Here is a 47,715-nt window from a genome sequence, read left to right on the forward strand (position 1 = left end):
CAGGTGAGCCGGGCCCGGCTCACCTGCGCGCCGAGGTCAGCGGGCCAGGCCGCCGAGGATGGCGGCCACCTCCGCCGGCCTGAACACGAATCCCGCGTGTGACGTGTCAAGGGTGTGCACGTCGTACGGGTTGCCGGGCGTCAGCGCGTCCGCCTCGGCGATCAGCCTGTCCTGCATGGCCAGGGGGATCGACCGGTCGCCGGTGAGCCGGATGTAGGAGCGGGCGATCGTGCCCCAGGTTCCGGCCTGGACGCGGGCGTCGGCCGTCATCACCGCGATCGACTCGTCCGGCTGCAGGATGTTGAGGAAGGCCAGGAACTGCTCGTCGGTGACGTCCGCCAGGGTCGCGGCCTTGAGGTCGGCGAGCAGCTTCGGGTCGGCGGTGCGGTAGTTGGCCCGGCCGGCGCCCACCTCGGCCGGGTCGCCGACGTTGAACGCGGCGAGAGGCGCCATCAGGTTGTCCGCGAACTCGGGCTCCCCCATGTACGCGACGGGGTTGGACAGCCGGACGCACGACCAGGCGGAGATGTAGACGAGCCGGTCCACCAGCTCGGGGATGGCGTTGCCCACCCCCGAGATGGTGACGCCGCCGAGGCTGGCGCCGACCAGCACCACCGGCCCGTGCTGGGCGGCGCGGCGCACCACGTCGGTGACCAGGTCGACGTTGTCCTGGAGCGTGACGCCCGCCAGCGTCGACGGCTCGGCCGCCCACGCGTCGAGGTCCTGCGGGGCCTGGTAGGCGACGGGGTACTGCGCGTCGAGGCCGTGGCCGGGCAGGTCGACGGCGAGGCTGCGGTGGCCGAGCAGCGCGAGCTCGCGCTGGATGGAGGTCCACATGAACGAGTTGGAGCCGGAACCGTGGACCAGCACGAAGGTGTTCGATGACATGTTCAGTCCGTTCGCGTTGAGCTGAGGCGGACGCGCGCTGTCGTACGGGCGCGCCGAGCCGCCGATGATCACGGTGGCGGCGCTGAGAGCGCGGCGACCACCGGGTGTGAGAAGCCGACGGGACGGGCGACGGGCGGCTCGCGAAACGCGACGCCACCATCAGATCGCCTCGATGGGAAACCCGTCTCAGGCAGTGCGCGAACGGATGAACTTCTCAAGCATGATCCTGACCCTACACGAGGAAGCCCCGCCGATCCGGGGCGGGGCTTCTGCTCGTTCACTCCGTGCGCAACGTCTTCCAGTGCGACGGGGTGCCCTCGTACATCACGTCGTTGCAGTCGCAGCTTCCGCAGCCGGGGGTCATCGCGATGCTCCTCCTCGCCCTAAGAGATGGGGCCTTCGTACCCGCAGTGACGATCCCGGACGCTTACGTGACGGTGACGGTCACCGGACCACGGGCCGCCGGGGAATGCTGGGGGCATGGATTCCGAGACGGCGCGGCGGATGTTCGCGGGCGCGCGGGTCGCCCGGCTGGCGACGGTGGGCGCCGAGGGCAGGCCACGCCTCGTCCCCGTCACGTTCGCCGTCCTCGGCGACCGGGTGGTGACGGCCGTCGACCACAAGCCGAAGCGGACCACCGACCTGCGGAGGCTGCGCGACATCGGCGACAACCCGAATGTCGCGCTGCTGGCCGACCATTACGAGGACGACTGGACGCGCCTGTGGTGGGTGCGGGCGGACGGCCGCGCCGCCGTCGCGCCGGACGGCCCGGAGCGGGCCGCCGCACTGGACGCGCTCGTGGCCAAGTACGACCAGTACCGCGAGCGTCGCCCGGCGGGGCCCGTGATCCTCGTGGAGGTCACCCGCTGGTCGGGATGGCGGTACTCCGGGGGGTGAAAGCGCTCAGCCTCGCTCGCCCGGGCGGTCGACGATCACCGACGACAGCAGGGCCGTGCGCCACACCGCGCCCTTGGGCAGGGGGGAGTCGCGCAGCCAGACCGTCGCGGTGCCCAGGTAGCGGTAGGTGTCCGGGTCGAGGATGTCGTACCGGCGGACGTCGCCGCCTCCTTCCCGCCAGATGCCCAGGCCGGCTGACGAGCCGGGCGGCGATGCCGTACAGCCACGGGCGCGCGTCAGGGTGGCTCATGTCGTAGCGGTGGCGGCGACGGAAGGCGGTGAGGAAGACGTCGGAGACGATGTCGTCGGCCAGGGACGGGCCGAGTCGCCGGGCGACGTAACGCCGCAGTGCGGGGGCATGCCGGTCGAAGAGTCCGGCGAAGACCTCCGGGGCGTGCCGCGAGCGCCGTATGAGGTCGGCGTCGGCCGTGCCAGACTCTTCGGCGATCACCCGGTGCTCCCGTTCGCTGCGCAGTGGATTCGACGGCTTTCGCCCGTACGACCATCGCGAGTTCGCGAAAGGGAGTATGAACTACGTCACATACTTGGCTCAGATGCTCAGCGGCACGTGGTGGATCTCGTCGGCCGGGTGGCCGGCGCGTTCGTGGATGCGCAGGACCGCGTCCGCCGTGGGCGCCTCCGAGAGGCAGTAGATGACTCCTTCCTCCGGGTCCGCCCAGGCGTGCTCGAAGGTCACTCCACCTCGTCCTGGATCTCGACGTCGGCGGAGTGTGCCCGTTTGAGCTGGTCACCGGTGATGCCCGCCATGCCGCGGTGCATGTCGAGGAACTTCGCCATCACTGCCTCCCCCAGGCAAGCTGTCTCCTCCAGCGTAGGTTCGCCCCCGCAGCCGGCACACCAAGTGGGACCCAAGAGGGCGTATCGGGCCACTCGTACGAAACAGCGTGCCCGGCGACGTGGGCCGGGCACGCTGGGTTCGGGTGGGAGATCAGCCGGTTCTCAAGGTGAGGCCGTAGGCCGACAGGATCTCGTTGACGGGCTGGTGGTACGTGGTCCCGCCGATGCTGCAGTTGCCGGAGCCGCCGGAGGTGACGCCCTGGGCCTGGCTGCCGGAGATGAACGAGCCGCCGGAGTCGCCCGGCTGGGCGCACGCGCTGGTGCGGGTCAGGCCGGAGACGGTGCCCTGCGCGTAGCGGACGCTGGCGTTGTGCTGCTGGATGGTGCCGCAGCGCCAGCCGGTGGTGGAGCCGGAGCGGCAGATGGACGCGCCGACCGACGCCTGCGTGGAGCCGCGGACGGTCACGAGCGCGCCGCCGGAGCCGCGCACGTACGGGGTGGGGTTGTGGCCGGGAGCGGCGACCCAGGCGTAGTCGTTGCCGGGGAAGGACGAGCCCTGGAAGGTGCCGGTCGGGTTCGTGGTGCGCGAGCCGGCGCGGCCGCAGTGTCCGGCGGTGACGAAGCCGGGGGTGCTGCCGCGGGTGACGGAGAAGCCGACGCTGCACCGGCTGGAGCCGATGTAGAACGCGGAGCCGCCGATGATGTTCATGAACGGCTGCGGGCTCTCGGTGGAGACGGCGACCTTGACCACGCCCTTGTCGACGCCGGCCGCGGCGGCGAGCGCCTCGCCGGCTTCCTGGGTGGCGGCCAGGATGACGACGCTGTTGGTGGTCACGTCGACGTACCAGAGGGAGGCGCCGGTCTTGCCCTTCTGGGCGGCCAGGTCGAGCTGGTCCTTCACGGAGGTCAGCTGGGCCAGGGTGCGGCCGACGACGACCGGCTGGGCGCCCTTGGCCTCGATGGCCGGGGCCTCGGCGGCGTCGGTGGTGGCGACCATGAGCTTGGAGGCGTCGGCGTTCAGCCAGGAGCCGCCGTAGGAGTCGCCTAACGAGGCGGTGAGGGTGGCCTCGGTGGCGGCGGCGCGTTGCTCGTTGGCCAGCCGGGTGACGACCTGCCGCTCGGTGAGCCCGAGGTCGCGTTCGAGCGCGTCGATCACCGACGGCGGGGTCGCCGGGTCCGCCATGGGGGCCGGGTCGGCCATGGCGGGGACGGCGAGGGGGAATGCCAGGCAGGCCACGATGGTGGCTCCTGCCAGCGCACTGCGTTTACCCAACATGCGCACTCCTTGGTGGGGGGTGCTGTCAAGTTATCGGCTGGCGCTGGCAACGACACGTCCTCAAAAAGGCCGTATTTCGGTCTTATGGTTCATGTCCTGAAATATCTAGACACACGGTGAACATTGCGGTCAGCCGGTCCACGTCCGCCGGAGTGGGCGGCTCCGGGCCGAGGGCGCGGCGGACTCTGGTGATGCCGGTGAGGAGCGCCGCCGCGGTGCGCGCCCTGGCCATCGCGTCGGGGTCGTCGCCCAGGAACTCCGCGAGCGGGGTGATGATGGCCGTCCGCAGGCGCTCCCGTACGAGCTCCTGGATCTCCGGGTCGTCGGCGGAGTGGGCCAGGGCGCGCAGGATGCGGCTCTTCGGGTCGGCGTGCATGCGGCGGGCGGCGAACTCCGCGAGCCGGCGCGGCAGCCCCGCCCGGTCGCCTTCGAGGACGACCCGGATCGTCGGCTCGTCCCGCAGGACCTCGCCGAACAGGCCCGCCTTCGACCCGAAGTAACGCCCCACCAGAGCGATGTTGGCGTCCGCCGCCGAGGCGATCATGCGTACGGTCACGCGCTCGTACCCATACTCGGCGAACAGCGCCCTGGCGGCGTCGAGCAGCCGCAGACGGGTGGCCGCACGGTCCCGGGGGCGGGCCTCAGCTCTCATGCCCGGGAATATATCGGCTTGCCGAAACACTAGTAAACAGGCGTATACTTCCATGCGGAATACGAGGGGATGTGGTGACTTGGCGGGCCAAGCGGCGGCCGCAAGCCCCCAGAAGCAGTACACCCACCGCGAGGTCCTCGAGGTCATGGCCGGGCTCATGCTCGCCATGCTCACCTCGATGCTGTCGACGTCCGTGGTGGGCACGGCGCTGCCGACGATCGTGGGGGAGCTCGGCGGCCAGGACCAGTACTCGTGGGTGGCCTCGGCGACCATCCTGACGATGACGGTGTCCACACCGCTGTGGGGCAAGCTGTCCGACGTGTTCGGCCGCAAGCGGCTCTTCCAGGTGGCGCTGGCGGTGTTCGTCGGGGCGTCGCTCGCCGCGGGGCTCTCGCAGAACATGGGCCAGCTCATCGCCGGGCGCGCCCTGCAGGGCGTGGGCGCGGGCGGCCTGGGCGCGCTGGCCCAGGTCATCCTGGGCGACATCGTCTCCCCCCGCGAGCGGGGCCGCTACTCCGGCTACATGGGCGCCGTCTTCGGCGTCTCCACCGTCGCCGGGCCGCTGCTCGGCGGGTTCCTGGTCGACGCCGAGATGCTCGGCTGGCGCTGGTGCTTCTACGTGGGCGTGCCGCTCGCCGTGGTCGCCGCGGTCGTCGTGCAGAAGGTGCTCAAGCTGCCGCACGTCAAGCGCGACACCCGCATCGACATCTGGGGCGCCACCACCATCACGGCCGGCGCGACCTCGCTGATGCTGCTGCTCACCCTGGGCGGCACCCAGTTCGCGTGGAACTCGCCGTGGACCTACGCCCTGGCCGCCGTCAGCCTCGTCTCGCTGGCCCTCGCCGTGCTCGCCGAGCGCACCGCGGGCAACCCGATCCTGCCGCCCCGGCTGTTCCGCAACCGCACGTTCATCCTGACCAGCCTCGGATCGCTCTTCGTCGGCGTGGCGATGTTCGGCGCGATGATCTACCTGCCGCAGTACCTGCAGGTCGTCCAGGGCATGAGCCCGACGGACTCCGGCCTGATGACGCTGCCCATGGTGATCACGCTGTTCCTGTCCGGCGTCATCTCCGGCAAGACCGTCACGAGGACCGGGCGGTGGAAGATCTTCCCGGTCGTCGGCATGCTGCTCGTGACCATCGGGCTGTTCCTGCTGTCGCGGCTGCACGTCGACTCCAGCCCGTGGGTCATCGGCCTCGACATGGCGGTGCTCGGCACCGGGCTCGGCCTGACCATGCAGATGCTGATCCTGGCCGCGCAGAACGGCGCCGAGGTCCGCGACATGGCCTCCACGACCTCCGGCGTCTCGTTCTTCCGCTCGCTCGGCGGCGCCATCGGCGTGGCCGGGTTCGGCGCGATCCTGACCAACCGGCTCTACGCCGAGATGCCCGCGGGGAGCGCCAGGCCGTCGCTCGGCAGCCCCGACGAGATCCAGGCGCTGCCCGAGCCGGTCAAGCACCTCGTGCTGGAGGCGTTCACCCGCGGCCTGGAGACCGTCTTCCTCGTGGGCGTCCCGATCGCCCTGCTCGGCTTCCTCGCCGTGGTCTTCCTGAAAGAGCTGCCGCTGCGCGGCGGCGCCACTCCCCCGCCCGCCGCCCCGCCGCCCAGCAGGGACGACCTGGTGCTGGCCGGCCTGCTGCTCGAACTCGTCGCCCAGCGCGTCGAGCGCGTGAACGGCCGGCCGTCGGCGCTGCTCACGGCCGTGGCCAAGATGGCGCCGCCGGACGACCGTACCGAGAAGGAACGTGCCAGGGCCGTGGCGCGTGACGTCCTGCGCCCCACCTCGCGCGCGCTCATCGCGCAGGCGCCGCCGGCGCCCGCGAAAGATCTCGTGACAGGAGGGATCCCGCAGTGATCCGCAAGTTCGTCGGCGCCGTGCTGGCCGCGCTGGCGGCCATGGCCGGGTTCTGGCTGATGGTCGCGCCGTTCGCACTCGGCACCCAACCCGAGGGCGCGACCTGGAACTCCGCCACCACGACGGAGTTCTTCACCGGCCTCGGCGTCGCCGCCGTCGGCCTCGCGGGCGCCGCCGCCTTCGCCGCCGCCATCCACGCCGAGCTCGCCGCGCGGGGCCTGGTGACGGTACGCGAGCGCCAGCGGGAACCGGAGCCCGCCGCCCCCCAGACCTCGTCCGCCGAGCTGGCCGCCCTGCTGGCGCCCCTGGTCGAGGCCCTGCGCGAGGACCTCGACGCGACAGACCGCGAGCGGCGGCAGAACGGATCCACGACCCTGGTCGCGTCGGAGGACAAGCGATGAGGGCCAAGCTGGGCGTGACCGCGCTGGCGCTGCTGTTCCTGGCCGGGCTCTGGCTCGTCGCCGCCCCGTTCGTGGTCGGCTACCAGCCCAGGGGCACCGCGCTCACCGCCGCGACCGTGAACGACCTGTGGATCGGCGGCGCGCTCGCCGGCGGGTCGTTCCTGGGCCTCGCCTGGTACGCGGCCGACCTGTTGCACGAGCTGACGACCCGGCGCGGCAAGCTGCGTCGTACCGGCTGACCTGCTGGAACGTGTCGTATCGTGGCGGGATGAAGCGTGCTGCCACCCTGGCGCTCGTGGTGCTCGCCTCCGTGGCGTGCGGCGGGCAGAGCCCGGTCGCGTCCACCGGACCGGCGCCGCCGACGACCTCCGAGACGGAGCCGGCGACCTCGGAGCCGACGCCCACCGCGACGACGCCCACCGCCACCGAGCCGCCCTCGTTCGACGCCGAGGTGAGCCAGGTGACCCGCGACCAGTTGCGGTATTCGTGGCGTGAAGGCTGCCCGGTCCACTACCGCGACCTGCGCCTGATCAGGATGACCTACTGGGGCTTCGACGACAAACCGCACACCGGTGAGCTGGTCGTGCGCAAGACCGTCACCGACGACATCGTGCAGGTCTTCCAGAAGCTGTACGACTGGCGCTGGCCGATCAGGCGGATGGAGCTGATCGACGTCTACAAGGGCGACGACTACGACTCCATCGACGCCGACAACACCTCGGCCTTCAACTGCCGCCAGGCCACGGGGTCGAGCAGCTGGTCCAAGCACGCCTACGGCGAGGCGATCGACATCAACCCGCGCGAGAACCCGTACGTGACCGCCGACGGCAGGACGGCCCACTCCAACGCCCGGAAGTACACCAAGCGGCCGATGAAGGGCAAGGGCGTGATCAACCCCGGCGACAAGGTGGTGCGGGCGTTCGCGCAGGTGGGATGGCAGTGGGGCGGCAGCTGGTCGGGCACCAAGGACTACCAGCATTTCAGCAAGGGCGGCGGCTGAGAGAATCGAGACATGGCTGACAAGGACGGCGACGGCTGGACCGAGTGCGGGCGAGGACACCGCCACTGGGGGCTGCACGGCGCCTCGGGGCTGCTCGCCGTGCACCACGACGAGCTCGGGGTGCCTCACGTGCTGATGCAGAAGCGTTCGGCGTGGAGCCACCACGGCGGCACGTGGGGGCTGCCCGGCGGGGCGCGCGACAGCCACGAGGACGCGGTGGCCTCCGCGCTGCGCGAGGCCCGCGAGGAGGCGGCGGTGGCCGGCGACCTGCTGCGGGTGCAGGGGGTCTACCGCGACGACCACGGCGGATGGGCGTTCGAGACGGTGATCGCGGAGTCGGCCGAGCGGCTGGCGGCGGTCTGCGCGAACGGCGAGAGCGACGAGCTGCGCTGGCTGCCGCTGGGCGAGGTGGCCGCCAGGGAGCTGCACCCCGGCTTCGCCGAGACGTGGGGCACGGTCAGCGGTGCGATCAGCCCGGAGACCCTGGTGCTCGACGTGGCCAACATCGTCGGCGCGCGGGCCGAGCGCGGCTGGTGGAACGACCGGCTGGGGGCCGCCACCCGGCTGCTGGAGGAGGTGTCGGGGCTGCGGCTGTCGCATTCGGTGCTGGCGCAGTGGTATCCGCGGATGGTGGCGGTGGTCGAGGGCGCGGCCAGGGAGGTGCCCGACATTCCCGGGATGCAGGTGGTCGCGGCGGCCGGCAGCGGCGACGACGCGATCGTGGACGTGGTGCGCCGGGCCAAGCCGTGGGAGCGGGTGCTCGTCGTCACCGCCGACCGGGAGCTGCGGGAGCGCGTCGCCGAGCTGGGGGCCGAGACGGCGGGACCCAAGTGGCTGCTGTCACAGCTGCGCGGGTAACACGTCGTCGAAGACGGCCTTGAGCCCGGTCACCTCCAGCACCCGCTGCAGGACCCCGTGCACGCCGGTGAGCCGGAGCGTGCCGCCGCGCCCGCCGACGGCGCGCTGGTGCTCCACCAGTGCCCACAGGCCGCTGGAGTCGCAGAACTCCAGCCCGGAGGCGTCGATCACCACGTCGAGCGGTCCTTCGGCGGCGAGGGCGTCGAGCCGCTTCTTGAAATCGGGAGCCGTCAGCTTGTCCAGGTCACCCCGCAGGCGCACGGTGGCCGAACGCTCCGCCCGTGCCACCTCGATCTTGAGATCCGCCACCACCTGAACGTACACCGGCGTCACCGCAGCCGCTATCGTGGTGTCGCACTGGAGGGTTCGCATAGTGGACGAGTGCAGCCGCCTTGAAAGCGGCCAGGTCAGCGATGGCCTCGTGGGTTCGAATCCCACACCCTCCGCTTCCCGACGAAACCCGCTCACCGGCCGGTGAGCGGGTTTCGTGCCGTCTACCGGCCGGCTCCGGCGAAACCGTCTCCGATGCTGGCGGCGAGCTGCAGGTAGGCGTCCCTGGTCGCCTCCTGCAGCCGGTCCAGGTCGATCTCCGCGCCCTCCTCCAGATGCGGGTCGTACGGCACGCGGACGACGGCCCGGCACCGGGCGGCGAAGTGGCCCTCCAGCTTGTTGATGTCGACGGCCGACTTCGACCTCGGCCTGACGCTGCACAGCACCACGGTCGCGTCGCGTACGAGATTCTCGTAGTGGTGGGCCTCCAGCCAGTCGAGCGTGGCCGAGGCCGCCCGCGCGCCGTCGACCGACGCGGAGCTGACCAGCACGATCTGGTCGGCGAGGCCGAGCACCCCGCCCATCGCGGAGTGCAGCAGGCCGGTGCCGCAGTCGGTGATGCAGATGGAGTAGAAGTTCTCCAGCACCTGGGAGACGGCCTGGTAGTCGGCGCCGCTGAACGCCTCCGACACCGACGGGTCGCGGTCGGAGGCCAGCACCTCCAGCCGCGACGGCGCCTGAGAGGTGAAGGCCCTGATGTCGACGTACCTCTTGACCTGGTCGGCCTCGTTGAGCAGGTCGCGGACGGTGGCCGAGGTCTCCAGCTTCAGCTTGTCGGAGAGCGTTCCACGGTCGGGGTTGGCGTCGACCGCGATCACGCGGTCGCCGCGGATCTGGGCCAGCGTGGCGCCCAGGCCGACCGTGGTCGTGGTCTTGCCGACACCGCCCTTCAGGCTGAGCACGGCGACGCGGTGGTGGCCGGTGGCGACGGGCGTGCGCGCCCTGGCCATCAGCGCGCGGCGGCGCCTGACCTCCGGCGGCTCGCCGGGCTTGATCCAGCCGCCGGACGCCTTGTAGACGATCCGGCGCCAGCCCTTGGAGGGGGCGTTGCGGCGGCCGCGCAGCAGCGTGTCGGGGTCCAGGCTCTCGGCGGTGGGCCTGCCGGTCGCCGGGGGCCTCGGCGGGGCGTTGAAGACGGGCACCGGGGCCGGGCGGTGGCGCGGCTCGGGCTGCCTCGGCGGCTCCTCTGCTCTCGGGGGCGCCTCCTCCGCCGGGCGCGGCTCCTGGAACCTGAGGTGCTCGTCGAACGTGCGGGCCTCCCGGCCGGTGCGGGGCTCGTCGAAGGCGCGCTGGGACGGCTCGGCGAACGGCGGGCTCGGCTGGTCGAAGGTGCGTTGCGGAGGCTCGGGGAAGGCGTGCTGCGTGGGCTCGGGGAGCGACGGGGGCGGCAGCGACGGGAGGGACGGGAGCGTTTCGTCCGGGGTGTGCTGGGTCGCCTCCTCGCGCGCCGGCTCGGCGGCGGGCTCGGGCGGGGCGGGCGTCTCACTGGCCCAGGCCGGTGGAACGGGCCAGGAGAGGTTCTCCTCGGTCTTCTCCTCCACCTTCTCCGGCTCGGGGAAGGACGCCAGCGCGTAGCTGTCGGTGTCGTCCGGCCGGGGCAGCGGCTTGAGCGGGGCGAGGAACGCGTCGTCGATCGCCGGTTTGGTGTCGGCGCTGTCATCGGCGGGCGGATCGTCCCCCGTGTCGGCCTTTGTGTCGGTCTTGTCGCGCGGGCTCGCCTTGTCCAGCCACTCCCCCGCCTCGCTCTCGGTGGCGGGCACCGCCTCCGACCCGTACACCGAGTCGACCGCCGCGCGGAAGAGCGGCGGGGTCGGCGTGTCGTGCTGCGGCACCGACGCCCACGGGTCCTGGGGGTAGGGCGAGACGACGACGGTCTCGTCGGCCGGGACGCCCGGGCCGGTCTTGGCGCTCACCTTGACCGGCGCCTCCTCGGACTCCTTGATGGCGTCCAGCCAGGCGAGCTGTTCCTCGAGAGATTCTTCTCGATCGTGTCTTGCCACCGTGTTTCCCCCTCGGGCGGGTCTAAAGGGGTGGTAAATATCTTGCAGATTAACGCCAAGCGCTCCGGGGAAGGCCGGCAACCCTCAACTTCTCTGCCCCGTTACCGTGGTGCGCATGCGAGCCATCGAGATCACCCGCAGCGGCGGGCCAGAGGTGCTGGAGTGGCGGGAGGTCCCCGACCCGGAGCCCGGACGCGGTGACGTGCTCATCGACGTGGCCGCCTCGGCGGTCAACCGGGCGGACGTCCTCCAGCGCCAGGGCAACTACCGACCCCCGCAGGGCGCCTCGCCCTATCCGGGGCTGGAGGTGTCCGGCGTGGTCGCGGCGGTCGGCGCGGACGTCGAGCACTTCAAGGCGGGCGACGAGGTGTGCGCGCTGCTGGCCGGCGGCGGCTACGCCGAGCGGGTGGCCGTGCCGTGGCAGCAGGTGATGCCGGTGCCGCGGGGCGTCCGGCTGGAGGAGGCCGCCGGGCTGCCGGAGGTGGCCTGCACGGTCTGGTCCAACGTGTTCATGCTGGGCCGGCTGCGCAAGGGCGAGACCCTGCTGGTGCACGGCGGCGCGAGCGGCATCGGCACGTTCGCGGTGCAGCTCGCCAAGGCGTTCGGGGCGAACGTCGTGGTCACGGTCGGCTCGTCCGGCAAGGGCGAGCGGGTCAAGGAGCTGGGCGCCGACGCGTACGTGAACTACCGCGAGGAGGACTTCGCCGAGCAGGTCAAGGCAGATGTGATCCTCGACATCATGGGCGCCAAATACCTGGCCGGCAACGTGCGGGCGCTGAAGACCGGCGGGCGGCTGGTGGTCATCGGCATGCAGGGCGGCCGCAAGGCCGAGCTCGACCTGGGCGTGCTGCTGGCCAAGCGGGCCTCGGTGCACGGCACCACGCTGCGCGCCCGCCCGGTCGAGGAGAAGGGCGCGATCGTCCGGAGCGTCGTGGAGAACGTGTGGCCGCTGGTCGACGCCGGGGCGGTGCGGCCGGTGGTGTTCGCCGAGCTGCCGATGTCCGACGCGGCCGAGGCTCACCGTATGGTGGATTCCGGCGACCACGTTGGGAAGATCCTCCTAGTACGGTGAGACTTATGAATGCTGAGGACAACAACTCGCCTCACATCGTGGTGGTGGGCCCCGACTTCCAGGGTCAGGACGATAACGGCGAAGACGAGCGCTCGGTGGCCAACCTGGTCGAGCAGCCGGCCAAGGTGATGCGCATCGGCAGCATGATCCGGCAACTCCTCGAAGAGGTGCGGGCCGCCCCGCTCGACGAGGCCAGCCGCAAGCGGCTGAAGGACATCCACCAGTCTTCGATCAAGGAGCTGGAGGACGGCCTGGCGCCCGAGCTGGTGGAGGAGCTGGAACGGCTGTCGCTGCCCTTCACCGAGGACACCGGCACCGCGCCCAGCGACGCCGAGCTGCGGGTGGCGCATGCCCAGCTGGTGGGCTGGCTCGAAGGGCTGTTCCACGGCATCCAGACGACGCTGTTCGCCCAGCAGATGGCGGCCCGCGCCCAGCTGGAGCAGATGCGCAGGGCGCTGCCCGGTGGACGGCCCGAGGAGCACCCGCGCCCGCCGGGCGGCTCGGGGCCCTACCTGTAGAGCTCCTCGAGCACCAGCGCGACGCCGTCCTCGTCGTTGGCCGCGGTCACGTGATCGACCGCGGCCAGCACGCCGGGGTGCGCGTTGGCGACCGCGTAGGAGGTGCCTGCCCACGTCAGCATGGGCAGGTCGTTCGGCATGTCGCCGAACGCCACGACCTGCGACTGCTCGATGTCGTGCCGCTCGGCGAGCGTGGCCAGGGCCGTGGCCTTGGTGACGCCGATCGCGCTCATCTCGATGAGCCCGCGGCCGCTGGAGTGGGTGGCGGTCACCAGGTGCCCGACCAGCTCGTGCACGGTCGCGTGCAGCTCGTCAGGTCCCAGCTCGGGGTGCAGGGCCAGCAGCTTGACGCAGGCCCGCGAGGTGAGCGACTCGCCGCGCAGACGGGCCCTGCCCGTGGTGGCGCCGTCCCAGGTGCCGAGGCGGAAGTCCGACTCGTGCGCGTGGCCTCCCTCGTACTCGACCGAGAACGAGAGATCGGGGACGTTCGCTCGAAGCTGAGAGACGACTTCTTCGAGCACCTCCGGGTCGATGAGGTGAGACTTCACCACCCGCTCGGTGTGCATGTCGTAGATCAGCGCCCCGTTGGCGCAGACGGCGAGGCCGCGGTGCCTCACCGCCCCCGCCACCGGGTGCATCCACCGAGGCGGGCGGCCGGTGACGAACACCAGCTTGGCCCCTGCGTCCTCGACTCTGGCGAAGGCGGCGGCGGTGCGGGGAGACACGGTTCCGTCCGTACGGAGGGCGGTGCCGTCCAGGTCGGTGGCCACCAGGCGGGGTGCGCGTAGGTTGTGCATAACACGTTCCAGTTTGCCCGCTGATGCGCCCAGCCAGAAATCTTCGTTCGACGGGAACACCAACGCGCCAGAATGGTGTTAGATGTGGAGGCGTTGTATTAGCTATCCCGTAGTGAAAACCAGCATGACATTGTCTGAGCCACCCCGGGTGCTTGCTGTACGACACACCGGGATCCACGAGGTGTGGGTCCCATAGATTCACATCCTGAGGGAGAGCTTTTATGGCTCAGGGAACCGTCAAGTGGTTCAACGCCGAGAAGGGCTTCGGCTTCATCGCCCCGGACGGCGGCGCGCCGGACGTGTTCGTGCACTTCTCCGAGATCGTCGGCAACGGCTACCGCAGCCTTGAAGACGGCCAGCGGGTCGAGTTCGAGATCACGCAGGGCCAGAAGGGGCCGCAGGCCTCCCAGGTCCGCTCCATCTGACCTGTAGCAGCGAGACAGGCCGGGGTTCGCTTCCAGCGGACCCCGGCCTTTCGCGTTTGTTATGGCCTTGACCGGCCGTTGTCACGGGTGTGACTCGATTCACAGGCCAGGCGAACCCCGGCACCTTTCCGCACATCTAGCGATATATGAGGTACGCCTGGTTATGTCACCCCGTAACAGTGACCTCCGTGATCGTCCTGTTACTCAACGATCACATCCTCAAGCACGCCTGGCCCGGGTTCGTCACGGGCAAGCTGAGTGACCTCGCCGGACTCGTCGTCGCACCGCCCCTGGTGGCGCTCCTCCTGCTGCGCCGCGCCGATCTCGCGGCCACCATCCTGACCGGTGCGCTCTTCACGGTCGTGAAAACGACGGAGACGGGCGCTGAGGCCGCCTCCCAGATCTGGACCAGCCTGGCGGGCTCCTCGCGCGTCCTGGCCGATCCTGGGGACCTGCTGGCCCTTCCTGTGCTCCTCCTGGCCTGGTGGGTGCGGCAGCGCAGCCGGCGGGCGGTGGCCGCGCGGTGGCGGGTGCTCACCGCCGTCCCCCTGGCCGTCCTCGCCGTGACCGCCACCGCGGGCCACCCCGGCATGCCCGGCGCCGAGGTCGTCGACCTCAGGGACGGCGTCCTCGTGCTCGACTCCCGGTACGCGTCGCACGACGGCGGCGCGACCTGGGAGACGTACGTCGCCTCCGACGCCTACGCGGGATCGGAGCGCGAGTATCGGCCCGGCCAGCGCGCCGCCTGCCTGCGCGAGCACTGCTACCGGCTCGTCCGGCATCACGTGAAGGTGCTGCGCTCCGGCGACGGCGGCCGCACCTGGGAGCCCGAGTGGGGGATCCCTCCAGGCCGGGTCACCATGCTCGAACGCGAGCTGGTGGGCGGGCGGCCCGACGAGGATCCCATCGTCTCCAGGACGCTCATGGTCCAGGACCGGCCGGGCGGGCACGTCGTGGTCGTCGCCAACGGACGGGACGGCGTCGCCGTGCGCGGCGTCGACGGGACGTGGCGGCGGTTCGGCTTCAGCGCCGACGGCCGTCTGCTGGAGTCGGCCGCGATCCCGCTCGACCGGCCCGCCGACGACGACGCGGAGATGCTGGTCGCCGGGCTGGCCGCCACCTGGGCGACCCTGCTCGGCCTGGCCGTTCAGTCGGTGCGGGCACGCCGCGCCCGCCCCTGGCTCGTCGTCGTGCTGGGCGGCCTCGGGGCGCTGCTGATCGCGCCGTTGCCGTACGAGCGAGTGTTCGGCCCGCACCAGAACGTCATGACGGACTGGAGCCCGCTGCCCCCGCTCCTCGCGGCGCTGGGCGCGGCCCTCCTGATCTGCGTGGTCGTCGTGGCCTGCTCGCTGGTTTCGGACGGCGGCGTCGGGTCGCGGGGCGCGGTGGACGCACTGGCGCTCGGCGTGGCGGTCGGGCTCTGCGTGGCGGGACCGTTCAAGGCGTGGAGCACGGGCTGGATCGACCACGGCGCGGCGCTGGCCGTCGCCGTGGTCGCCGCGCCGCTCGTGTGTCTCCTCGGGGCGCTGGCGCTGCGCCCCCGCGGCTACTTGACCGGCTCCAGCACGTCGAGCCCCACGTAGGGGCGGAGCGCCTGGGGGACCACCACGGAGCCGTCGGCCTGCTGGTGGTTCTCCAGGATGGCGACGATCCACCGGGTGGTGGCCAGCGTGCCGTTGAGCGTGGCGGCGAACTGCGGCCTGCCGTCCTTGTCGCGGAAGCGCACGCCCAGCCGGCGGGCCTGGAACTCGGTGCAGTTGGAGGTCGAGGTCAGCTCGCGGTAGCGGCCCTGGGTCGGGATCCACGCCTCGCAGTCGAACTTGCGGGCCGCCGACATGCCGAGGTCGCCCGCCGCCGTGTCGATCACGCGGTAGGGCACCTCGATCTTGGCCATCATCCGCCGTTCGTACTCCAGCAGCCGCTGGTGCTCGGCCGCCGCGTCCTCGGGCCGGACGAAGGAGAACATCTCCACCTTGTCGAACTGGTGGACCCTGATGATGCCCCGGGTGTCCTTGCCGTAGGAGCCCGCCTCGCGGCGGAAGCACGACGACCAGCCCGCGTAGCGCAGCGGGAGCTGGTCGGCGGGCAGGATCTCCTGCGCGTGGTAGCCGGCCAGCGACACCTCGGAGGTGCCGACCAGGTAGAGGTCGTCCTCGGGCAGGCGGTAGATCTCCTTGTCGTGCGCCACGTGGAAGCCGGTGCCCTGCATGGTCTCCGGCTTGACCAGGACCGGGGTGATCATGGGCACGAAGCCGGTCTCGATGGCCTGCTGCATGGCCATGTTGAGCAGGCCGAGCTGCAGCCGGGCGCCCTGGCCCTTGAGGAAGAAGAACCGCGAGCCGGACACCTTGGCGCCGCGCTCCATGTCGATCGCGTCGAGCCGCTCGCCCAGCTCCAGGTGGTCCTTCGGCTCGAAGTCGAACGTGCGCGGCTCGCCGTGGGACTCGAGCACGACGTAGTCGTCCTCGCCGCCGGCGGGCGCGTCGGCCTCGACGATGTTGGGCACCGTCTGGAGCAGCCCGTCGAGCTCGGCGGCGAGCTTCTCCGCCTCCGCCTCGGCGGACCGCACCTGGGCGGCGAGGTCCTTGGCCCGCTGGAGCAGCGCGGCCTTCTCCTCGCCCTGCGCCCTGGAGACCTGCTTGCCGAGGCTCTTCTGCTCGGCGCGCGAGGACTCGAACGAGGTCAGCGCGGAGCGGCGGCGCTCGTCCAGGTCGAGCAGCGAGTCGACGACCGAGTCGTCCTCGCCGCGGGCACGCTGCGACGCCCGCAGCCGGTCGGGGTCCTCACGAAGGGTACGCAGGTCGATCACAAGGAAAGGCTACCGGCGCGCGGCGAGCACCCGCTCCCCGATTATCAGACCTGGCCGGCGCGGATCCTGGCGAGCCACTCCTTCGCCCCGGCGAACTCGGGGTCGCCCGTGCCGCGCTTGATCTGCGGAGCCACCCCGTCGGCGCGCGGATAGCTGCCCAGGAAGCGCACCTCGCCGCAGATGCGGTGGAGGCCCGCGACGGCCTCGCCCACCCGCGCGTCGGCCACGTGGCCCTCGAAGTCGAAGTGGAAGAAGTAGCGGCCGATGCCCTGGCCGGTGGGCCGCGACTCGATGCGGCTCAGGTTGACGCCGCGCACCGAGAACTCGGTCAGCATCTCCAGCAGCGCGCCCGGGTGGTCGTCGGCCAGGAACACGACCAGGGTGGTGCGGTCGCTGCCGGTCGGCTCGGGCAGCGGGCCCGGCCTGCTCACGCGTACGAACCTCGTCACGGTGTCGGACCGGTCGCCGATGTCGCCCCGCAGCTCGACCAGGCCGTAGTGCTCGCCCGCGATGCGGGCGGCGATCGCGGCGTCGTACGGGGAGCCGGGCAGCGACACCTCCTGGGCCGCCGCCGCCGTCGACGGGGCGGACACCACGACCGCGTCGGCCAGCTCGCGGTTGAGGAAACCGCGGCACTGCGTGATCGCGGCCGGGTGGGTGTAGACCCGCTTGACGTGCACGATCTCGGTGTCGGGCCGGGCCAGCAGCGAGAACCGCACCGGGAGCAGCAGCTCGGCGGTGATCAGCAGCGGCTCGCCCCAGGCGAACTCGTCCAGCGTCGTCGTGATGCCGCCCTCGAGCGAGTTCTCCAGCGGGACCACCGCGGCGTCGGCCTCGCCGGCGCGCACGGCGTTGAGCGCGGCGGTGACCGTCGCGCAGGGCAGCCGCTCGGCTTCGGGCTCCAGGAGCGTCAGGGCCTCTTCGGTGAAGGTGCCCTCAGGGCCGAGGTACGCGGTTCTGGACATGACTACAGGGTATCCGCAGGTTGACGTGCTAGGTGGGGCATTCGGGACTCCTCGGCACGTCGCCCCGGCAGCCAGTGCGCCAGCAGCCAGACGAGGAAGATCGCGCCGAGGCCGAAGCCGTTCTGCACGATCTTGCCGAGCACCGGGCTGACCACCGGGATCTCCGCCGCCTTGATCGCCACGCCCCACCAGGGAACCGGCACCACGTAGTACAGCCACACCCCGGCGGCCACCCGCAGCCGCACCGGGTCTCGCCCGTCGCCCGCGATCGCCCCCAGCACCACGACCACCCAGGCCAGATGGTGGATCCAGGCCACCGGCGACAGCAGCACCGCCATCAGCCCCACCAGCGCCACCGCCGTCAGCGTGTCGCCGCGCCGGTACGCGTCGCGCGCGCCGCGGAACCCGTACCAGCCGACCGCCGCGACCGCCGCCAGCCAGATCGCGGTCGTCAGCAGGTCGGGCAGGTAGAGGCGGATGAGCATGCCGCGCATCGACTGGTTGGTGGTGGCGGCGTTGGCGCCCAGCCGCTCGGAGTCCAGCAGCGCGCCGAACCAGAAGTCCACCGCGTCCTGCGGGATCACCGCGAACGGCAGCAGCGTCAGCAGCGCCGTCACCAGCGAGGCCATGAACAGCGTCCGCCACTGCCGCGTCACCAGCAGGTAGATGAGGAACACCCCGGGCGTCAGCTTGACCGCCGTGGCCAGCCCGATCAGGAACCCGCGCGGCCACCACGGCCGCCGCGCCACGCAGTCGGCCAGGCAGAGTGCCACCAGCAGGATGTCCACCTGCCCGAACCGCACCTGGTCGCGGATCGGCATCAGGAACGTGCACGCCACCATCAGGAACGCGAACACCCACGGCGCGTGCCGCCCCAGCGACTCCCGGAACGCGAACCCGACCGCCACGCCCAGCGCCGCGAAGATCCCCGCCGTCCACACCCACTGGGCGGTCACCCACGACATCGCCGCCAGCCCGCTCGCGAACAGCGCCGCGACCGGCGGGTAGGTGAACGGCAGCAGCTGCGGCGCCGGCGTGAAGAACCCGTAGACCGGACGTCCGTCGAGCACCATCTGACCGCCGGTACGGTAGACGTCGAGATCGACGAGACGCTGGTCGCCGGGGTTGGTCAGCCAGTGCTCGACCAGCGGCCACACCCCGGCGGCGACGACCACCGCCGCCAGGGCCCACGCCCACCATCGCCGCCGCATCGGCGTCTCGACACCCGTCACGCTGTGGCAGGCTACCGTGGCGGTTGACCGAAGGGCGCGCCGACTCAGGGGGTTCAGCACGATGCCGCACAGGTTCCGCTCCCTGTTGCGGCTGGTGGTCGTCGGGCTGCTCACGGTCATGGGGGTCGCCGTCCCGGCCTCCGCCGCCGTCCAGGGACGGGTGGCGGTCGTCGGCGTGCCGGGGCTCGAGTGGAGCGACATCGACCAGACGCGTACGCCCAACCTGTGGAAACTCGCCGGGCAGGGCGGCACCGCCTCCCTGTCCACCCGCGCCGTCCCGCCCCCCGGCCGGGGCATCACCTGCGCCGTCGCCGGCTGGCTGACCGTCTCGGCGGGTCAGCGCGCCGGCACCCCCGGCGAAGGCTGCCCCGAGACCCCGGCGCCGCAACGCGCCGACGACCAGGGCTCCCCCGAGGACCCCGGAACCGCCACCCCGGAAAGCCCTGCTCCCACCGACACCTCGCAAGGCCCGACCCCGCGGCCGACCGGGACCCCGGCCCCGGCGCCCACCGGCGATCCCGGGGCCCCCGGACACTCCGTCACCGTGCCCGGCTGGGCGGAGCTGGTGGCTCACCAGGCCGGCACCGGCTACGACGCCCGGCTCGGCACCCTCGCCCAGACCGTCATCGACGGCGGCGGGAAGGTCGCCGCCGTCGGCCCCGGCGCCGCCCTGGCCGCCGCCGACGAGGCCGGCCGCGTCGAGACGTACGCCGACGCCCCGGCCCGGCTCGGCGACCTCTCCTCGTACGCGCTGATCGTCATGGACGTCCCGGACCTGGCCACCGCCTGGGCCGCCCAGCCACGGGACGAGTACGGAGTCCCCACCGGCATGCCGCAGGACGTCCGGCAGGAAGCGGCGGCGGCGGCCGACCGGCGCGTCGGCGAGTTCCTGGCCGTCCTCCCGAAGGACACCACCGTCCTGGTCGCCGGGATCTCCGACGTCTCTCCCGGCGCCCACCTCCACGTGGCCATGGCCACCGGCGAGCGCTACCCCGCCGGACACCTCACCGCCACCTCGACCAGGCAGGACGCGCTGGTCGCGATCCAGGACCTGACGGCCACCGCCATCCACCTGACCGGCCTCGAACCCCCGCGGCAGGTCGTGGGCCGCCCCTGGCAGCCGGGCGGCGCGACGGGCCGCTCCACGCAGGAGACGGTCGCCGAGCTGGCGGACGCCGACCTGGCCAGCCAGGTGCTGCGCGAGGTCCGCGGCCCCTTCTTCGCCGTCTTCGTCGCGGTCCAGCTCCTCTTCTACGCCTTCGCGGCCCTGGCGCTGCGCCGCCGCAGATCGGCCGCCCCGCCGGACGCGCGTGGCGCCGGAGCCGGCGACACCGCCGCCGAGGCCGGTGGCGCCGGGGGGATCGACGTGGCCGGGGCGTCGCGGTTGCTGGTCACCGTGCAGGTCGTCTCCGTGATGAGCGGCGGCATCGCCGTCGCCACGTTCCTGGCGCAGCTCGTGCCGTGGTGGAGCCTGCCCGCGCCGATGGCCGCGCTCATCGTCACGATCGTCGCCATGGCCGGGCTGATCACCGGCCTGGCCTTCGCCGGTCCGTGGCGCGCGCACGTGCTCGGCCCGCTCACCGTGGTCGCGCTGGTGACCTCCGTGGCGATGCTTGGGGACGTCATGACCGGCTCCCACCTCCAGGTCAACGCCGTCTCCGGGTACGAGCCCGTGACGGGCGGACGGTTCTACGGCTTCAGCAACATCGCCTTCGCCATCTACGCCACCGGCACCGTCCTCGGCCTCGCGGGCATCGCCCAGTGGCTGCGCGGCAAGGGCGCGCCCCGGGCGGCGGTGATGACGGTCTGCGTGCTGTACGGCGGACTGGCGGTGTTCGCGGACGGGTCGCCCGCGTGGGGGGCGGACTTCGGCGGCGTGCCGGCGTTCGTCGCGGGCCTGTCGGTCTTCCTCATCCTCCTCTCCGGCGGCCGGGTGTCGTTCGTGAAGCTCCTGGTCGTCGGCCTGGTGGGGGCCGTGCTCATCGGCGCCATCTCGGTCGCCGACTGGGCGCGCCCGGCCGGGCAGCGCACGCACCTCGGCACGTTCGTGCAGCAGGTCATCGACGGCCAGGCGTGGACCGTCGTGAGCCGGAAGTTCGGCGCGATGGTCGGGGTGACCGTGGGGAACTGGTCGCTCACCCTGCTCTCGCTGGTCGCGCTGGCGTTCCTGTTTCTGGTGCTGGCGCGGCCGTCACGCTGGGGGGCGTCGGCGCTCGGGCAGGCGTACGCGCACGCGCCCGCACTCCGCGCCGGTCTGATCGGCGCGCTGACCTGCGCCTTCATCGGCTTCCTGATGAACGACTCGGGCATCGCCATCCCGGCCATGGCGCTCACGGTGGCGGTGCCCCTGACGCTGGCGTCGTGCGTACGCGCTCTGCAGCTCGCCACGCCCACCACAGCAGGGCAGCCGTCAGCGCCAGCAGCAGCCACGGAACGACCTGACTCCGCACGACGGTCGTGAGCCACCCGAGCTCGGGCGGCTGCCCGGCGACCCGCGCGGGCAGGTAGGCCAGCGACAGCACCAGCAGGTGGGCCACCATGAACCGGTCCAGGGCGGACGCCGCGGCCAGCGCGAGCACCCCGAAGGCGAGCCCGTCGTACCAGGGCAGCACGTACGGCGAGGCGAACAGGTAGGCGACCACCATCACCGCCGCCACGGCCACGGCCGCCTGGCCGCCTTCGCCCTTGACGGAGAACCACCCGCGCCCCGGCGCCGGGGAGGCCGTGAGAAGGGAGCGCGGGATCGCGCGGAAGAGGGCCCAGGCGATGAGGGCGAGCAGGAGCAGGGAGCCCACCTGGATCTCGCTGCGGTAGGCGTGGCCCATGCCGACGACCGACTGGAGCCAGCCCTGGACGAGCTTCCAGAACGAGGCGTTGGAGATGGACTTGCTGGTGCGGGCCACCGGGGCCAGGGCGTCGAGGCCGGCGGCGGCGTAACCCGCGGCCACCACCGCCAGGGCGACCCCGGCCGTCAGCGCCAGGCGGCGGGGGTTTCTGCGCAGCTCCCAGGCGGGACCGAGAGCGACCAGGCCGGCGTTGAGCTTGATGGCGACCCCGAGCCCGAGCAGGGCGCCCCCGGCGACGGGCCGCGACCGGACCAGGAGGGCGGCGACCATGCAGGCGACCGCCAGGGTGTCCACGTGCATGCCGGCGACGAGCTGGTAGAGCAGCAGCGGGTTGGCCGTCCACAGCAGCGCGCCCCGCAGCCGCGCGGCGGGCTCGCCACGGGCGAAGCGGTCGATCAGGAGGCCGGTGGCGATGAACGCCGCGACGTTGACCAGGGCCAGCAGGAAGATCGTCAGGCGGACGGAGTCGCCGGCCAGCCAGCTCGCGGCGGCGTGCGTGGCCGTGGCCACCGGGCCGTAGACCGAGGGCTCCTCGCGCCACGGCGCCTCGACGGCGTCGGTGACGGGATCACCGGGAAGGTCGTCGGCGCCGTGGGTGTAGGGGTCGATGCCGAGCGAGGCCAGGCGGCCGTAGCCGGCGTAGTTGAGATGGTCGCCGGAGCCCGACGGGGGCAGGAACGCGAGCAGCACGGCGGCCAGGCAGCCGAGCAGCACGAGCGTGCGCGGCAGGCGCGCGGGGAAGGACGCGGGCGGCACGGCCAGGGCGCCGAGGAGACCGAGCCCGCCGAGCACCAGGGCGGCCACGGCCAGGGAGATCACCAGATAGGGGTGAGGACCGGCGGCCAGCGAGTAGGGCGGCTGCCAGCCGGGCCCCGACAGGGCCGGGACCATGGCGGACGGGCCGAGCACGCCGATGAGGGCCGTCAGCAGGATCGAGGCGGCGATGCAGGCCAGGGCCGGCCACATGAGCCGGTGGGGGGAGCCGGCCCGCGTCTCGGAAGTCACCCGCAAATTCCAGCACACCCGCCACAGGGCTCCGTCCGCCCGTCCCCAGCCTGTGGACAACCCCGGGAAGGGTCAGCGTCTGGGGCGGAGCTTCGCGAGGTTGTCGGCCACGAGGGGTTCGCGGGTGGCCAGGGCCAGGGCGACGTCGCGGAGCTGCCTGGCCCGGTGGAGCTGGGAGCGCCAGTCGGAACCGGTCGCCCGGTGCGCCATGTCGACCTCGACCTCGACCACGCGGAACCCCTTGCGGATCAGGTCGATGGTCAGGGCGGTCTCCACGCCGAAGCCGTGGGCCAGCGGGCGGGCCGCCTCGAACGCCTCCCTGGTGAGGCAGCGCTGGCCGTTGAGCGGCTGGGTCGCCTCGAAGCCGGTGGCGCGGCGGATGCCGTCTCTCGACAGCCGGACGACGATGCCGTGGCCGGCGAGCTTGACCCGGTTGGTGAAGGCGGCGATGGTCATGTCGGCCTCGCCGGCGCGCACGGGCCCCGCTAACGCGGCCGCGGCTTGGGCGCTGCCGGCCAGGTCGGCGTCCAGGAAGAGCAGATGGCGGGCGTCGCCGTCGAGAAGGCGCACGGCCTCGGCGCCCGTCTCCATGGCGGCCGCCTTGCCGCGGTTGCGGCTGTGGCGGACGACCTTGGCCCCCGCCGCGCGGGCGACCCGGCCCGTCTGGTCGGTCGAGCCGTCGTCGACCACGACGACGAGGTCGACGCCGGGCAGGCCGAGGGCCGAGGCGACGGTGAGACCGATGCGATCGGCCTCGTTCTTGGCCGGGATGACGACCGCGGTGTCGCCCGCCGTCATGACTTCTCGGAGAGAAGGAACTCCTGCGGCACCTCGTCATGCACGGTGAACACCGAGTCGAGCCCGGTGACCTGCAGGATCTTCTGCACGGCGGGGCGCGGCGAGGCCACCTCCAGGGTGCCGCCCTGCTCCTTCATGCGCTTGAGTGCCGACAGCAGCACGTTCATCCCCGTGGAGTCGCAGAAATCCACGGCGGACATGTCTATGACCACGCGGCCGGGCCCCTCCTGGAGCAGCCGGGTGAACTCCGACTGCAGGTGGGGTGCCGTATAGAGGTCGATTTCACCGGCAATCACGACAAGTGCGTGGCCGGCATGTGATCGAGTCGAGACCTTGAGCTCCACAGAGGCAGGCTAGCGGCGTGAGGGCTCCGGGTCACGTTGTCACGCCGATACGTGAATGACGGCATGGATTCCGGGTGGCGACGAGAGTGGCCATTTGGGCTCCACGAAGACGGAGAGTAGGCGAAACTTGACGGTGCGCCACCATGGCGGCCGGAGAGGGGGCGGGCCTGAGCTCCGGATCCGGTCACCACTTCACAGGAGGAGGCTGGGCGAGCTCACGGGCCCGATGACCTATGAACACAGACCAACCGGAAGATCCTCAGCGTCGGAGAATCCGCGAACAGCTGGAAGCCATTCTCATCCGCAGCGAGAAGGCGACCTCGTGGCACGACGAGGCGGCCCGCCTGCGCGGGCTGGTCAACCACGAGGGTTACGTCCCCGTACGCACCAAGCTGGCCGGGGAGGACCTCGACTTCCTCTCCGGGGCCCGCGACGAGCTGCTGATGTTCTCCGAGCTCGGGTTGCGGCTGCTCGACCTGCACCAGCCGCGTGACGCGGGCGGCATCACCAGCGACGCCGCGCACCCCATCCTGCGGTGCCGGAGCTGCATGTGGAGATGGCCCTGCCCGACATTTCGTGCCATGTCGGAGTCGTTCGGCTCCACCTGCGAGTCCATCCTCCCGGAGACCGCCTGATCCACCCCGTCATCCGAGAGGGAGGCGGATCTCGAACCGGCAGCCCGGCCCCTCGTTCACCACGCCGATCACCCCGTCGTGCGCCTCCACGATGCCCCGGGCGATCGCCAGCCCCAGCCCGGCCCCGCCGTCCGCCGTCGGGGTCCGGGCCGCCTCTCCGCGGAAGGCCACCTCGAACACCCGCGACAACTCCTCCTCCGGGATGCCGCCGCAGCAGTCGCTGACCGACAGGCAGGCCATCCCCGACTCCACCCCGGCCCGCATCACCACCGGCAGGTCCGAGGGCGTGTGCTTGACGGCGTTGACCACGAGATTGCGCAGGGCCCGCCCGAGCGCGCCCGCGTCGGCCTCGACCGGCACCGACGCCGCCGCCTCAGCGGTGAGCACCACGCCCTTGGCCCTGGCCAGCGGCTCGGCCCCGGCCAGCGTGTCGGCGACCAGGTCGGCGAGCCCGATCCTGGCCCGCGACAACCGGAGCGCCCCGGCGTGGATCCTCGACAGCTCGAACAGGTCGTCCACCATCGCCGACAGCCGCTCCACCTCCAGCTTGATCTGGCGGTGGTAGCGGCCGACCGTCTCGGGGTCGGCCACGACGCCGTCCTCCAGCGCCTCGGCCATGGCGCGCATCCCGGCCAGCGGAGTGCGCAGGTCGTGGCTGACCCAGGCGACGAGCTCGCGCCGGGCGCCTTCGAGCGCGCGTTCGCGCGCGTACGCCTCCTGCAGCGCGTCGGCGATGGCCTGGAGCTCGGCGGGCAGCCCCCGCGGCGCGACGAACGGCGGCTCGCCGACCGCGGCCACCAGCCGCCTGCTCTCCGCCACGACCCGCCTGGCCACCACGAACGCCACGCCGAGCCCGACGAGGCCGCCGACGGCGATCACGCTGAGCACGACGTCCCTGGCGGGGCCCTCGATGATCATCCGCATGGTGATCGCCACCACGCCGGCCAGGGTGGCGGCCACCGCGACGACCACGACGATCGCCATCATCACGCCGATGGAGCGGGTGCGCAGCCACCACATGACGGCCAGGCCCGCCGCCGCCACCAGCAGGCCCAGCCCTGCGGTGACCACGACGATCATGCCGAGGCTCACGCGGGGCCCTCCAGCGGTTCGTACCGGTAGCCGACCCCCCAGACCGTGACGATCCTGCGCGGATCGGTCGGATCTGGCTCGATCTTCTCCCGCAGCCGTCTGACGTGCACGGTCACCGTGGAGGAGTCGCCGAACGACCATCCCCACACCTGGTCGAGCAGCGCCGCCCGGCTGAACGCCTGCCTGGGGTTGCGCATCAGGTAGGCCAGCAGGTCGAACTCGCGGGCGGTCAGCATGATCTCCGCCCCGCCGAGCCGTACCTCGTGGGCGCCCACGTCCACCGTCAGGTCGGCGTCGCGGAGCACGCCGGTGCCGCCGGTGACGGCCGCGCCGCGGGCGCGGCGCAGCACCGACCGCACGCGCAGGGCCAGCTCGCGCGGGCTGAACGGCTTGACCACGTAGTCGTCGGCGCCCGTCTCCAGGCCTACCACCCGGTCGATCTCCTCCCCGAGCGCGGTCAGCATGATCACCGGCACCGGCCAGCGCTCCCTGAGCTTCCTGCACACCTGCAGCCCGTCGAGCTGGGGCAGCATCAGGTCGAGCACCATCAGGTCGGGCGGCCTGGCCAGCGCGCGGCGCAGCGCCTCCGCGCCGTCGCCCACGCACTCGACCTCGTGCCCGTCGCGCTCCAGATAGCGTGCGACCACCTCGGACACGTTCGGGTCGTCGTCGACCACCAGGATGCGGGTGTTCACGCCCTCACGGTACGGCGCTGCGGCGCGGGCGAGGCGATCACGTCATCGCTTCGTAAGCCTCGCACGCGGCACCGGCACGACGTACGGTGGCGTCATGGGTCGAGTCATCATGCTCGTGGCGGGTGCCGCGCTGGCGCTCTTCGTGCTGTTCACCTTCATCATCCCCATGGTTCTGGGGCTGCTGAAGATCGCGCTGATCATCGGAGTGATCGCTCTGCTGGTCTTCGTCGTCGTCACGCTGGTCGGTAAGTCGTCCTCGCCGCAGTGACGGCCTTCCTGTTCGATCCCTGGCTCATCGCCGTCACCATGGTGGCGGTCCTGCTGCTGGTCTCGTGGGCGGCCAGGCTGCTGCCGGCCTGCGGCGGTGAGCCGTCCGGGTTCCCCCTGGTGTACGCGCGGCGCACGGCCTTCCAGCGCCAGCGCGATCCCGACGCGGCCGGGAGACCGAGACCGCGAGCTCCTTCACCGCGCCCCGCTTCCTGTTAGGCGGGGCTCGGACCCGAGCCCTGGAAGTCTCCATGGGAGAAGGGCTCATGATCGATTCGCTTGTCTCGTTCGTCATCGGCGTCTCCGGGGGCCACGCCGCCCTCGGCATCGTGCTGTTCACCCTGGCCGTACGGCTCCTGCTGCTACCGCTGGGCATCCGCCAGGCACGCAGCGCCCGCGTCAGGGACCGCCTCGCGCCCAGGCTGCGCGAGCTGCGCAAGAGGTTCGGGCGCGACCCGGAGCGGCTGGCGAAGGAGACGTCCGCGCTGTTCGCCAAGGAGGGCAGCTCGCCGTTCGCGGGGATCCTGCCGGGGCTGGCCCAGTTGCCGTTCATGTGGCTGATGTTCCGGGTGGCGACCCACCCGACCGCGCTGGCGGGCCACGACCTGTTCGGGGCTCCGCTCGGTCAGCAGGTCGCGGCCGTGCTCGCACATTACGGTCTGTTCAGCGGCCCATTTTCGGTCTTCGCTCTGGTGCTCGTGCTGATGGCCGCGGTGGCATGGCTGTCTTCCCGTACGGTGAAGTCGGCGCTGACCGACGACCAGCCGGAGCTCATCCGAAGGGTGACACCGTTGCTGCCATTCGGCTCGGTGCTGGCCGCGGCGGTGCTCCCCCTGGCCGCCGGGCTCTATCTGCTGGTTTCCACGGCGTGGACCGTGGGAGAGCGCGCCGTGCTCGCTACCCGGCCTCTTTGAGCGCGTGAACCTGCCCGTTCATCTGCTTCTGAGGTGCGGGCAGGATCGCCCACACCGTTGTCGTGTCGCCGTCATGCCGCACGCCCCAGCTCTCCGCCACATACTCGACGATCCCCAGCCCGCGGCCGCCCAGCGAGGACAGGGCCGGCCGGCCCGCCCTCGGCTCGGTCGCCGCTCCCCCGTCGCTGACCGCCACCTCGATGTGACCATCGTTACGCAGCCAGGACACCCTCACCATCCCCGAAGGCAACGGGTGGGCGTGCCGTAGCGCGTTGCTGAGCAGCTCGCTCACCACGAGTACGGCATCGTCGATCGCGGGATCGAAGACCCCGCAGTCCTGAAGATCGTTGCTGAGACGCTGGCGGGCGACGGCGACGCTGGACGGCGCGTACGGCAGTAGCACCACGCTTGACACACCCACCTCCCCGTCTCCCAGTGCCCCCCGCGGAAGCACCCCCGGTACGACCGAAATGCCCCGTTACTCGATCCCAGAAACCGCATCTCGATCACAGCTTGTACACATCGGACGATAGATCAGCGCAACCGTGACCACCTCGTTACCGCACCGGTGTGTCGGATCCGATAGTAGAAGCGGACCTGAGCTGGAGCTTCATCCGGGTGCCGCCACCGGGGCGCGGATGCGCGCTCACCTCGCCGCCCTGCGCCCTGGCCAGGCTCCGCACGATGTAGAGGCCGAGCCCGACGCCGCCGAACCTCCGGCGGTCGCCGGTCTCCACCTGGACGAACCGTTCGAAGATCCGCTCCCGGTCGGCCGGCGCGATCCCCACGCCCTCGTCGTCGACCACCACGACCACCCCGCCGTTCTCGCGCCAGGCGCCGACGCTGATCAGCCCGCCCTGCGGCGAGTACTTGAAGGCGTTCTCCAGGAGCTGGCCGAGCACGATGTCGGTGGCCAGCGGATCGCCCATCACCCACGGCAGGCCCACGGCGATGCCGACCTCGATGCGGTGCCTGTCGGACAGCACCGGCAGGCCGAGCGTGGCCGCGTGCAGCCGCTCGGCCAGGTCGAACGGCTCGTCGCCGACCACCTGCTCCTCCGCCCCCGCTCTGGCGCCGAGCAGCAGGTGGTCCATGAGGCTGCCGAGCGACTTGGCCCGCTCGGCGATCGTGTGCACGGCGGAGCGGCGCTCGGCGTCGCTCAGCTTGTCCCAGCGGGCGTCGAGCGTGCCGGCGAAGCCGCGGACGACCGTGATCGGGGTGCGCAGCTCGTGGCTGGTGGTCGCCAGGAACAGGTCCTTGGCCTCCTCCAGCTCCTTGGCGGCGGTGACGTCGCGGAAGTCGACGACCAGCTCGCCGGTCTCCTCGATGCGCGCGCACACCACGTCCAGCCAGCGCCCGCTGGGCAGCTGGTGGGTGACCTTCTCCCCAGGTCCGGGCAGCGGGAACGGCGGCGGGCCGCCGATGACCTCCTCGGCGCTGACGGCGGTGAGCTCGGCCGCGGCCGGGTTCCACCGCAGCACCCGGCCGTCGCCGTCGAGCACCGCGATGCCGTCGGCGCTGGCGTCGAACACGGCCCGCTCGTGCGCGCGCTGCCGCACCGCCTCCTGGTAGGCGACCGCGTTGCCGACCGCGATCCCGGCGTGCCCGGCCAGCAGCTCCAGCAGCTCCAGCTCCAGGTGGCCGGGCTTGCGCTTGGCGAACAGCGCGTAGAGCGCGCCGTACGGGCGACCGCCGACGGCGGCGAGGCCGAGCGCGATCGTGTGCAGACCCTTCAGCCGCGCCCACACCAGCCGGTCCAGCCCGGCGGACTCCAGCAGCACGGTCCTGCCGGTGCGCAGGAGCGTGCCGACCAGGCTGGTGTCCAGGTCGGTGGTGGCGTCCTTCAGCGAGTCCGGCAGCCGGTAGGTGCTGACCAGGCGCAGCCGGTCGCCCTCGATGAGCACGAACCCGCCCGCGTCGGCCCCGGTCAGCTCGGTGAGGCTGGCCGAGATGCGGTCGAGCACGGCGGGCAGCTCCAGCTCGGCGTTGATGTCGCCGACCACGTCGGTGAGCCTGCGCACCAGCCTCGCGCGGCGCGCCAGGCGGCTCTTGGCCGCGTGGTCGGCCTGCACCAGGTGGTAGACGCAGACGTATCCCGCCGTCGCGCAGCCCACGCGCAGCGCGCTGATGTCGGCCCGCACGTCCAGCACGCCGCCGTCGGCGCGCGCCCGCTTCGTGCGCAGCGACACCTGCCCGCCGGTGCGGACCCGCTCCAGGGCCGCGTGGTGCTCGGCCGCCAGTTCCTCCGGCACGATCGGCGCCCTGCGCCCGAGCACGTCGGCCGCGGGCCAGCCGAAGAGCGCCTCGGCGGCCGCGTTCCAGACCAGGACCGTCTGGTCCCGGTCGATCGCGACGACGGCGTTGGGTGAGCTGTCGAGCACCGCGCGGACCATCTCGTCGTCACTCGCACCCCTTGGGTCCCCCACGACTCCATAGTGCCCGCGGCGTGGCGCTCGCGTCGGGCGATCCGTCCGATACGCTGCGGTCACGGCTTTTTCATGGCGGGTGGAGGTGAAGGCGTGTCGGGCGACCTCGAGGCCCTGCTGCGGGTGACGTCCGACACTTATCGGGGTGACGGCCAGCTCGACGTCGCGCTCGGCACCTACGACGGCGCGGTCGGCAGGTTGGTGCTCGCGGTCACCGCGCGCGGCCTCGTCGCCTGCAGCTACGAGGACGAGCACGTGGTGTTCGAGCGGGTGTCCAACCAGGTGGGCAGCCTCATCGGCACCGACGCCCGGCGGCTCGACCCGGTCCGCCGCGAGCTAGACGCCTACTTCTCCGGCCGGCTCCGCGCCTTCTCCACCCGGGTCGACCTGACCCTCGCCACGCCGTTCGCTCGTACGGTCCTGCAGAAGACGATGGCGGTCCCGTACGGCACGACCACGACGATGGGCCGGATCGGCGAGCTCATCGGCAGGCCGCGCGCGCTGCGCGCGGTCGGCAACGCGCTCGGCGCCAACCCCGTGTGCGTGATCGTTCCGTGTCACCGCGTGGTGCGCGACGACGGCGAGCCCGGCGACTACGCGGGCGGCCCCGCCGCCAAGCGCCATCTGCTCACCGTCGAGCGACGCGGCGCGTGACCAGCCCGATCAGCAGCGTCGCCAGGGCCGCGACGATGGCCGCGCCCAGCGCGCCGTTCATCCACGGCTCCCTGGTGAAGCCGATGACCTCGCGCACCCCGGCCCAGAAGCCGTCCCACGGGGCGACGGTGGGGGTGGAGGTGGTCAGCCAGTACGCCGCGAAGCCGAGCGCCCACGGCACCAGCATCGACCAGCGGGCGGGGGCGTCGGCGTCGGTGTTCCACCGGGCCGCGCCGCCGAGCAGGAAGTAGTCGACGGCCAGCACCGCGAACATCGGCACGAACACCGCGCCGATCACGCCCAGGAACGCGCCGTAGGAGGTCACGTCCACGACCAGCGCGATGGCGACGGTGAACAGGCCGATGAGGGTGCTGATGATCCGCCGGTCGACGCGCGGCATGAGGTTCTGCAGCGAGACGGTCGTCGAGTAGACGTTCGCGAACGACTGGTCGGCCTCGCGGAGCACCAGGATCGCGAAGAACAGCGCGCCCAGCGGCACCGCCACGAACGGCCCGAACACCGCCGTGCTGTCGGCCGCCACCGCCTCGGCCCCGGCGATCGCGACCGCGTACACGCCCAGGGCCAGGCAGGCGACCTGGGCGAGCGTGTAGCCGCCGACCACGCCGGTGAAGGCCGCCCGGCTGGACCTGGAGTGCCGGGCGAAGTCGGCGGCCAGCGGCACCCACGACACCGACAGCGCGATCACGTAGTCGACGGCCGGGGCGAACGCCTCCCAGGACCCTCCGGTCCGCGGCTGCGCGTCGCCCAGGAACTGCACCGCGAACCAGATCATCGCGATGATCACCAGAACCGTGATGTAGCGCCTGATCAGCCGGACCGCGCCCAGCGGCCAGACGGTCAGCACCGTGGTGATCACCCCGGCGACGATCACCCACACCGCGTACGGGACCGTGTCGCCGAAGATGGCCAGGGCGCCCTGGGCGATCACCCAGAGCTCGAACGCGCCCCAGCCGATCATCTGGATGATGTTGAGCACGGTGGGGAAGTACGACAGCCGCGCCCCGAACAGCCCGCGCAGCAGCACCATCGCGGGCTTGCCGGTCTGCGTGCCGGGGATGGCCGCCAGGCCCACCATGGTGGTGCCGATCAGGCTGCCGACCACGGTCGCGACCAGGGCGGCCGTCACGGTCAGCGGCGCCCCGCCGAGCGGGTCGATCAGGAACAGGGCGCCGGAGAAGCCCAGCAGGCTGACCGCCAGGTTGGCCCAGAGCGCGCCCTGGTCGAGCACTCCGAGCGTCTTGGGGGGCTCGCCCTCCAGGGTCAGCGGAACTTCCTCGCCATGGATGGCATGCGACATCGCGCACTCCCTACGCCGGCATTACCCGGACAGGTTCATGCGGTCGGCAGCGGCGTAGCTGCCCTCTCAGCCCGGTTGGCCCCGAGCTCCCGCGGTGGGTCGTCAACAGCCGGAGATCAACTCCGGCTGCCGCCCCCATGATGCACTATTAGTCCCGTTTCGGCCAGTCGGGGTCAGGCGACCATCGGCGGCCGGCCCGTCTCGCTGACCATGGGACGCTTGTCGTGCTCCCAGGCCTGCATGCCGCCGCCCACGTTGACCGCCTCGCGGCCCAGGCGGTTGAGCCAGGCCGCCACCTGCATCGAACGGCCGCCGACGCGGCACACGACGTAGACCGGACGGCCGGAGGGGACCTCGTCGACCCGTGCCTGGATCTGCGTCATCGGGATGTGGACCGCCTCGGGGGCGTGGCCCGCCACCCACTCGTACTCCTCGCGCACGTCGAGCAGGTAGGCGTCGTCGGGCACGTCGCGGACCTCGACCTCGGAAACCGTCATGCGCCCATTCTTACCTGCCGCGCGTCGTGCTCGGCACGCTACTTGAGCAGCTTGGACATGCGGCGGTCGGCCAGCGGCTTGCCGCCGGTCTGGCAGGTGGGACAGTACTGCAGCGAGGAGTCGGCGAAGGACACCTCGCGGATCGTGTCGCCGCAGACGTCGCACGGCTGGCCCGCGCGGTTGTGCACGCGCAGCCCCGACTTCTTCTCCGCCTTGAGGTCTTTGGCCGCCAGGCCGCGCGCCCGCTCGACCGCCTCGCGCAGCGTGGTCACGATGGCGTCGTGCAGGTCGGCGATCTGCGCGTCGGTCAGCGTCGCCGCGACCTTGAACGGGGACATCTTCGCGGCGTGCAGCACCTCGTCGGAGTAGGCGTTGCCGATGCCGGCGACGACCTTCTGGTCGCGCAGCAGGCCCTTGATCTGGGTGCGGTTGCCGCCGACGATGCGTTTGAGCGCGGCGACGTCGAAGGACTCGTCGAGGGGGTCGGGGCCGAGCGCGGCGACACCCGGCACTTCATCCGGATTTCTCACGACATAGACGGCCAGGCGCTTCTGCGTGCCCGCCTCCGTCAGCTCGAACCCCGGCGCCAGCCCGTCGGCGTCGGGCGCGAGCCGCACCCGTACGGCGAGCGGGCCCTTGCCCGGACGGACCGGCCTGGCGCCCGACAGGTCGTCACGCCAGCGCAGCCAGCCCGCCCGGGCCAGGTGGATGACCAGGTGGAGCCCGTCACAGTCGAGGTCGAGGAACTTGCCGTGACGGGACACGCCCGTGACGGTCAGCCCGCCCAGCGCGGTCACCGGCGGGTCGAACGTCTTGAGCGCCTGGAAGGCCACCACGTCGACGCCCGCGATCGTGCGGCCGACCGCCCGCTCGCCCAGGAACGCGGTGAGCGACTCCACCTCGGGAAGTTCAGGCATGCTCTCCAGACTACGCGGCGCTACGGCACGTCCCAGAACGCCAGCTCGTGCGCCATCCCCTCCGTGAACATCGCCTCCGCCCGGTCGGGATCGACGTCCGTCTCGTCGATCATCTGGGCGATCCGCTCGGCCAGCGCGGCGAACCCCGGGTCGGCGTAAGTGTCGACCCAGGCCCGGTAGCGCGGCTCGGCGGGCGGGTTCTCCGCCAGGATCCGCCCCAGCGTCGAATATCCCCACATGCACGGATACAGCGCCGCCAGCCCTTCCCCGTACGAGCCCGCGGACTCCAGCAGGAAGGACGTGTACGCGACGCAGGCCGGCCCCTTCACCGCCCCTTCCAGATCGGCCCCGAACTCGGCCGACAGCGAACGGTGCAGATCCAGCTCCTCGTGGTAGGTCGAGTGCGCCAGGTCCACCAGGTCGCCGACGTGCGCGTCAGGAGCCTGCCAGGCCAGCTTGGCGAACACCCGCACGTAGTCGAGCAGGTAGAGGTAGTCCTGCTCCAGCCACGACCGGAACACGGGCTCGGGCAGATCGCCCCGGCCGATCCCGGCAACGGTGGGATGGGCCAGCTGAGCCTCAAGCAGGGGACGGCCGACGGCGTGCAATTTTTCCGAGATGGTCATGCTCGCACGTTAGTGTCAGAGGATGAGCGTGACGATCGCGGAGGAGATCCTCCTTCTCGCCTTCGGCGAGGACGACGGCAGGCAGTTGCTCTCCACCATCCAGCTCGACCCCGCCGTGGCCGGCGCCCTCCTGGCCGAGCTGGCGATCAGCGAGCGCATCACGCTGCGCGACAAGAAGGTGACCGTCCTGGACCCCGCGCCGCTGGGCGACGACGAGCTCGACGCCGCGCTCGCCCGCATCGCCGGCAGCCCGAAGGAGCGCAGGCCCGCCTGGTGGGTGCAGCAGCTGCAGTCGGGCAAGCTCCGCACCCGCCTGCTCACCCGGCTCGCCGCCGCGGGCGTGCTGGCCGAGGAGCGCGGCCGGGTGTTCGGCATCTTCCGCACCACCCGCTGGCCCGAGCTCGACGGCAGCGTCGAGTCGCGGGTACGCGAGCGGGTCGCGGGCGCGCTGGGCGGCGCCGAGCCCGACCCGCGCACCGCCGTGCTCATCGCGGTCATGCACGCCGCCAAGCTCGACCGCAAGGCGTTCCCCGGCGCCGACAAGGGCCGGGTCAAGGAGATCGCGGCCGGCGCGTGGGAGGCCGAGGCCGTGGCGCAGACGATCGCCGCGATCAACGCGGGCATCTCGATCGCCGTCACCACGGCCGCCATCACCGCGACGGGCTAACCCGCGTCGAGAATCTCCTTCGGCACCGGCTGGTCGGCGGCCAGCGCCTCGAACAGGGCCAGCGCCTTGGCCCTGTCCCACTTGACGGCCTCGCCGCCCGCGACGTTCTCGGTGCCGCCGAAGGGCACCACCGTGGTCACCGGGCTGTCGCCCATGGCCAGGCCCAGCGAGAGCATGTCGAACACGCCGGTGTCCTCGTCGACCGCCACGGCGTCGGTGGCGCTCATCGCCAGCGGGATCGAGGTGAACGGGTTGATCAGGGTGCCGGGGCTGGCCGCCTTCTTCACCACCGCGCTGAGGAACTGGCGCTGCCGCTTGGTCCGCTCGTAGTCGGGCAGCGCCCCGCCCTTGCGGGTGCGGACGTAGCCGAGCGCCTGGGCGCCGGTGAGGGTCTGGGTGCCCTTCTTGAGCTTCAGGCCCGCCTTGGGGTCGTTGACCGCGGCCCGCACGTTGATCTCGACGCCGCCGACGGCGTCGACGATCTCGACGAAGCCGGCGAAGCCGATCTCCATGTAGTTGTCGACGCGGATGCCCGTGACCGTCTCGACGGTGCGGACCAGGAGCTTGGGCCCGCCGATCGCGTAGGCGGCGTTGAGCTTGTTGCGGCCCTGGCCGGGGACGGTGACGGCGGAGTCGCGCGGCAGACTGACCAGCGTCGGCCGGTCGCTCCCCTCGGGCAGGTGGAGCAGCATCATCGAGTCGGTGCGCTGGCCCTCGCTGTTGCCGGTGGCGAGCTTCCTGCGCTCGCGGGCCGACAGGCCCTTGCGGCTGTCGGAGCCGACCAGGAGCCAGTTGGTGCCGGGGGTGTCGGCCGGGCGGCCCTCGTAGTCGTCCAGGATCCCGGCGGGCAGCCCGCCCAGCCGCCCGTCGATCCAGAAGAGCATGCCGGCGGCGGTCACCACCAGCGCCACCAGGAGCGCGAGGAGGATCTTGAGAACGGTGCCGCCCTTGATCCGCCGGCGCGGCGGCCGCTGTCCGGGCGGCGGGGGCGGCCGGTCGGAGGTGCTCCGCATGGGCCTGACAGGGCTGCTGCCCGACCGGCGCTTGCCGTACACCCGCGAGCTGGACCGCGGCACGTCGTCGGCGACCGGCTGCTGCGGGGGCTGCGGGAAGTGGTGCGCCGGGGCCCCCGCCGCACGCGGCCCGTCCTTGCTGGAAGGCAGCGGGCGACGCTCGCCCGGCGAGCGCATGGCCCGCGTCCGGTCGTCCTCAGCCACGTGGCTCCTTCTTCCCCTTGCTTGACATAGTCGCCCTGACATAGAAGCTACGTCCAACACTTCGCTCAGTGCAGTCCACCGGCCATTGTTCCGCCACGGAAAAGTACGTAGAACCAGGCAGATAAGACCACCGGAAACACAGAGGCCATCCGCATCGTTAGTTTTATGGACCAGCTCTAAAGAAGGGATGATCGTGTCCACTGCGGACCCATGGAGTAGCCGCCCGTGCACATGCACGGGTTCCCCTGAGAGCTCGCAGCGGTGAGCGCCTATCTGGGCCTGATGGCCCTCTTCCTGCTCACAGCCGCGACGGGCTACTTCGTCGCCCAGGAGTTCGCCTTCGTCGCCGTCGACCGGGCCGTCCTGCGCGAGCAGGCCGCGGCCGGTGACCAGGCCGCCGAGAAGGCACTCCGCGTGACCTCACGCCTCTCGTTCATGCTGTCGGGCGCCCAGCTCGGCATCACCGTCACCGCCCTGCTGGTCGGCTTCCTGGCCGAGCCCGCCATCGCCGTGATCGTGCGGCCCTGGCTGACGGACGCCGGCCTCTCCGACGCCCTCATCACCGGGCTCTCCGTCGCCATCGGCGTGGGCGTGGCCACCGTGGTGCAGATGGTGCTCGGCGAGCTAGCGCCGAAGAACCTCGGCATCGCCAGGCCGGAGCAGGTGGCGAAGTTCCTGGCCGGATCGACCCTCGTCTACCTGGCCGTGGTCGGGCCGGTGATCCGCCTCTTCGACTCGGCGGCGACCGGGCTGCTCAGGAAGGTGGGCATCGAGCCCGTCGAGGAGGTGGAGCACGGCGCCACCCCCGAGGAGCTCTCCCGGATCATCGAGGAGTCCACGGAGGCCGGTGAGCTGCCGCCTCGACTGTCGGAGCTGCTGGAGCGCGCCCTGGAGTTCGGCGACCACACGGCCGAGGAGATCATGGTGCCGCGGCCCCGGGTGGTGGCGATGCGCGCCGCCCAGCCGATCTCCGAGCTGCTGGAGACCATGCGGCAGTGCGGCCACAGCCGCTACCCGGTGCTCGGCGACGACGGCGACGTGGCCGGCGTGACCGGCGTGCGCGAGCTGCTCGCCTCCGGGATCGAGGAGGGCGCCGTGCGCGACATCACCCGCCCGGCGCTGCTCGTGCCCGACTCGCTGCCGCTTCCCGCGGTGCTCGACCGCATGCGCGTCGCCAAGGACGACATCGCCTGCGTCATCGACGAGTACGGCGGCCTGGCGGGTGTGATCACCGTCGAGGACCTCGCTGAGGAGCTCGTCGGCGAGCTCGTCGACGAGAACGACCCGGACCCGGTGGGCGCCGTGCGGCAGCCCGGCGGCGTCTGGGAGGTGCCCGGCAGGCTGCGGCTCGACGAGGTCGAGCGGGCCACCGGCATCGCGCTGCCCGAAAGCGACGACTACGACACGCTCGGCGGCCTGATCCTGGCCGAGCTGGGCCGGATGCCCGAGCCTGGCGACACGGTGACGGTGCCGACCGTCGTCGAGGCCGACCCGTTCGAGTACGACGCCGGCGGCGACCGCCACGTGGCCGAGCTGACCGTGATCTCGCTCAACCGGCGCGTGCCCGAATGGGTGCGGCTGGCGCCCGCCCAGCAGCCCGCGGAGGCGACCCGATGACGATGATCATGATCAGCGTCGCGCTGCTGGCGTTCAACGCGCTGTTCGTCGCCGCCGAGTTCGCCTTCGTGTCCTCCCGGCGGCACCGCCTGGAGGAGATCGCGGCGGGCGGCAACCGGCTCGTCAGGATCGCGGCCAGGTCGGCCGCGGGCGGCAGCCGCCAGCTCTCCCTGATGCTGGCCGGCGCCCAGCTCGGCATCACGCTGTGCACGCTGGGCCTCGGGTACGTGACCGAGCCGGCCATCGAGCACTACCTCGAACCGGTGTTCGCGGCCATCGGCGTGGCAGAGCCGCTGCGCATGCCGATCGCGCTGACGCTCTCGCTGGCCCTGGTGACGTTCCTGCACATGGTGGTGGGCGAGATGGCGCCCAAGTCGTGGGCGCTGACCCACCCCGAGCAGGCGGCGCTGCTGCTCACCCTGCCGTTCAGGGCCTTCACCTCGGTGATGCGGCCGCTGCTGTCGTCGCTCAACGGCCTGACCAACCTCGGCCTGCGGCTCTTCGGGGTGCAGCCGCGCAACGAGCTGGCCACCACCAGGACGCCGCGCCAGCTCGCCATGCTGGTCGGCGAGTCCGGCCGGATGGGGCTGCTCGACCGGGAGGAGCACGACCTGCTGACCCGGGCGCTGCGGTTCGAGGCCGAGGGCATCGAGCGCCTCATGGTGCCGATCGGCCGGGCGGTCACCGTACCCCCGCGGGCCGGCACGGCCGAGATCCGGCGCGTGGCGGCCGGCAGCGGCCACCTCAGGCTGCTCGTCAGCGACGGCGGCGAGGTGGCGGGGGTCCTGCACGCCCGTGACGCCCTGCTGGAGCCCGGACGTACGGCGAGCGAGCTCGCCAGGCCGGTGCCGAAGCTGCCGAGCCTCACGCAGGTCCCCGAGGCCGTGGCGGCCCTCCAGGAGGCCCGTGCGCACCTGGCGCTGGTCACCGGGGGCGACGGCGCGGTCATCGGCATGGTGAGCCTCACCGACCTGCTGGGGCAGTTGCTGGACACGCGCAAACTGGCGGCCTGACCTCAGCTTCGCTCTGAGCGAAAACAATGGGCCCCGGCCGGAAGCGGTTTGAAAGCGAGCTGCAACCGGCCGGGCGTACCTTTCGCCCGGCGGTACGGCCGGGAGGCCGCAAGCGGACAGGATGTCGAGGAAAAGATGAAGCCCCGGCTCTTGCGAACCGGGGCTCTTCTTCGCCAGGGTGGGTCTGCCGATTTTCATCGACCCTACCGAGGTGGGCGAGGAGGGATTTGAACCCTCACGTCCTTTCGGACACACGGACCTGAACCGTGCGCGTCTGCCGTTCCGCCACCCGCCCTTGTGGGTGCGGAGAAACACTAGCACGTAACAGCCACTGGTACTGAACCCGGATACGATCGCATAAGACACGGGAGCGGAGGAGCTGGGCGCGAGTGCCTCAGGAGCGCCGGGGGCCGCCGCCTCGTGGTTCGAGCGGAGACCGGGCGCCACGCGCGCCGGGGGGCCGCGATCATATGCACGGAGGAAGGGAGGTACCCGGTGGGAGTCCTTCAGCGCTTCGAGCGACGGCTCGAAGGCTTGGTTGAGGGGGCCTTTGCGCGGGCGTTCAAATCTGACCTTCAGCCGGTCGAGGTCGCCAGCGCGGTGCAGCGGGAGATGGACGAGCGGGCGGCGATCGTCGCCCAGGGCCGTACCCTCGTCCCGAACGACTTCGTGGTGGAGCTGTCCACGACCGACGCCGAGCGGCTAGAGGTCTACGCCGACAGCATCAGCCACGAGCTGGCCAACCTCGCCAGGGAGTACGCCAAGGAACAGGGCTACTCCTTCGTGGGACCGGTCCGGGTCCGATTCGAGACGGCGGGCGACCTGGCGGTGGGCTTGTTCCGCATCAGGTCCGGCGTCATCCGGGGCGCGACGGTTGAGCAGGACGAGATCCGCCAGCCGGCGAGCGACCTGCCCCCGTCACGTCCCAACGCGTTCGGCGGGCGGCCCCGGCTGCTCGTCAGCACCCAGGACGATCCGCAGGGCGACCGCTCCTACGAGCTCACCACGCCGGTGACCTTGCTGGGGCGCGGCACCGACTGCGATCTTCGTCTCGTCGACCCCGGCGTCTCCCGCCACCACGCGGAGCTGCGCGTCGAGGGTCAGCAAGTCGTGCTGGTCGACCTCGGGTCGACCAACGGCACTTTCGTCAACGGCCAGCCGGTACGCAGAATCGAGCTCCAGAACGGCACGCGAGTGACGCTGGGGCGCACGACTCTGGTGTTCCGGCGCGATTAGAGGTAGACAGACGGTCCATGTCCGAGCTCACGCTGCTGCTGATCCGGCTCGCATTCCTGGCGGTGCTGTGGTTTTTCGTCATTGCCGCAGTCGGCGTGATCCGGACTGACTTGTTCGGGTCACGTACGGCTCCCGCCGGCCCGGGCAAAGGGGCCAAACCGGCCAAGCCCGCGCCCAAGCCCAAGAGCAGGAAGGGGGAACCCCGCCAGCTCATCGTGACAGGTGGCCCGCTGCAAGGCACCACCATTAATCTCACGGAGACGCCCATCACCATTGGCCGGGCGAACGACGCCACGCTGGTAGTCAGCGACGACTACGCATCCAGCCGGCACGCCCGGCTCTTTCCCCAGGACGGTCAGTGGATCGTGGAAGATCTCGGCTCTACCAACGGCACGTATCTCGACCGCTCGAAAGTCACCCGCCCGACCCCGGTGCCGCTCGGTGTTCCGATCCGTGTCGGCAAGACAGTCATTGAATTGCGCAAATGACCATCGCACTCCGCTACGCCGCCCGCTCGGACGTCGGCCTCCTCCGCGAAGGAAACGAGGACTCGGCGTACGCCAGCGGCCGCCTGCTCGCCGTCGCCGACGGCATGGGCGGGCACGCACACGGCGAGGTGGCGAGCTCCGTCGCCATCGCCGCGATGGCCTCTCTCGAAGAGGCCCAGCAGGGGGGTGACCTGCTCAACGCCATCGAGGCAGCCGTACGCGACGCCAATCGCAAGCTGCACGAGATGGTGGGACGGGATCCCAGCCTCAAAGGCATGGGCACCACGCTCACCGCCATGCTCTGGAACGGCACCCAGGTCGCGCTGGTGCACGTCGGCGACTCGCGCGCCTACCTGCTCAGACGCGGGGAGCTCTACCAGATCACCCATGACCACACGCTGGTCCAGCAGCTGGTCGACGACGGGCGCATCACGCCCGAGGAGGCCGCGACGCATCCGCAGCGCTCGATCCTGCTGCGGGCGCTCGACGGCAGCGGCGAGGTCGACCCCGACCTGACGCTGCGCGAGGCGCAGGTGGGCGACCGCTACCTCCTCTGCTCCGACGGGCTGTCCGGGGTGGTGAGCGCGGAGACGCTGCACGCCACGCTGACCAATCTCGACGATCCCGAAGAGGCCGTACGCCAGCTCATCGACCTGGCCAACCGCGGCGGCGGGCCCGACAACATCACGTGCGTGATCGCCGACGTGCTGGAGATCACCGACGGCCAGCAGGTGCCCGTCGAGGCCTCCGTCGTCGGCGCCGCGGGCATGACCCGGCTGCACGGCGGCGAGGAGCCGGCGCCGGGGCGAGCGAGCGCGGTGACCGCTCCCCAGCCGGCCATCACCGATGACGACTACGACGAGCCGGTCGCGCGAGCGTCCCGCAAGTCGGGCAAGCGTCGCCGGGTGTGGCCCGTGCTGGTCACCGTGCTGTCCGTGGCCGCCGTCGTCACGGGCGTCGGCGGCTATTTCGGTTGGAAATGGACGCAGGACCAGTTCTTCGTCGGGGCCTGGGCCGACGAAGTGGTCGTCTTCCAGGGCATCCAGCAGGAGGTGGGCCCCGTTCAGTTCTTCAAGGTGGCCCAGCACACCGGCAAGGCCCTGTCCCGGCTCTCGCCGCCCGACCAGGCCCTGGTCAAGGACGGCATCGAGGTCGGCGACGTGGCCGAGGGCCTCACCAAGATCAACACGATGAAGTTCGCGGAACCCACCCCCACCGCGAGCGCGTCGCCATCTCCCACTCCCACAAGGACGAAACCTCAATAGATGAGCGAAGTGGCCGCAGCCCCCGTGCCCATGCCCGCCAAGCGACGCATGGCCCAGCTCGTCATGCTCGCGTTCGCGGTCGTGATCACGATGGGCGCCTACGCCAACGTCGGGCTGGCGATGGACGGGGCGATCCCCTCGGGCATGCTGACGTACGGCTTGAGCCTGGGCGGCCTGATGCTGGCCGCCTACCTCGTGCTCGCCAAGTTCGCGCCGTGGGCCGACCCGCTGATCCTGCCGCTGGTCACGCTGGTCAACGGGCTCGGCCTGGTGATGATCTTCCGGCTGTCGGAGACCGACTCCACGCTGCCGTCGGCCACGCTCGCCTCGCCCAACACCCAGCTCCTGTGGACGCTCATCGGCATCGTGCTGTTCAGCGTCACCCTGATCTTCCTGCGTGACCAGCGCGCCCTGCAGCGGCTCACCTACACCGCCGGTGCGCTGGGGCTGCTGCTGCTGGTCTCACCGCTGATCCCGTTCCTCGGCCAGGAGATCAACGGCGCCCGCATCTGGATCGGCATCGAGGGCGTGGCCCAGCTCCAGCCCGCCGAGTTCGCCAAGCTGGCGCTGGTCGTCTTCTTCGCCGGCTACCTCGTGGCCAAGCGCGACGTGCTCGCCCTGGCCGGGCGGCGGCTGCTCTTCATCGACCTGCCGCGCGCCCGCGACCTCGGCCCGGTGCTCATCACCTGGGGCGTCAGCCTGGGCATCCTGGTCCTGCAGAAGGACCTGGGCTCCTCGCTGCTGCTGTTCGGCACGTTCATCGCGATGCTCTACATCGCCACCCAGCGCATCTCCTGGGTGATCATCGGCATCCTGCTCTTCCTGGGCGGCGCGATCATGGCCGGCCTGCTCTTCGACCACGTGCAGATGCGCTGGCGGGCGTTCAATGACCCGGGCAACCCCGAGATCTACAACGCGATCGGCGGCAGCGAGCAGCTCATGCAGGGCCTGTTCGCGATGGGCTCCGGCGGCATCCTCGGCTCCGGGCTCGGCCAGGGCCACCCCGAGCTGATCCCGCTGGCCTTCTCCGACTTCATCTTCCCCGCCACCGGCGAGGAACTGGGCCTGACGGGCCTGATGGCGATCCTCGTGATCTACGCGCTGATCGTGCAGCGCGGTCTGCGCACCTCGCTCGCCGCCCGCGACCCGTTCACCAAGCTGCTGTCCGTCGGCCTGTCGTTCCTGCTGGCCTGGCAGATCTTCATCATCGTCGGCGGTGTCACCAACCTCATCCCCCTGACCGGCCTGGTCACCCCCTTCATGTCCCAGGGTGGCTCGGCGCTGCTGTCCAACTGGATCCTCATCGCGCTGCTCGTGCGCATGTCCGACGCGGCGCGCAGGCCGCCGCCCCAGGCGATCCAGAACGAAGGAATGACGCAGGTGTTCCAGCGATGAACCGGACTATCAAGCGCGCCGCCGTGGCCTGCCTGGCCATGTTCGGCCTCCTGATGATCAACGTGAACGTCCTCCAGGGCGTCCGCGCGCAGAGTCTGAGCGACGACGCCCGCAACACCCGCAACTTCTACGAGCGGTACGCCGTGCAGCGCGGGCGCATCACCGCGGGCGGCAAGGTCATCGTGGCCCAGTCGAAGGAGACCAAGGGTGACTTCCGCTTCCTCAGGGAGTATCCCGAGGGCCGCCTGTACGCGCACGTGACCGGCTTCTTCTCGCCCGAGAGCGAGTCGGCCATCGAGCGCAGCGAGAACGACCTGCTCGACGGCTCCAGCGCCGACCTGCTGCTGCAGCGCGGCATCGACCTGTTCACCGGCGAGCCGACCAGGGGCGCCAACGTCGACCTGACGATCAACCCCGAGGCGCAGAAGGCCGCCTACGACGCGCTGCGCGAGAGCGGCAAGCGCGGCGCCGTGGTGGCGATCGAGCCGAAGACCGGCGGCATCCTCGCCATGGTCTCGCTGCCCACGTACGACCCGGCCGAGCTGTCGGGCACCAACAAGTCCGAGGTGTTCGGCCGCTACGACGAGCTGGCCAAGGACAAGAGCCAGCCGCTGCTCAACCGCACCATCGAGAACACCTACCCGCCGGGCTCGACGTTCAAGGTGGTGACCGCCGCCGCCTTCCTGGAGGACGACTCCAGCCGCGGCGCCGACACCACCGTGGACGCCCCGCAGGTGCTCGACCTGCCCAACACCACCGCCGACCTGCCCAACTACGGCGGCGCGGCGTGCGGCTCCGGCCAGGTCACGCTCCGCTTCGCGCTGGAGAGGTCCTGCAACACGCCGTTCGGCAAGATCGGCATCGACCTCGGCCATGAGGCGATGGGCGAGCAGCTGGAGAAGTTCGGCGCGGGCAAGCCGCTGGCCGTCCCGATGTCGGTGGCCAAGAGCGATTTCGGCCCCAAGGAGGACGCGGCGGCCGTCGCCCAGGCCTCCATCGGCCAGCGCAGCAACCAGATGACGCCGCTCCAGATGGCGATGATCGCGGCCGGCATCGCCAACGAAGGCGTGGTCATGAAGCCGTACCTCGTCAACAAGATCACCGACCCCAACGGCGACACGATCGACGAGGCCGACCCCGAGGAGTTCAGCGAGGCGGTCAGCTCCGAGACGGCGGGCGAGCTCACCGACATGATGATCAGCGTCGTGGCCAACGGCACCGCGAACCGCGCGCAGATTCCCGGCGTCCAAGTAGCTGGGAAGACCGGAACCGCCGAGACCGCTCAGGGCCAGCAGCCGCACGCCTGGTTCATCTCGTTCGCCCCCGCGAACGACCCGAAGATCGCGATCGCGGTGATGGTCGAGTCCGGCGCCGTACGCGGCGGCGGGGAGGCGACGGGTGGCGGAACGGCCGCGCCCATCGCGAAAGCGGTGATGGAGGCGGTGCTGAAGTAATGGACGGTAACGTGCTGAATCATGCGGCTCGGTAACCGCTATCTCCTGATCTCCCGCATCGCCGCCGGCGGCATGGGGGAGGTTTGGCGTGCCCGCGACGAGCTGCTCGGGCGCGAGGTGGCCGTCAAGGTGCTCCACAGCCACATCCACGCCGACCCCGCGTTCCGCGGCCGGTTCCGCAACGAGGCGCGCATCACCGCCGGCCTCGCCGACCCCGGCATCGCGCAGATCTTCGACTACGGCGAGCAGGCCGACCGGGCCTATCTGGTGATGGAGCTGGTGCACGGCGAGCCGCTGTCGACCATCCTGGTCCGCAACGGCCCGCTCGGCGCCGAGGTCACCCTCGACGTGCTCCACCAGACGGCCAAGGCGCTGCACGCCGCCCACTCCTCCGGCGTGATCCACCGCGACATCAAGCCGGGCAACCTGCTGGTGACGCACGAGGGCACGATCAAGGTGACCGACTTCGGCATCGCCAGGGCCATGGAGGCGGCTCCGGTGACGCAGACCGGCACCGTGCTCGGCACCGCCCAGTACGTCAGCCCGGAGCAGGCCCAGGGTCTGCAGCTCACGCCCTCGACCGACCTCTACTCCCTGGGCGTGGTGGCCTACGAGTGCCTGTCGGGCCGGGCCCCGTTCCACGGCGACAGCGCGGTGGCGATCGCGCTGCGCCACCTCGGCGAGCAGCCGCCGGCGCTGGGCGTCGACGTGCCCGCCCCGGTGCGCGAGCTCGTGGCGGCGCTGCTGGCCAAGGATCCCGCGCATCGGCCCGGCTCCGCGCGGGAGCTGGCCGATCGCGCGTACGTGCTGCGCGAGTCGCTGTCGGCCGGCGGCGCCGACCTCGGCTCGCTGACCGACCCCTCGGGCTTCCCGATCCGTCCCCGCCAGGAAGACCGGACGGCGGACGGGCCCGCGGCCATGGGCGCCGAGCCGGTCACGGAGCTGCAGGAGACGCCGCCGCGGCGCCGGTTCGGGCGGGTGCTGACGACGGCGGCGGCGGCCGGGACCGTCGTGGCCGTGGGTTTCAGCGCGTGGGCGCTCACCCCCGCCCCTCAGACTCCGCCGCTCGTCGTTCCGGAGACGACGACGCCTCCGCTGCCTGCTTCCGACAAGCCCCGGCAGAAGCCCTCACGGACCAAAACCGAGACCCGTCGGCCTCCTGTGGTTACGGTCAAGTCGTCGAGGCCGGTAGCCTCGCCGTCGGCTACGGTAAGCAAGTCGGCTACGCCGACGACGCAGCCGACGCCGAGCCCGACCCCGACCCCGACCCGTACCCCGACCCCCACGCCGACCCCGACCCCCACCACGACGCCGACGACCCCGACACCTTCCGCCTCGCCGGACCCGGGTGACTCGAACCCGCCGAAGGAGGAGACGTGACGCGCCAACGGGTCGATGATGGACACCGGCGGCCGCCCCCCGAGCAGGCCGGCACCAAGATGAACGGTAAGGGACAGTGCAGGAAATGACTCAGCCTCGGCTTCTCGGAGGTCGCTACGAGCTCGACGGTGTCGTCGGGCGCGGCGGCATGGCCGAGGTGTATCGCGCCAGAGACATCCGGCTGGACCGGATCGTCGCGATCAAGACCCTTCGGTCGGACCTGGCCCGTGATCACACCTTCCAGGCCCGTTTCCGCCGTGAGGCCCAGTCTGCGGCGTCGCTGAACCACCCGGCCGTGGTCGCGGTCTACGACACCGGCGAGGACGTCACCGACGGCGCCCCCGTGCCCTACATCGTGATGGAGTACGTCGACGGCAGGACGCTGCGCGACCTGCTCCGCGCCGACCGGCGGCTGATCCCGGAACGCGCGACCGAGCTGGTCGACGGCATCCTGCGCGCGCTCGACTACAGCCACCGCGGCGGCATCGTGCACCGCGACATCAAGCCGGCCAACGTGATGATCACCACGGCCGGCGACGTCAAGGTGATGGACTTCGGCATCGCCCGCGCGATGGCCGACTCGGCCGCGACGATGACGCAGACGGCCCAGGTCATCGGCACCGCCCAGTACCTCTCGCCGGAGCAGGCACGCGGTGAGCGCGTCGACGCCCGCAGCGACATCTACTCAACCGGTTGCGTGCTCTACGAGCTGCTCACCGGCCAGCCGCCGTTCACCGGCGACTCCCCCGTCGCGATCGCCTACCAGCACGTCCGCGAGGAGCCGATCCCGCCGTCGCAGATCGACCCGGAGATCCCCCAGTGGGCCGACGCGATCGTGCTCAAGGCCATGGCCAAGGATCCGGCGCACCGCTACCAGAGCGCGGCCGAGATGCGGGCCGACATCCAGCGCGCCATGTCCGGCATGCCGGTCGACGCCCAGACGATGGCGATGAACGGCTACGGTCAGGGCACCCGCATGATGACGGCCACCCAGGCCGCCACCGGCCCGGCCACCCAGCGCTCCAGCGCCGTCCCGCCCTACGAGTACGACGAGGGCGGCGGCCGGGCCGGGCGCCGCCGGGCGAACAACGGCGGCGGCAACGCGGTCAAGACCGCCCTGTGGATCATCATCCCGCTGCTGGTCATCGGCGCCTTCATCACCTTGGGCTACGTCATGTTCAGCGGCGGCGGCAGCCCGACGGCCCCGACCACGGTCAAGGTGCCGGGGCTGGAGGCGAAGACGCGTGAATACGCCGAGAGCCAGTTGAAGCAGCTCGGCCTCACGGCGGAGGTCACCGAGGAGTTCAGCGCCGAGTACGACAAGGACACGGTCATCGAGACCGATCCGGCCGAGGGCACCGAGGTGGAGAAGGGCGCCACGGTCAAGGTCGTGGTCTCCAAGGGCGCGGAGAAGGTGAAGGTCCCCGCCGACCTCATCGGCATGACCACCGAAGAGGCCAACGCCAGGCTGACCGAGCTGGGGCTCAGCAGCACGATCAAGACGCGCGCGTCCAGCCAGCCGGAGGGCAAGGTCTTCCGCACCGATCCCAAGGCCGGCGCCTCGGTCGCCAAGGGCGACACGGTGACCCTCTTCATCCCGAAGGAGGCCGTGGCCGTACCGAGCGTCCAGGGCATGACCGAGGAGGAGGCCCGCCGCACCTTGGAGGAAGCGGGCTTCAAGGTCAAGGTCGTCACCCAGCCGAGCGACCAGGCCCAGGGCACGGTCATCCAGCAGAACCCGGGTGAGGGCGCCAAGCTCCAGCCCAACATGACGGTCACCATCGTCGTGTCGCAAGGCCCGGCGGCCCCCACCCCGACCGAGCAGCCGTCGGACGACTTCCCGACCGACGACTTCCCGACGGACGACGTGCCGACCGACGACGGCGACGACGGCTTCCCCAGCCAGGACGAGCCCCCAGGCGACGTAGGCGACGGCCTCGGCTAAGAAAAGGGCCGCCATCCCCAAAAGGGGCTGGCGGCCCTTTTCACGTAAGGACCCCTCCGCCCCACCATTCGAAGGATCGACTCCGGTGCCCGACCTCCGTACAGCCCGGGTTCGACGTAATTCGCGGGTCCTGGAGGTCCTGCAGAGCTGAAACTGCAGGTCATCCAGCCGTGAGAGATGCAGACACCCGAAAGCCCCTAGAGACGCGATTTCAGAGATTCACCTACATCC

48 protein-coding genes, 2 tRNA genes, 1 pseudogene and 1 riboswitch are annotated in these 47,715 nt (G+C 71.4%); of the genes and pseudogenes, 27 read left to right on the top strand and 24 right to left on the bottom strand.

Annotation, left to right across the window (positions count from 1 at the left end):
- Positions 1–36 precede the first annotated feature (36 nt).
- Positions 37–888 (bottom strand): alpha/beta fold hydrolase, encoded by an 852-nt coding sequence (locus tag KME79_RS38770; protein WP_246641163.1) that lies wholly within the window; start codon positions 886–888, stop codon positions 37–39.
- Positions 889–1,368: 480 nt separating this feature from the next.
- On the opposite strand from KME79_RS38770, the gene KME79_RS38775 reads away from it, so the two are divergent.
- Positions 1,369–1,785: a TIGR03668 family PPOX class F420-dependent oxidoreductase gene (locus KME79_RS38775; protein ID WP_219550730.1), complete on the top strand. Its 417-nt coding sequence runs from the start codon at positions 1,369–1,371 to the stop codon at positions 1,783–1,785.
- On the opposite strand, the gene KME79_RS46710 is transcribed toward KME79_RS38775, so the two are convergent.
- The 4 genes from KME79_RS46710 to KME79_RS38795 form a co-directional block, all read right to left on the bottom strand.
- A complete protein-coding gene (locus tag KME79_RS46710; protein ID WP_219550732.1) occupies positions 1,748–2,236 on the bottom strand; it encodes an RNA polymerase sigma factor in 489 nt (162 codons plus the stop codon). The genes KME79_RS38775 and KME79_RS46710 overlap by 38 nt on opposite strands.
- 99 nt (positions 2,237–2,335) lie before the next feature.
- Positions 2,336–2,482 carry a nickel-binding protein gene (locus tag KME79_RS47290; protein ID WP_219550734.1) on the bottom strand — a complete coding sequence of 49 codons (147 nt, stop codon included), beginning with the start codon at positions 2,480–2,482 and terminating at the stop codon, positions 2,336–2,338.
- A 252-nt stretch (positions 2,483–2,734) separates the two neighbouring features.
- The gene (locus KME79_RS38790; protein WP_219550736.1) at positions 2,735–3,859 is read right to left on the bottom strand and encodes a S1 family peptidase; all 1,125 of its coding nucleotides are present in this window, start codon (positions 3,857–3,859) and stop codon (positions 2,735–2,737) included.
- An 82-nt stretch (positions 3,860–3,941) separates the two neighbouring features.
- Complete coding sequence (locus tag KME79_RS38795; protein ID WP_148036081.1) at positions 3,942–4,511, bottom strand: TetR/AcrR family transcriptional regulator; 570 nt, start codon at positions 4,509–4,511, stop codon at positions 3,942–3,944.
- 52 nt (positions 4,512–4,563) lie between these two features.
- Between KME79_RS38795 and KME79_RS38800 the strand changes: the two genes are divergently transcribed.
- From KME79_RS38800 to KME79_RS38820, 5 genes are read left to right on the top strand one after another with little or no spacing between them, the layout of a single operon-like run.
- Positions 4,564–6,366 (top strand): MDR family MFS transporter, encoded by a 1,803-nt coding sequence (locus tag KME79_RS38800; protein WP_219550739.1) that lies wholly within the window; start codon positions 4,564–4,566, stop codon positions 6,364–6,366.
- Positions 6,363–6,767 carry a hypothetical protein gene (locus tag KME79_RS38805; RefSeq protein WP_219550741.1) on the top strand — a complete coding sequence of 135 codons (405 nt, stop codon included), beginning with the start codon at positions 6,363–6,365 and terminating at the stop codon, positions 6,765–6,767. Before KME79_RS38800 ends, KME79_RS38805 begins: the two co-directional genes overlap by 4 nt.
- Positions 6,764–7,006, top strand: coding sequence for a hypothetical protein (locus tag KME79_RS38810; protein ID WP_219550743.1), 243 nt, complete (start codon positions 6,764–6,766; stop codon positions 7,004–7,006). The genes KME79_RS38805 and KME79_RS38810 overlap by 4 nt, the downstream gene beginning before the upstream one ends.
- A 29-nt stretch (positions 7,007–7,035) precedes the next feature.
- Entirely contained in the window at positions 7,036–7,767 is a 732-nt protein-coding gene (locus tag KME79_RS38815) for a M15 family metallopeptidase (RefSeq protein WP_219550745.1), read from the top strand.
- Between the two features lie 12 nt (positions 7,768–7,779).
- The gene (locus KME79_RS38820; protein ID WP_219550747.1) at positions 7,780–8,625 is read left to right on the top strand and encodes an NUDIX hydrolase; all 846 of its coding nucleotides are present in this window, start codon (positions 7,780–7,782) and stop codon (positions 8,623–8,625) included.
- Here KME79_RS38820 and KME79_RS38825 read toward each other — a convergent pair.
- A complete protein-coding gene (locus KME79_RS38825) occupies positions 8,608–8,997 on the bottom strand; it encodes an STAS domain-containing protein (RefSeq protein ID WP_148036075.1) in 390 nt (129 codons plus the stop codon). The genes KME79_RS38820 and KME79_RS38825 overlap by 18 nt on opposite strands.
- On the opposite strand from KME79_RS38825, the gene KME79_RS38830 reads away from it, so the two are divergent.
- Positions 8,985–9,071 (top strand) — tRNA-Ser (locus tag KME79_RS38830). The two genes, KME79_RS38825 and KME79_RS38830, sit on opposite strands and share 13 nt — an antisense overlap.
- 48 nt (positions 9,072–9,119) lie before the next feature.
- Here the strand turns inward: KME79_RS38830 and KME79_RS38835 are convergent.
- Positions 9,120–10,955 carry a MinD/ParA family ATP-binding protein gene (locus KME79_RS38835; protein WP_308249207.1) on the bottom strand — a complete coding sequence of 612 codons (1,836 nt, stop codon included), beginning with the start codon at positions 10,953–10,955 and terminating at the stop codon, positions 9,120–9,122.
- 115 nt (positions 10,956–11,070) lie between these two features.
- Here KME79_RS38835 and KME79_RS38840 point away from each other — a divergent pair, with 115 nt between their 5' ends.
- Both KME79_RS38840 and KME79_RS38845 read left to right on the top strand, forming a co-directional pair.
- Complete coding sequence (locus tag KME79_RS38840; protein ID WP_219550749.1) at positions 11,071–12,027, top strand: NAD(P)H-quinone oxidoreductase; 957 nt, start codon at positions 11,071–11,073, stop codon at positions 12,025–12,027.
- 5 nt (positions 12,028–12,032) lie between these two features.
- A complete protein-coding gene (locus KME79_RS38845) occupies positions 12,033–12,545 on the top strand; it encodes a bacterial proteasome activator family protein (protein ID WP_148036073.1) in 513 nt (170 codons plus the stop codon).
- Here the strand turns inward: KME79_RS38845 and KME79_RS38850 are convergent.
- Positions 12,536–13,342 (bottom strand): HAD family hydrolase, encoded by an 807-nt coding sequence (locus KME79_RS38850; protein ID WP_219550751.1) that lies wholly within the window; start codon positions 13,340–13,342, stop codon positions 12,536–12,538. The two genes, KME79_RS38845 and KME79_RS38850, sit on opposite strands and share 10 nt — an antisense overlap.
- Before the next feature lie 221 nt (positions 13,343–13,563).
- Between KME79_RS38850 and KME79_RS38855 the strand changes: the two genes are divergently transcribed.
- The gene (locus KME79_RS38855; RefSeq protein ID WP_101787411.1) at positions 13,564–13,767 is read left to right on the top strand and encodes a cold-shock protein; all 204 of its coding nucleotides are present in this window, start codon (positions 13,564–13,566) and stop codon (positions 13,765–13,767) included.
- Between the two features lie 188 nt (positions 13,768–13,955).
- Positions 13,956–15,350, top strand: a complete 1,395-nt coding sequence (locus tag KME79_RS38860) for a hypothetical protein (protein WP_219550753.1) — start codon at positions 13,956–13,958, stop codon at positions 15,348–15,350.
- On the opposite strand, the gene serS is transcribed toward KME79_RS38860, so the two are convergent.
- From serS to KME79_RS38875, 3 genes are read right to left on the bottom strand one after another with little or no spacing between them, the layout of a single operon-like run.
- Complete coding sequence (gene serS, locus KME79_RS38865; protein WP_219550755.1) at positions 15,314–16,576, bottom strand: serine--tRNA ligase; 1,263 nt, start codon at positions 16,574–16,576, stop codon at positions 15,314–15,316. The two genes, KME79_RS38860 and serS, sit on opposite strands and share 37 nt — an antisense overlap.
- Positions 16,577–16,620: 44 nt before the next feature.
- On the bottom strand, positions 16,621–17,541 hold the full coding sequence (gene pheA / locus KME79_RS38870) for a prephenate dehydratase (protein ID WP_219550757.1): 921 nt from the start codon (positions 17,539–17,541) through the stop codon (positions 16,621–16,623).
- A 2-nt stretch (positions 17,542–17,543) separates the two neighbouring features.
- On the bottom strand, positions 17,544–18,773 hold the full coding sequence (locus tag KME79_RS38875; protein WP_308249208.1) for a glycosyltransferase 87 family protein: 1,230 nt from the start codon (positions 18,771–18,773) through the stop codon (positions 17,544–17,546).
- Positions 18,774–18,834: 61 nt separating this feature from the next.
- Between KME79_RS38875 and KME79_RS38880 the strand changes: the two genes are divergently transcribed.
- Entirely contained in the window at positions 18,835–21,234 is a 2,400-nt protein-coding gene (locus KME79_RS38880; RefSeq protein WP_246641164.1) for a hypothetical protein, read from the top strand.
- A 286-nt stretch (positions 21,235–21,520) separates the two neighbouring features.
- Here the strand turns inward: KME79_RS38880 and mptB are convergent.
- The 3 genes and pseudogenes from mptB to KME79_RS38895 all read right to left on the bottom strand — a co-directional run.
- Positions 21,521–22,585: pseudogene (mptB, locus tag KME79_RS45845) on the bottom strand (polyprenol phosphomannose-dependent alpha 1,6 mannosyltransferase MptB); the annotation flags it as partial.
- A gap of 111 nt (positions 22,586–22,696) precedes the next feature.
- Entirely contained in the window at positions 22,697–23,422 is a 726-nt protein-coding gene (locus tag KME79_RS38890; protein ID WP_148036069.1) for a glycosyltransferase family 2 protein, read from the bottom strand.
- Positions 23,419–23,766, bottom strand: coding sequence for an STAS domain-containing protein (locus KME79_RS38895; protein WP_148036068.1), 348 nt, complete (start codon positions 23,764–23,766; stop codon positions 23,419–23,421). Before KME79_RS38895 ends, KME79_RS38890 begins: the two co-directional genes overlap by 4 nt.
- Before the next feature lie 233 nt (positions 23,767–23,999).
- Between KME79_RS38895 and KME79_RS38900 the strand changes: the two genes are divergently transcribed.
- The gene (locus KME79_RS38900; RefSeq protein ID WP_148036067.1) at positions 24,000–24,401 is read left to right on the top strand and encodes a hypothetical protein; all 402 of its coding nucleotides are present in this window, start codon (positions 24,000–24,002) and stop codon (positions 24,399–24,401) included.
- A gap of 9 nt (positions 24,402–24,410) precedes the next feature.
- Here KME79_RS38900 and KME79_RS38905 read toward each other — a convergent pair whose 3' ends face one another.
- Both KME79_RS38905 and KME79_RS38910 read right to left on the bottom strand, forming a co-directional pair.
- Positions 24,411–25,493, bottom strand: a complete 1,083-nt coding sequence (locus KME79_RS38905; protein WP_308249209.1) for a sensor histidine kinase — start codon at positions 25,491–25,493, stop codon at positions 24,411–24,413.
- Positions 25,490–26,188, bottom strand: a complete 699-nt coding sequence (locus KME79_RS38910) for a response regulator (protein ID WP_148036066.1) — start codon at positions 26,186–26,188, stop codon at positions 25,490–25,492. The genes KME79_RS38905 and KME79_RS38910 overlap by 4 nt, the downstream gene beginning before the upstream one ends.
- 94 nt (positions 26,189–26,282) lie before the next feature.
- Between KME79_RS38910 and KME79_RS38915 the strand changes: the two genes are divergently transcribed.
- From KME79_RS38915 to KME79_RS38925, 3 genes are read left to right on the top strand one after another with little or no spacing between them, the layout of a single operon-like run.
- Complete coding sequence (locus KME79_RS38915) at positions 26,283–26,456, top strand: hypothetical protein (protein WP_187281667.1); 174 nt, start codon at positions 26,283–26,285, stop codon at positions 26,454–26,456.
- Positions 26,453–26,674 (top strand): DUF6412 domain-containing protein, encoded by a 222-nt coding sequence (locus KME79_RS38920; protein ID WP_148036065.1) that lies wholly within the window; start codon positions 26,453–26,455, stop codon positions 26,672–26,674. Before KME79_RS38915 ends, KME79_RS38920 begins: the two co-directional genes overlap by 4 nt.
- 47 nt (positions 26,675–26,721) lie before the next feature.
- Positions 26,722–27,369: a YidC/Oxa1 family membrane protein insertase gene (locus KME79_RS38925; protein WP_219550759.1), complete on the top strand. Its 648-nt coding sequence runs from the start codon at positions 26,722–26,724 to the stop codon at positions 27,367–27,369.
- Here KME79_RS38925 and KME79_RS38930 read toward each other — a convergent pair.
- Positions 27,353–27,784, bottom strand: coding sequence for an ATP-binding protein (locus KME79_RS38930; RefSeq protein ID WP_261809001.1), 432 nt, complete (start codon positions 27,782–27,784; stop codon positions 27,353–27,355). The two genes, KME79_RS38925 and KME79_RS38930, sit on opposite strands and share 17 nt — an antisense overlap.
- A gap of 142 nt (positions 27,785–27,926) precedes the next feature.
- Positions 27,927–29,762 (bottom strand): PAS domain S-box protein, encoded by a 1,836-nt coding sequence (locus KME79_RS38935; protein WP_148037207.1) that lies wholly within the window; start codon positions 29,760–29,762, stop codon positions 27,927–27,929.
- 126 nt (positions 29,763–29,888) lie between these two features.
- Here KME79_RS38935 and KME79_RS38940 point away from each other — a divergent pair, with 126 nt between their 5' ends.
- Positions 29,889–30,449 carry a methylated-DNA--[protein]-cysteine S-methyltransferase gene (locus KME79_RS38940; RefSeq protein WP_308249210.1) on the top strand — a complete coding sequence of 187 codons (561 nt, stop codon included), beginning with the start codon at positions 29,889–29,891 and terminating at the stop codon, positions 30,447–30,449.
- On the opposite strand, the gene KME79_RS38945 is transcribed toward KME79_RS38940, so the two are convergent.
- The 4 genes from KME79_RS38945 to KME79_RS38960 form a co-directional block, all read right to left on the bottom strand.
- Positions 30,424–31,767, bottom strand: a complete 1,344-nt coding sequence (locus KME79_RS38945; RefSeq protein WP_219550763.1) for a purine-cytosine permease family protein — start codon at positions 31,765–31,767, stop codon at positions 30,424–30,426. The two genes, KME79_RS38940 and KME79_RS38945, sit on opposite strands and share 26 nt — an antisense overlap.
- Positions 31,758–31,870: riboswitch (TPP riboswitch) on the bottom strand. Its footprint overlaps the gene before it by 10 nt.
- A gap of 70 nt (positions 31,871–31,940) precedes the next feature.
- Positions 31,941–32,264: a rhodanese-like domain-containing protein gene (locus tag KME79_RS38950; RefSeq protein WP_219550765.1), complete on the bottom strand. Its 324-nt coding sequence runs from the start codon at positions 32,262–32,264 to the stop codon at positions 31,941–31,943.
- A gap of 38 nt (positions 32,265–32,302) precedes the next feature.
- The gene (locus tag KME79_RS38955) at positions 32,303–33,181 is read right to left on the bottom strand and encodes an Fpg/Nei family DNA glycosylase (protein WP_219550767.1); all 879 of its coding nucleotides are present in this window, start codon (positions 33,179–33,181) and stop codon (positions 32,303–32,305) included.
- A 20-nt stretch (positions 33,182–33,201) separates the two neighbouring features.
- Positions 33,202–33,807, bottom strand: a complete 606-nt coding sequence (locus KME79_RS38960) for a TenA family protein (protein ID WP_148036058.1) — start codon at positions 33,805–33,807, stop codon at positions 33,202–33,204.
- Between the two features lie 22 nt (positions 33,808–33,829).
- Between KME79_RS38960 and KME79_RS38965 the strand changes: the two genes are divergently transcribed.
- Complete coding sequence (locus KME79_RS38965; RefSeq protein WP_219550769.1) at positions 33,830–34,474, top strand: GOLPH3/VPS74 family protein; 645 nt, start codon at positions 33,830–33,832, stop codon at positions 34,472–34,474.
- Here KME79_RS38965 and KME79_RS38970 read toward each other — a convergent pair.
- Positions 34,471–35,691, bottom strand: a complete 1,221-nt coding sequence (locus KME79_RS38970; protein ID WP_308249211.1) for an LCP family protein — start codon at positions 35,689–35,691, stop codon at positions 34,471–34,473. The genes KME79_RS38965 and KME79_RS38970 overlap by 4 nt on opposite strands.
- A gap of 261 nt (positions 35,692–35,952) precedes the next feature.
- On the opposite strand from KME79_RS38970, the gene KME79_RS38975 reads away from it, so the two are divergent.
- Together KME79_RS38975 and KME79_RS38980 are read left to right on the top strand one after the other, a co-directional pair.
- Positions 35,953–37,308, top strand: coding sequence for a hemolysin family protein (locus KME79_RS38975; RefSeq protein ID WP_219550771.1), 1,356 nt, complete (start codon positions 35,953–35,955; stop codon positions 37,306–37,308).
- Entirely contained in the window at positions 37,305–38,321 is a 1,017-nt protein-coding gene (locus KME79_RS38980) for a hemolysin family protein (RefSeq protein WP_219550773.1), read from the top strand. Before KME79_RS38975 ends, KME79_RS38980 begins: the two co-directional genes overlap by 4 nt.
- Before the next feature lie 212 nt (positions 38,322–38,533).
- On the opposite strand, the gene KME79_RS38985 is transcribed toward KME79_RS38980, so the two are convergent.
- Positions 38,534–38,616: transfer RNA gene (locus KME79_RS38985), tRNA-Leu, on the bottom strand.
- A gap of 200 nt (positions 38,617–38,816) precedes the next feature.
- Between KME79_RS38985 and KME79_RS38990 the strand changes: the two genes are divergently transcribed.
- The 7 genes from KME79_RS38990 to pknB all read left to right on the top strand — a co-directional run bounded on the left by KME79_RS38990 (position 38,817) and on the right by pknB (position 47,484).
- Positions 38,817–39,557: an FHA domain-containing protein gene (locus tag KME79_RS38990; protein ID WP_219550775.1), complete on the top strand. Its 741-nt coding sequence runs from the start codon at positions 38,817–38,819 to the stop codon at positions 39,555–39,557.
- 17 nt (positions 39,558–39,574) lie between these two features.
- Positions 39,575–40,045 carry an FHA domain-containing protein FhaB/FipA gene (locus KME79_RS38995; RefSeq protein ID WP_148036053.1) on the top strand — a complete coding sequence of 157 codons (471 nt, stop codon included), beginning with the start codon at positions 39,575–39,577 and terminating at the stop codon, positions 40,043–40,045.
- The gene (locus KME79_RS39000; protein WP_219550777.1) at positions 40,042–41,310 is read left to right on the top strand and encodes a Stp1/IreP family PP2C-type Ser/Thr phosphatase; all 1,269 of its coding nucleotides are present in this window, start codon (positions 40,042–40,044) and stop codon (positions 41,308–41,310) included. The genes KME79_RS38995 and KME79_RS39000 overlap by 4 nt, the downstream gene beginning before the upstream one ends.
- Positions 41,311–42,705: an FtsW/RodA/SpoVE family cell cycle protein gene (locus tag KME79_RS39005; RefSeq protein ID WP_219550779.1), complete on the top strand. Its 1,395-nt coding sequence runs from the start codon at positions 41,311–41,313 to the stop codon at positions 42,703–42,705.
- Positions 42,702–44,159, top strand: a complete 1,458-nt coding sequence (locus KME79_RS39010) for a peptidoglycan D,D-transpeptidase FtsI family protein (protein ID WP_219550781.1) — start codon at positions 42,702–42,704, stop codon at positions 44,157–44,159. Before KME79_RS39005 ends, KME79_RS39010 begins: the two co-directional genes overlap by 4 nt.
- Before the next feature lie 21 nt (positions 44,160–44,180).
- On the top strand, positions 44,181–45,539 hold the full coding sequence (locus KME79_RS39015; RefSeq protein WP_219550783.1) for a serine/threonine-protein kinase: 1,359 nt from the start codon (positions 44,181–44,183) through the stop codon (positions 45,537–45,539).
- Positions 45,540–45,624: 85 nt separating this feature from the next.
- On the top strand, positions 45,625–47,484 hold the full coding sequence (gene pknB, locus KME79_RS39020) for a Stk1 family PASTA domain-containing Ser/Thr kinase (RefSeq protein WP_219550785.1): 1,860 nt from the start codon (positions 45,625–45,627) through the stop codon (positions 47,482–47,484).
- The last annotated feature ends 231 nt before the right edge of the window (positions 47,485–47,715 follow it).

The sequence above is a fragment of the Nonomuraea harbinensis genome (genome assembly GCF_019396385.1).
In the GTDB taxonomy this organism is placed as follows: Bacteria; Actinomycetota; Actinomycetes; order Streptosporangiales; family Streptosporangiaceae; genus Nonomuraea; species Nonomuraea ferruginea.

Excerpts from the sequence above, each read along its gene's own strand:
- KME79_RS38770 (WP_246641163.1), bottom strand. The coding sequence starts at position 888 with ATGTCATCGAACACCTTCGTGCTGGTCCACGGTTCCGGCTCCAACTCG.
- KME79_RS38775 (WP_219550730.1), top strand. The coding sequence starts at position 1,369 with ATGGATTCCGAGACGGCGCGGCGGATGTTCGCGGGCGCGCGGGTCGCC.
- KME79_RS38790 (WP_219550736.1), bottom strand. The coding sequence starts at position 3,859 with ATGTTGGGTAAACGCAGTGCGCTGGCAGGAGCCACCATCGTGGCCTGC.
- KME79_RS38795 (WP_148036081.1), bottom strand. The coding sequence starts at position 4,511 with ATGAGAGCTGAGGCCCGCCCCCGGGACCGTGCGGCCACCCGTCTGCGG.
- KME79_RS38800 (WP_219550739.1), top strand. The coding sequence starts at position 4,564 with ATGCGGAATACGAGGGGATGTGGTGACTTGGCGGGCCAAGCGGCGGCC.
- KME79_RS38810 (WP_219550743.1), top strand. The coding sequence starts at position 6,764 with ATGAGGGCCAAGCTGGGCGTGACCGCGCTGGCGCTGCTGTTCCTGGCC.
- KME79_RS38815 (WP_219550745.1), top strand. The coding sequence starts at position 7,036 with ATGAAGCGTGCTGCCACCCTGGCGCTCGTGGTGCTCGCCTCCGTGGCG.
- KME79_RS38820 (WP_219550747.1), top strand. The coding sequence starts at position 7,780 with ATGGCTGACAAGGACGGCGACGGCTGGACCGAGTGCGGGCGAGGACAC.
- KME79_RS38825 (WP_148036075.1), bottom strand. The coding sequence starts at position 8,997 with ATGCGAACCCTCCAGTGCGACACCACGATAGCGGCTGCGGTGACGCCG.
- KME79_RS38840 (WP_219550749.1), top strand. The coding sequence starts at position 11,071 with ATGCGAGCCATCGAGATCACCCGCAGCGGCGGGCCAGAGGTGCTGGAG.
- KME79_RS38845 (WP_148036073.1), top strand. The coding sequence starts at position 12,033 with ATGAATGCTGAGGACAACAACTCGCCTCACATCGTGGTGGTGGGCCCC.
- KME79_RS38850 (WP_219550751.1), bottom strand. The coding sequence starts at position 13,342 with ATGCACAACCTACGCGCACCCCGCCTGGTGGCCACCGACCTGGACGGC.
- KME79_RS38855 (WP_101787411.1), top strand. The coding sequence starts at position 13,564 with ATGGCTCAGGGAACCGTCAAGTGGTTCAACGCCGAGAAGGGCTTCGGC.
- pheA (WP_219550757.1), bottom strand. The coding sequence starts at position 17,541 with ATGTCCAGAACCGCGTACCTCGGCCCTGAGGGCACCTTCACCGAAGAG.
- KME79_RS38880 (WP_246641164.1), top strand. The coding sequence starts at position 18,835 with ATGCCGCACAGGTTCCGCTCCCTGTTGCGGCTGGTGGTCGTCGGGCTG.
- KME79_RS38890 (WP_148036069.1), bottom strand. The coding sequence starts at position 23,422 with ATGACGGCGGGCGACACCGCGGTCGTCATCCCGGCCAAGAACGAGGCC.
- KME79_RS38900 (WP_148036067.1), top strand. The coding sequence starts at position 24,000 with ATGAACACAGACCAACCGGAAGATCCTCAGCGTCGGAGAATCCGCGAA.
- KME79_RS38915 (WP_187281667.1), top strand. The coding sequence starts at position 26,283 with ATGGGTCGAGTCATCATGCTCGTGGCGGGTGCCGCGCTGGCGCTCTTC.
- KME79_RS38925 (WP_219550759.1), top strand. The coding sequence starts at position 26,722 with ATGATCGATTCGCTTGTCTCGTTCGTCATCGGCGTCTCCGGGGGCCAC.
- KME79_RS38935 (WP_148037207.1), bottom strand. The coding sequence starts at position 29,762 with ATGGTCCGCGCGGTGCTCGACAGCTCACCCAACGCCGTCGTCGCGATC.
- KME79_RS38945 (WP_219550763.1), bottom strand. The coding sequence starts at position 31,767 with ATGTCGCATGCCATCCATGGCGAGGAAGTTCCGCTGACCCTGGAGGGC.
- KME79_RS38950 (WP_219550765.1), bottom strand. The coding sequence starts at position 32,264 with ATGACGGTTTCCGAGGTCGAGGTCCGCGACGTGCCCGACGACGCCTAC.
- KME79_RS38955 (WP_219550767.1), bottom strand. The coding sequence starts at position 33,181 with ATGCCTGAACTTCCCGAGGTGGAGTCGCTCACCGCGTTCCTGGGCGAG.
- KME79_RS38960 (WP_148036058.1), bottom strand. The coding sequence starts at position 33,807 with ATGACCATCTCGGAAAAATTGCACGCCGTCGGCCGTCCCCTGCTTGAG.
- KME79_RS38965 (WP_219550769.1), top strand. The coding sequence starts at position 33,830 with ATGAGCGTGACGATCGCGGAGGAGATCCTCCTTCTCGCCTTCGGCGAG.
- KME79_RS38980 (WP_219550773.1), top strand. The coding sequence starts at position 37,305 with ATGACGATGATCATGATCAGCGTCGCGCTGCTGGCGTTCAACGCGCTG.
- KME79_RS38995 (WP_148036053.1), top strand. The coding sequence starts at position 39,575 with ATGTCCGAGCTCACGCTGCTGCTGATCCGGCTCGCATTCCTGGCGGTG.
- KME79_RS39000 (WP_219550777.1), top strand. The coding sequence starts at position 40,042 with ATGACCATCGCACTCCGCTACGCCGCCCGCTCGGACGTCGGCCTCCTC.
- KME79_RS39005 (WP_219550779.1), top strand. The coding sequence starts at position 41,311 with ATGAGCGAAGTGGCCGCAGCCCCCGTGCCCATGCCCGCCAAGCGACGC.
- KME79_RS39010 (WP_219550781.1), top strand. The coding sequence starts at position 42,702 with ATGAACCGGACTATCAAGCGCGCCGCCGTGGCCTGCCTGGCCATGTTC.
- KME79_RS39015 (WP_219550783.1), top strand. The coding sequence starts at position 44,181 with ATGCGGCTCGGTAACCGCTATCTCCTGATCTCCCGCATCGCCGCCGGC.
- pknB (WP_219550785.1), top strand. The coding sequence starts at position 45,625 with ATGACTCAGCCTCGGCTTCTCGGAGGTCGCTACGAGCTCGACGGTGTC.